The 54,195-nt window shown below is 67.2% G+C and carries 60 protein-coding genes, 1 tRNA gene, 1 pseudogene and 2 riboswitches (2 of these 64 cut by a window edge); of the genes and pseudogenes, 37 read left to right on the top strand and 25 right to left on the bottom strand.

The features are described 5' to 3' along the window. Positions 1-768, bottom strand: partial view of a 4-hydroxy-3-methylbut-2-enyl diphosphate reductase gene (gene ispH / locus E6G92_07275; protein ID TMJ19569.1) — the 5' portion only. Its footprint begins 177 nt before the window's first position; the window shows 768 of its 945 coding nt (coding positions 1-768); it begins with the start codon at positions 766-768; its stop codon lies off the left edge, out of view. Between the two features lie 133 nt (positions 769-901). Here ispH and E6G92_07270 point away from each other — a divergent pair, with 133 nt between their 5' ends. Next, on the top strand, positions 902-1,510 hold the full coding sequence (locus E6G92_07270; protein ID TMJ20746.1) for a hypothetical protein: 609 nt from the start codon (positions 902-904) through the stop codon (positions 1,508-1,510). A 332-nt stretch (positions 1,511-1,842) separates the two neighbouring features. Here E6G92_07270 and E6G92_07265 read toward each other — a convergent pair whose 3' ends face one another. Beyond that, the gene (locus E6G92_07265; protein TMJ19568.1) at positions 1,843-2,970 is read right to left on the bottom strand and encodes a hypothetical protein; all 1,128 of its coding nucleotides are present in this window, start codon (positions 2,968-2,970) and stop codon (positions 1,843-1,845) included. A gap of 838 nt (positions 2,971-3,808) precedes the next feature. Beyond that, positions 3,809-3,912, top strand: a riboswitch (glycine riboswitch). A 3-nt stretch (positions 3,913-3,915) separates the two neighbouring features. After that, positions 3,916-4,025, top strand: a riboswitch (glycine riboswitch). A gap of 59 nt (positions 4,026-4,084) precedes the next feature. On the opposite strand from E6G92_07265, the gene gcvT reads away from it, so the two are divergent. The 6 genes from gcvT to E6G92_07235 all read left to right on the top strand — a co-directional run bounded on the left by gcvT (position 4,085) and on the right by E6G92_07235 (position 10,270). Further along, positions 4,085-5,197: a glycine cleavage system aminomethyltransferase GcvT gene (gene gcvT, locus E6G92_07260; protein ID TMJ19567.1), complete on the top strand. Its 1,113-nt coding sequence runs from the start codon at positions 4,085-4,087 to the stop codon at positions 5,195-5,197. Beyond that, entirely contained in the window at positions 5,194-5,565 is a 372-nt protein-coding gene (gene gcvH, locus E6G92_07255) for a glycine cleavage system protein GcvH (GenBank protein TMJ19566.1), read from the top strand. The genes gcvT and gcvH overlap by 4 nt, the downstream gene beginning before the upstream one ends. A gap of 85 nt (positions 5,566-5,650) precedes the next feature. Beyond that, positions 5,651-6,421, top strand: a complete 771-nt coding sequence (locus tag E6G92_07250) for a methyltransferase domain-containing protein (protein ID TMJ19565.1) — start codon at positions 5,651-5,653, stop codon at positions 6,419-6,421. Positions 6,422-6,547: 126 nt separating this feature from the next. Beyond that, on the top strand, positions 6,548-7,900 hold the full coding sequence (locus tag E6G92_07245; GenBank protein ID TMJ19564.1) for an aminomethyl-transferring glycine dehydrogenase subunit GcvPA: 1,353 nt from the start codon (positions 6,548-6,550) through the stop codon (positions 7,898-7,900). A 154-nt stretch (positions 7,901-8,054) separates the two neighbouring features. After that, positions 8,055-9,671 carry a glycine dehydrogenase subunit 2 gene (locus E6G92_07240; GenBank protein TMJ19563.1) on the top strand — a complete coding sequence of 539 codons (1,617 nt, stop codon included), beginning with the start codon at positions 8,055-8,057 and terminating at the stop codon, positions 9,669-9,671. Beyond that, positions 9,668-10,270 (top strand): DUF938 domain-containing protein, encoded by a 603-nt coding sequence (locus E6G92_07235; GenBank protein TMJ19562.1) that lies wholly within the window; start codon positions 9,668-9,670, stop codon positions 10,268-10,270. The genes E6G92_07240 and E6G92_07235 overlap by 4 nt, the downstream gene beginning before the upstream one ends. 116 nt (positions 10,271-10,386) lie before the next feature. Here the strand turns inward: E6G92_07235 and E6G92_07230 are convergent, their stop codons facing one another. Next, positions 10,387-11,235 (bottom strand): methyltransferase domain-containing protein, encoded by an 849-nt coding sequence (locus tag E6G92_07230; GenBank protein TMJ19561.1) that lies wholly within the window; start codon positions 11,233-11,235, stop codon positions 10,387-10,389. Positions 11,236-11,367: 132 nt separating this feature from the next. On the opposite strand from E6G92_07230, the gene E6G92_07225 reads away from it, so the two are divergent. Both E6G92_07225 and E6G92_07220 read left to right on the top strand, forming a co-directional pair. Next, positions 11,368-11,826 (top strand): hypothetical protein, encoded by a 459-nt coding sequence (locus E6G92_07225; protein TMJ19560.1) that lies wholly within the window; start codon positions 11,368-11,370, stop codon positions 11,824-11,826. After that, on the top strand, positions 11,823-13,298 hold the full coding sequence (locus E6G92_07220) for a hypothetical protein (protein TMJ19559.1): 1,476 nt from the start codon (positions 11,823-11,825) through the stop codon (positions 13,296-13,298). The genes E6G92_07225 and E6G92_07220 overlap by 4 nt, the downstream gene beginning before the upstream one ends. A gap of 11 nt (positions 13,299-13,309) precedes the next feature. Here E6G92_07220 and E6G92_07215 read toward each other — a convergent pair whose 3' ends face one another. Beyond that, complete coding sequence (locus tag E6G92_07215) at positions 13,310-14,812, bottom strand: CHAD domain-containing protein (protein TMJ19558.1); 1,503 nt, start codon at positions 14,810-14,812, stop codon at positions 13,310-13,312. Positions 14,813-15,120: 308 nt separating this feature from the next. Between E6G92_07215 and E6G92_07210 the strand changes: the two genes are divergently transcribed. From E6G92_07210 to E6G92_07170, 9 genes are all read left to right on the top strand, one after another. Beyond that, entirely contained in the window at positions 15,121-15,336 is a 216-nt protein-coding gene (locus E6G92_07210; protein ID TMJ19557.1) for a hypothetical protein, read from the top strand. Then, positions 15,323-15,982: a hypothetical protein gene (locus tag E6G92_07205; protein ID TMJ19556.1), complete on the top strand. Its 660-nt coding sequence runs from the start codon at positions 15,323-15,325 to the stop codon at positions 15,980-15,982. The genes E6G92_07210 and E6G92_07205 overlap by 14 nt, the downstream gene beginning before the upstream one ends. An 88-nt stretch (positions 15,983-16,070) precedes the next feature. Further along, positions 16,071-16,274: a hypothetical protein gene (locus E6G92_07200; protein ID TMJ19555.1), complete on the top strand. Its 204-nt coding sequence runs from the start codon at positions 16,071-16,073 to the stop codon at positions 16,272-16,274. 1 nt (position 16,275) lies between these two features. Further along, the gene (locus tag E6G92_07195) at positions 16,276-16,530 is read left to right on the top strand and encodes a hypothetical protein (protein TMJ19554.1); all 255 of its coding nucleotides are present in this window, start codon (positions 16,276-16,278) and stop codon (positions 16,528-16,530) included. Positions 16,531-16,669: 139 nt separating this feature from the next. After that, positions 16,670-16,858 (top strand): hypothetical protein, encoded by a 189-nt coding sequence (locus E6G92_07190; protein TMJ19553.1) that lies wholly within the window; start codon positions 16,670-16,672, stop codon positions 16,856-16,858. A gap of 4 nt (positions 16,859-16,862) precedes the next feature. Beyond that, entirely contained in the window at positions 16,863-17,963 is a 1,101-nt protein-coding gene (locus tag E6G92_07185) for a phage major capsid protein (protein ID TMJ19552.1), read from the top strand. Between the two features lie 174 nt (positions 17,964-18,137). Then, the gene (locus E6G92_07180) at positions 18,138-18,560 is read left to right on the top strand and encodes a hypothetical protein (protein ID TMJ19551.1); all 423 of its coding nucleotides are present in this window, start codon (positions 18,138-18,140) and stop codon (positions 18,558-18,560) included. Positions 18,561-18,575: 15 nt separating this feature from the next. Then, the gene (locus tag E6G92_07175; protein ID TMJ19550.1) at positions 18,576-18,830 is read left to right on the top strand and encodes a hypothetical protein; all 255 of its coding nucleotides are present in this window, start codon (positions 18,576-18,578) and stop codon (positions 18,828-18,830) included. Between the two features lies 1 nt (position 18,831). Continuing rightward, positions 18,832-19,566 carry a hypothetical protein gene (locus tag E6G92_07170; protein TMJ19549.1) on the top strand — a complete coding sequence of 245 codons (735 nt, stop codon included), beginning with the start codon at positions 18,832-18,834 and terminating at the stop codon, positions 19,564-19,566. 2 nt (positions 19,567-19,568) lie between these two features. On the opposite strand, the gene E6G92_07165 is transcribed toward E6G92_07170, so the two are convergent. Genes E6G92_07165 through E6G92_07150 form a run of 4 tightly spaced genes read right to left on the bottom strand, consistent with a single transcriptional unit; the run spans position 19,569 to position 20,753 of the window. Further along, positions 19,569-19,769: a hypothetical protein gene (locus tag E6G92_07165; GenBank protein TMJ19548.1), complete on the bottom strand. Its 201-nt coding sequence runs from the start codon at positions 19,767-19,769 to the stop codon at positions 19,569-19,571. Continuing rightward, positions 19,766-20,365: a DUF159 family protein gene (locus E6G92_07160; protein ID TMJ19547.1), complete on the bottom strand. Its 600-nt coding sequence runs from the start codon at positions 20,363-20,365 to the stop codon at positions 19,766-19,768. Before E6G92_07160 ends, E6G92_07165 begins: the two co-directional genes overlap by 4 nt. Continuing rightward, positions 20,365-20,568, bottom strand: a complete 204-nt coding sequence (locus E6G92_07155; protein TMJ19546.1) for a hypothetical protein — start codon at positions 20,566-20,568, stop codon at positions 20,365-20,367. Before E6G92_07155 ends, E6G92_07160 begins: the two co-directional genes overlap by 1 nt. A gap of 5 nt (positions 20,569-20,573) precedes the next feature. Beyond that, positions 20,574-20,753 (bottom strand): hypothetical protein, encoded by a 180-nt coding sequence (locus E6G92_07150; GenBank protein TMJ19545.1) that lies wholly within the window; start codon positions 20,751-20,753, stop codon positions 20,574-20,576. Between the two features lie 757 nt (positions 20,754-21,510). On the opposite strand from E6G92_07150, the gene E6G92_07145 reads away from it, so the two are divergent. The 5 genes from E6G92_07145 to E6G92_07125 all read left to right on the top strand — a co-directional run bounded on the left by E6G92_07145 (position 21,511) and on the right by E6G92_07125 (position 25,129). Further along, on the top strand, positions 21,511-22,191 hold the full coding sequence (locus E6G92_07145; protein TMJ19544.1) for a hypothetical protein: 681 nt from the start codon (positions 21,511-21,513) through the stop codon (positions 22,189-22,191). A gap of 326 nt (positions 22,192-22,517) precedes the next feature. Continuing rightward, the gene (locus E6G92_07140) at positions 22,518-23,237 is read left to right on the top strand and encodes a hypothetical protein (GenBank protein TMJ19543.1); all 720 of its coding nucleotides are present in this window, start codon (positions 22,518-22,520) and stop codon (positions 23,235-23,237) included. A 76-nt stretch (positions 23,238-23,313) separates the two neighbouring features. After that, a complete protein-coding gene (locus E6G92_07135; GenBank protein ID TMJ19542.1) occupies positions 23,314-23,832 on the top strand; it encodes a hypothetical protein in 519 nt (172 codons plus the stop codon). After that, the gene (locus E6G92_07130) at positions 23,832-24,014 is read left to right on the top strand and encodes a hypothetical protein (protein ID TMJ19541.1); all 183 of its coding nucleotides are present in this window, start codon (positions 23,832-23,834) and stop codon (positions 24,012-24,014) included. Before E6G92_07135 ends, E6G92_07130 begins: the two co-directional genes overlap by 1 nt. Then, positions 24,011-25,129, top strand: coding sequence for an integrase (locus tag E6G92_07125; protein TMJ19540.1), 1,119 nt, complete (start codon positions 24,011-24,013; stop codon positions 25,127-25,129). The genes E6G92_07130 and E6G92_07125 overlap by 4 nt, the downstream gene beginning before the upstream one ends. Before the next feature lie 11 nt (positions 25,130-25,140). On the opposite strand, the gene E6G92_07120 is transcribed toward E6G92_07125, so the two are convergent. The 3 genes from E6G92_07120 to E6G92_07110 form a co-directional block, all read right to left on the bottom strand. Further along, positions 25,141-25,216: transfer RNA gene (locus tag E6G92_07120), tRNA-Glu, on the bottom strand. Between the two features lie 104 nt (positions 25,217-25,320). After that, positions 25,321-25,590 carry a hypothetical protein gene (locus E6G92_07115; GenBank protein ID TMJ19539.1) on the bottom strand — a complete coding sequence of 90 codons (270 nt, stop codon included), beginning with the start codon at positions 25,588-25,590 and terminating at the stop codon, positions 25,321-25,323. Positions 25,591-25,626: 36 nt separating this feature from the next. Beyond that, a complete protein-coding gene (locus E6G92_07110; protein ID TMJ19538.1) occupies positions 25,627-27,045 on the bottom strand; it encodes a 3-deoxy-7-phosphoheptulonate synthase in 1,419 nt (472 codons plus the stop codon). Here E6G92_07110 and E6G92_07105 point away from each other — a divergent pair. Together E6G92_07105 and E6G92_07100 are read left to right on the top strand one after the other, a co-directional pair. Continuing rightward, entirely contained in the window at positions 27,016-27,891 is an 876-nt protein-coding gene (locus E6G92_07105; GenBank protein TMJ19537.1) for a phosphodiesterase, read from the top strand. The two genes, E6G92_07110 and E6G92_07105, sit on opposite strands and share 30 nt — an antisense overlap. Then, positions 27,892-29,328, top strand: a complete 1,437-nt coding sequence (locus E6G92_07100) for an aldehyde dehydrogenase family protein (protein ID TMJ19536.1) — start codon at positions 27,892-27,894, stop codon at positions 29,326-29,328. A 3-nt stretch (positions 29,329-29,331) separates the two neighbouring features. Here the strand turns inward: E6G92_07100 and E6G92_07095 are convergent, their stop codons facing one another. Genes E6G92_07095 through E6G92_07085 form a run of 3 tightly spaced genes read right to left on the bottom strand, consistent with a single transcriptional unit; the run spans position 29,332 to position 32,988 of the window. Continuing rightward, entirely contained in the window at positions 29,332-30,534 is a 1,203-nt protein-coding gene (locus tag E6G92_07095; protein ID TMJ19535.1) for a hypothetical protein, read from the bottom strand. A 4-nt stretch (positions 30,535-30,538) separates the two neighbouring features. Continuing rightward, on the bottom strand, positions 30,539-31,729 hold the full coding sequence (locus E6G92_07090) for a hypothetical protein (GenBank protein TMJ19534.1): 1,191 nt from the start codon (positions 31,727-31,729) through the stop codon (positions 30,539-30,541). Positions 31,730-31,758: 29 nt separating this feature from the next. Further along, entirely contained in the window at positions 31,759-32,988 is a 1,230-nt protein-coding gene (locus E6G92_07085) for a hypothetical protein (GenBank protein TMJ19533.1), read from the bottom strand. 110 nt (positions 32,989-33,098) lie between these two features. On the opposite strand from E6G92_07085, the pseudogene E6G92_07080 reads away from it, so the two are divergent. Then, positions 33,099-33,188: pseudogene (locus tag E6G92_07080) on the top strand (M3 family metallopeptidase). A gap of 238 nt (positions 33,189-33,426) precedes the next feature. Here the strand turns inward: E6G92_07080 and E6G92_07075 are convergent. From E6G92_07075 to E6G92_07065, 3 genes are read right to left on the bottom strand one after another with little or no spacing between them, the layout of a single operon-like run. Next, on the bottom strand, positions 33,427-34,155 hold the full coding sequence (locus tag E6G92_07075) for a hypothetical protein (protein ID TMJ19532.1): 729 nt from the start codon (positions 34,153-34,155) through the stop codon (positions 33,427-33,429). Continuing rightward, positions 34,136-36,175, bottom strand: a complete 2,040-nt coding sequence (locus E6G92_07070) for an adenylate/guanylate cyclase domain-containing protein (GenBank protein TMJ19531.1) — start codon at positions 36,173-36,175, stop codon at positions 34,136-34,138. The genes E6G92_07075 and E6G92_07070 overlap by 20 nt, the downstream gene beginning before the upstream one ends. Continuing rightward, the gene (locus E6G92_07065) at positions 36,175-37,233 is read right to left on the bottom strand and encodes a phosphotransferase family protein (GenBank protein ID TMJ19530.1); all 1,059 of its coding nucleotides are present in this window, start codon (positions 37,231-37,233) and stop codon (positions 36,175-36,177) included. Before E6G92_07065 ends, E6G92_07070 begins: the two co-directional genes overlap by 1 nt. 155 nt (positions 37,234-37,388) lie before the next feature. Between E6G92_07065 and E6G92_07060 the strand changes: the two genes are divergently transcribed. Together E6G92_07060 and E6G92_07055 are read left to right on the top strand one after the other, a co-directional pair. Continuing rightward, the gene (locus tag E6G92_07060; GenBank protein ID TMJ19529.1) at positions 37,389-37,943 is read left to right on the top strand and encodes a tetratricopeptide repeat protein; all 555 of its coding nucleotides are present in this window, start codon (positions 37,389-37,391) and stop codon (positions 37,941-37,943) included. A gap of 69 nt (positions 37,944-38,012) precedes the next feature. Continuing rightward, on the top strand, positions 38,013-38,657 hold the full coding sequence (locus E6G92_07055; protein TMJ19528.1) for a superoxide dismutase: 645 nt from the start codon (positions 38,013-38,015) through the stop codon (positions 38,655-38,657). 97 nt (positions 38,658-38,754) lie between these two features. Here E6G92_07055 and E6G92_07050 read toward each other — a convergent pair whose 3' ends face one another. From E6G92_07050 to E6G92_07020, 7 genes are read right to left on the bottom strand one after another with little or no spacing between them, the layout of a single operon-like run. Next, positions 38,755-39,636, bottom strand: coding sequence for a hypothetical protein (locus E6G92_07050; GenBank protein ID TMJ19527.1), 882 nt, complete (start codon positions 39,634-39,636; stop codon positions 38,755-38,757). Positions 39,637-39,647: 11 nt separating this feature from the next. Continuing rightward, positions 39,648-40,409 (bottom strand): sugar ABC transporter permease, encoded by a 762-nt coding sequence (locus tag E6G92_07045; protein TMJ19526.1) that lies wholly within the window; start codon positions 40,407-40,409, stop codon positions 39,648-39,650. Next, on the bottom strand, positions 40,406-41,338 hold the full coding sequence (locus E6G92_07040; GenBank protein ID TMJ19525.1) for an ABC transporter ATP-binding protein: 933 nt from the start codon (positions 41,336-41,338) through the stop codon (positions 40,406-40,408). The genes E6G92_07045 and E6G92_07040 overlap by 4 nt, the downstream gene beginning before the upstream one ends. A gap of 12 nt (positions 41,339-41,350) precedes the next feature. Next, positions 41,351-41,983 carry a septation protein IspZ gene (locus tag E6G92_07035; GenBank protein ID TMJ19524.1) on the bottom strand — a complete coding sequence of 211 codons (633 nt, stop codon included), beginning with the start codon at positions 41,981-41,983 and terminating at the stop codon, positions 41,351-41,353. Beyond that, entirely contained in the window at positions 41,980-42,906 is a 927-nt protein-coding gene (gene ftsY, locus E6G92_07030; protein ID TMJ19523.1) for a signal recognition particle-docking protein FtsY, read from the bottom strand. Before ftsY ends, E6G92_07035 begins: the two co-directional genes overlap by 4 nt. Continuing rightward, positions 42,903-44,366, bottom strand: coding sequence for a tRNA (N(6)-L-threonylcarbamoyladenosine(37)-C(2))-methylthiotransferase MtaB (gene mtaB, locus E6G92_07025; protein TMJ19522.1), 1,464 nt, complete (start codon positions 44,364-44,366; stop codon positions 42,903-42,905). Before mtaB ends, ftsY begins: the two co-directional genes overlap by 4 nt. Further along, the gene (locus E6G92_07020) at positions 44,363-45,175 is read right to left on the bottom strand and encodes a diaminopimelate epimerase (GenBank protein TMJ19521.1); all 813 of its coding nucleotides are present in this window, start codon (positions 45,173-45,175) and stop codon (positions 44,363-44,365) included. The genes mtaB and E6G92_07020 overlap by 4 nt, the downstream gene beginning before the upstream one ends. A 179-nt stretch (positions 45,176-45,354) precedes the next feature. On the opposite strand from E6G92_07020, the gene E6G92_07015 reads away from it, so the two are divergent. The 3 genes from E6G92_07015 (at position 45,355) to rimM (ending at position 48,264) form a co-directional block, all read left to right on the top strand. Continuing rightward, positions 45,355-46,833 carry a signal recognition particle protein gene (locus tag E6G92_07015; protein ID TMJ19520.1) on the top strand — a complete coding sequence of 493 codons (1,479 nt, stop codon included), beginning with the start codon at positions 45,355-45,357 and terminating at the stop codon, positions 46,831-46,833. A gap of 21 nt (positions 46,834-46,854) precedes the next feature. Next, complete coding sequence (rpsP, locus tag E6G92_07010; GenBank protein ID TMJ19519.1) at positions 46,855-47,640, top strand: 30S ribosomal protein S16; 786 nt, start codon at positions 46,855-46,857, stop codon at positions 47,638-47,640. Positions 47,641-47,778: 138 nt separating this feature from the next. Continuing rightward, positions 47,779-48,264, top strand: a complete 486-nt coding sequence (rimM, locus tag E6G92_07005; protein ID TMJ19518.1) for a 16S rRNA processing protein RimM — start codon at positions 47,779-47,781, stop codon at positions 48,262-48,264. Here rimM and E6G92_07000 read toward each other — a convergent pair whose 3' ends face one another. After that, complete coding sequence (locus E6G92_07000; protein TMJ19517.1) at positions 48,265-49,182, bottom strand: NAD(P)/FAD-dependent oxidoreductase; 918 nt, start codon at positions 49,180-49,182, stop codon at positions 48,265-48,267. A 64-nt stretch (positions 49,183-49,246) separates the two neighbouring features. On the opposite strand from E6G92_07000, the gene E6G92_06995 reads away from it, so the two are divergent. The 6 genes from E6G92_06995 to E6G92_06970 all read left to right on the top strand — a co-directional run. Then, positions 49,247-50,758 carry a beta-lactamase family protein gene (locus E6G92_06995; protein TMJ19516.1) on the top strand — a complete coding sequence of 504 codons (1,512 nt, stop codon included), beginning with the start codon at positions 49,247-49,249 and terminating at the stop codon, positions 50,756-50,758. 50 nt (positions 50,759-50,808) lie between these two features. Next, positions 50,809-51,096 (top strand): AbrB/MazE/SpoVT family DNA-binding domain-containing protein, encoded by a 288-nt coding sequence (locus E6G92_06990; GenBank protein ID TMJ19515.1) that lies wholly within the window; start codon positions 50,809-50,811, stop codon positions 51,094-51,096. Continuing rightward, complete coding sequence (locus tag E6G92_06985; protein ID TMJ19514.1) at positions 51,093-51,467, top strand: type II toxin-antitoxin system VapC family toxin; 375 nt, start codon at positions 51,093-51,095, stop codon at positions 51,465-51,467. Before E6G92_06990 ends, E6G92_06985 begins: the two co-directional genes overlap by 4 nt. Next, positions 51,464-52,201: a tRNA (guanosine(37)-N1)-methyltransferase TrmD gene (gene trmD / locus E6G92_06980; GenBank protein TMJ19513.1), complete on the top strand. Its 738-nt coding sequence runs from the start codon at positions 51,464-51,466 to the stop codon at positions 52,199-52,201. Before E6G92_06985 ends, trmD begins: the two co-directional genes overlap by 4 nt. After that, the gene (locus E6G92_06975; protein ID TMJ19512.1) at positions 52,198-52,623 is read left to right on the top strand and encodes a 50S ribosomal protein L19; all 426 of its coding nucleotides are present in this window, start codon (positions 52,198-52,200) and stop codon (positions 52,621-52,623) included. The genes trmD and E6G92_06975 overlap by 4 nt, the downstream gene beginning before the upstream one ends. A gap of 85 nt (positions 52,624-52,708) precedes the next feature. Next, on the top strand, positions 52,709-54,195 hold the 5' portion of the coding sequence (locus tag E6G92_06970) for a S9 family peptidase (protein TMJ19511.1). It continues 721 nt past the right edge of the window; the window shows 1,487 of its 2,208 coding nt (coding positions 1-1,487); its start codon is at positions 52,709-52,711; its stop codon lies off the right edge, out of view.

Raw genomic sequence — 54,195 nt, 5'->3', positions numbered from 1 at the left:
GAAGTCCAGGTCCGCGCCCCGCCCCACGAGGCGCGCGCGCGCCCCTTCGCGCTCGGCGACCTCGACGAGGCGAAGCGAATTGGAGCTGTTCGGCGAGCCGATCACAAGCAGGGCGTCGCAGCGCGCGGCGATCGCCTTGACCGCCGCCTGGCGGTTCGAGGTCGCGTAGCAAATGTCCTCGCTGCGCGGCATGGCGATCGAGGGGAAGCGGCGGCGAAGGATGGCGACGATCTCCGCCGTGTCGTCGACCGAAAGCGTGGTCTGGGTGAGGAAAGCCAGGCTCTCGGGATCGGCGGGCTGGAGCGTTTCCGCGTCGGCGGCGGTCTCGATCAAGGTCATCCGTCCCTCCGGCACCTGGCCGAACGTGCCGATCACCTCGGGATGGCCGGCATGGCCGACGAACAATATGTGCCGTCCGCGTTCGATCAACCGTTCGGCCTGGCGGTGGACCTTGGAGACGAGCGGGCAGGTCGCGTCGAGATAGTTGAGCCCGCGCTCGGCCGCCTTGGCGGGCACCGCCTTGGGAACGCCATGGGCGGAGAAGACCACGGGCACGCCGTCCGGCACCTGATCGAGCTCCGGAACGAAGACCGCGCCCTTGGCCTTGAGGCTGTCGACCACGAACTTGTTGTGGACGATCTCGTGGCGGACATAGACCGGCGCTCCGTAACGCTCGAGCGCCAGCTCGACGATGCGGATGGCGCGGTCGACTCCGGCGCAGAAGCCGCGCGGGGCGGCGATCAGAAGGGTGAGTGGCGGCTTGCTCATTTGACGTTCAGATGGGTGGGGCTCTATCCGAATGCCAGCTTGCACGAAAGGCTGGCGGCGCTAGGAAGGCGTCACCAGCATCATTGGGGATCTCGTTTTGCGCCTTTCCATGTCCAAAGCAGCCGCCGCTGCCCTGCTGTCTCTCGGCCTCTTCGGATGCGCGAAGGAAGGCGACATCATGGCGACGGGCATCCTCGCCAACTACACCGCCTGCCCCCCGGTGGCGATCGCCGCGCCGACCGGCGACATCACCTTCTTCAATCCGGCGAACAGCCGCGACGCCGATGCGATCGACCTGGTCGCCCAGATCACCAACGTGCGCGGCACCTGCAACGACAGCGGCGAGTTCATCGTCACCGAGATCAGCTTCGACGTCCAGGCCCGGCGCCGCGACGCCGCCGGCGCGCGCGATGCGACCCTGCCCTATTTCGCGACCGTCATTCAGGGCGGAACCAACATCGTCGCCAAGCGCGTCAGCCGCGTCGGAATCCACTTCGACGACGGCCAGCTGCGCACCAGCACCAGCGCAAGCGCAACCACCCACGTCCTTCGCTCGGCGGCGACCCTGCCCGAGGACATCCGCGACCAGATCACCCGCCCCCGCCGCGCCGGCGATCCCAACGCCGCGGTCGATCCGATGGCCGATCCCGCGGTGCGGGCGGCGGTCGAGCGGGCGCGCTTCGAGGTGCTGATCGGCTTCGAGCTCGACCAGGACCAGCTGCGCTACAACGCGACGCGCTAAGTTTCCCCGCGCCAGTACTGCCGTCACCCCGGACTTGATCCGGGGTCCAGCTTCTTTCGTCCTCGCAGGGGAAGGAAAGGTGGATGCCGGACCAAGTCCGGCATGACGACAAGTGGAGCGACGCGGCAGTCCGAAATTCCGTCCATATGGCCACGGCAGTCGCGAAGGGCCTCTGAGCCTTTGCCTCTTCGCGCCTTTGCGTGAGTCCTGCAGAATTTCCTCACGCGAAGACGCAAAGGCGCGAAGATGCCGAGGCCGGCATGCCGCGCGGTACCTTTTCGCAGAGCATGGCGGGAAATAAGTTGAGGAAGTTGAGACTTGCCAAGAGGCGGTCATAGCTCGTCCCCGTCGTCGTCGATGAGGGCGGCGGCTTCCTCCCACAGCTCGGGCGGCACCTCGAGCAGGAAGCCGCTGCACCAACCGCGGGCGAGCTGCTCATCGCTCCATCCTCCGACCAGCTCGAGATCGAGATCGTCGATCTCTATGTCTTCCGCCAGGCCGAGGCGCTTCATCTCCATCGGATTGGCTGGATCCGGGGAATCGCCCCTGAGGGCGGCCGCCGCCGCGGCGCGCAACGTAACGAAGGCCAGCGGCGCGCCCGGGCCGGGCGCGCCATGGCCGTCGCTGAAGCGATAGTTTTCGAGCCAGGCGAAGAAGCCGCTGCGGAAGGCGCGTATCCATTGGTCCGGGCTCCATTCGGACCGGCGCGACGGATCGAGGTCGGTGACCTCGATCTCGTTGCCGGGCACGTCCGAATAATCGGAGCAGCCGGTGAGGCGGGCGAAGGCCGTCAGCTCGGGATCGTCGTCCGGCACGGGCAGGGGCGCCGGCTCCGGCTCGGCTTCGGCGGGCGCGCGCGCTTCTACGAAGGCATCGGCGTCGCCGCCCTCCGCCAGGCAATCGATATAGTCGTCGAGATCTTCGGAGAGGGCGCGCAGCTGGGCGTCGCTCGCCGCCTCGCGCTCGGCGAGCCGGTCGAGCCGGGTGAGCATCGCCATGGCCAGGCGGTTATCGTAATAATGATACTCGCCGACCACCTCGCCGTCCCGCTTGCGGATCGAGACGCAGCCCGCGATCGAGCGGCCCTGCAATTCCGAGGCGACCCGCGCGCGGGCGCGGTGGATCAGCATCGCATCCCACATCCTGGCGAAGGCGCGCCCCTGGCGGCGGTTGCGGAAGGCGTAGGCGGAGGCGGCGGAGAGGCCCGCGGCGCGCGCCGCATGCTCGACCACGCCGGTGGCGGCGAGGCTACGGAGGAAGACACCTACGGCCTCGGGCGTCCAGCCGTCGTGGCGCGGCTTGCGCGCGCCCTCCGGGAAGGTTTCAGCCAAGGTCTCGCCGAGCGCGTCGGAGAGGAGCGGCGGCGGATCGAAGGCGGGCGCTGAGGCTTGGGGCTTGCGGGGCGGGGCGGACTCATCGGCCAGCGCCCCGGGGGCGAATCGGTTCGTGGCTTGTTCCATAGACGAAGGTAAAGCATGAATTGAGGTTGCCGGAAAGAGCTTCTTTTAACCGACATGGTTGAGTGGCTGAAAGGGCGACGGTCGTTGAAAAACCTCGCGGTATCAAGCCCGAGGTGGCTCGCTTCTTTCGCTTTGCGGACCCCGCGCGCACTGCCTAGGATGCGCCCGATGAAAGCAATATTGAAGGCGGGTGGGGCGCTGTTATTGGCGCTACTCGGTGTGGTCGGTGGCGCAATGCTGACAACTGACTACGCCACTATGCGGAGCAACGGCGCTAGCTATGTCCCCGCAACCCGGTCGGGGTTGAGTTCGCTTTGGGGAGGTCTTCTGGCTGTCGTTACCTCGGCTTGGTTTCTCATTCCCGCCGGTGCCCTCATCTTGGTCTTAGTTACCGTTCGAATGACAATCCGTGCCTCGCGGCCAAGATCTGATCCATTGAAAACGCTGGGTCATCGCATGAACAAGTTTGTTGATGTGGCCCATCATGACCAAAGATTTCGTCAGTTCAGTTCAATATACTTCGATACGATGAGGGTCTGCCGAGAAATTGATGCGTTTATGCTGCAGGTTCAGATGAACGGAATTCCCGTCCCGTCACCTCAGTCCGACTCCGCCGAGGATTGGATTGATCTGGCGTGCGAGTATTTTACGGCCGTCGGGCCGTATCTCAGAAATGGGAACTGTGCGCACGCTATAGCGGTAGGGCAAGGATTTGCTGATCGCTTTCCTAGCTAGGCTTAGCCAAGCCGCTCGAAGCCACGCGCCATTCAAACGGTTGGTTCGTTTCGTCCCAGCCAATTGACACCCGCTCCCCCCTGCGTCATGGCCGCCCGGTCCGAATGGACGCGCGGGAGAGGCCCGCCTTCGCCTTTACGGGCTTTGGCGGGCGCCGAAGGAGCAACCGCCCCGGAATCTCTCAGGCAAAAGGACCGCGCGGACAGGACGCTCTGGAAAGCGCCCGCTTTAGCCTCGGCGACGGTGGGCCACCGACGGTGCAACCCTCCTTCGCCTCACGGGGCTTCGGCGGGGAAAGCTCTCAGGTCCCGGCGACAGAGGGGGTATATGACGGTTCCGATCGCGATGCGGTCGGGCCGCGATACTAGCTGGAGCCGGCATGAGCGAAACCGAACAAGCGCTTCCCCTCGACTCCTGGCACCGCGCGCGCGGCGGCCGGATGGTGCCCTTCGCCGGCTATGCCATGCCCGTCCAATATGAAGGAATCATGGCCGAGCACCTGTGGACCCGCTCCAGCGCCGGCCTGTTCGACGTCAGCCATATGGGCCAGATCATCATTGCCGGGCCCGAGGCGGAGAAGGGGCTCGAGGCGCTGCTTCCGGCCGATTTCGCCATCCTTAGGGATAGCAGGCCCAAATATTCGCTGCTGCTGAACGACGAGGGCGGGATCATCGACGATCTGATGGTCACAAGGCGCGGCGAGCATTTCTACCTCGTCGTCAACGGCGCGACCAAGCATGGCGACATCGAATGGGTGGAATCGCGGCTGCCGCGCGGCGCCGTGCTCGATCATATGAAGGAGCAGGCGCTGTTGGCGCTCCAAGGGCCGAAGGCGGTCGACGCGCTCGCGCGGCTCGCGCCGGGGGTGGAGGAGCTGACCTTCATGACCGCGGGGGGCTTTCGGATCGGCGGGGTCAGCGCCTGGATCAGCCGCTCGGGCTATACCGGCGAGGACGGGTATGAGATTTCCGTGCCCGCCGTCTCCGCCGAGCAGGTCGCGGACCTGATCCTGGCGCAGGAGGAGGTCAGGCCGATCGGCCTCGGCGCGCGCGATTCGCTGCGGCTCGAGGCGGGGCTTCCGCTCTACGGCCACGATCTCGACATTTCGACCACGCCGGTCGAGGCCGACCTGGTCTTCGCGCTTTCGAAGCGGCGGCGCGAGGAGGGCGGCTTTCCGGGCTGGCCTCGGATCGCCAAGGAACTGAGCGCAGGCCCGATCCGCAAGCGCGTCGGGCTCCTGATCGAGGGGCGCCAGCCGGTGCGCGAGGGGGCTTTGGTGGTCGACGAGGAAGGCAACGAGGTCGGCAAGGTGACCTCGGGCGGCTTCTCGCCGAGCCTCGGGGCACCGATCGCCATGGCCTATGTACCGACCGCCTCGGCCGAGCCGGGGACGAGCATCCGCCTCGCCGCGCGGGGCAAGATCTTCAACGGAACCGTCACGGGGATGCCGTTCGTTCCGCATCGCTACAAGCGCAAGGGAGCCGCCGCATGAGCGTTTACTACACCAGGGAGCATGAGTGGGTCCGGGTCGAGGGCGACGAGGCGACCGTCGGCATCACCGATTTCGCCCAGGGGCAATTGGGCGACGTCGTGTTCGTCGAGGTGCCCGAAGCGGGCCGGACGGTGGCCAAGGGCGGCGAGGCGGCGGTGGTCGAATCGGTCAAGGCGGCGAGCGACGTCTACGCGCCGGTCTCGGGCACGGTCAGCGCCGGCAACCAGGCCGTGGTCGACGAGCCGAGCCTGGTCAACACCGATCCGGAAGGCGAAGGCTGGTTCTTCAGGCTGACGCTCGCCGACAATCACGAGCTCGGCGAGCTGATGAGCGCCGAGCAGTACAAGGCCTATTGCGAGGAGCTTTGAAAATCCGGCTTACACAGATCAGGACGGCGGGAGCCGGATCGCGGGCCGCGGGTTGCCTTCAGGTAACGCGTAAGGAGTGCTCGCCATGGTGAACCTCGCCAGTCGCTGGTCGCCGACCGATTATGCAAGGAATGCCGCCTTCGTTCCGGCGCTGGGGGACGAGGCGCTTCGGCTGCTCAATCCCCAGCCGGGCGAGCTGATCCTCGATCTCGGCTGCGGCGACGGCGCGCTGACCCAGCGGATCGTCGAGGCGGGTGCGAGCGTGATCGGCATCGACAGCTCGCAGGAGATGGTCGAGGCGGCTCGGGCGCGGGGGATCGACGCCTTCGTCGGCGACGCCGAGGCGATGGACCTGGGGCGGTTCGGAGCGTTCGACGCGGTCTTTTCCAACGCGGCCCTGCACTGGATGCTGGATGCGGACGCGGTGGCGAGCGGGGTGTTCAAGGCGCTTCGGCCGGGCGGACGCTTCGTCGGCGAGATGGGCGGGGAGGGCAACCTGCTTGCGCTGCGCGGCGCGCTCAGGGACGAGCTTTCGATGCGCGGCTACGAGATGCCGGAGCAGGACCCGGCCTGGTATGCGGGCATCGAGGAATTCACGCGGCTCTATTGCGTGGCGGGCTTCTCCGAGGTGCGGGCGGAGCTGATCGGCCGGCCAACGCCGCTTCCGGGGGGGGTCGCGGAATGGGTGCGTACGTTCCGCGCCGGGGTGATGGACGTGGCGATGGTGCCCGAATGGGAGCGCGACGACATCGCCGCGGCGGTCGAGGCGCGGGTCGCGCCGGCGCTGAGGCGCCCCGACGGGACGTTCTGCGCCGATTATGTGCGGCTGCGCTTCGCGATGAAGCGGCCGGAATAATTCTTATCCTCCCCTGCATTTGCAGGGGAGGGGGACCGCCCGCAGGGCGGTGGAGGGGCCCCTCCACCATGCTTGCGCATGGTCCCCCTCCCCGCGAAATCGCGGGGAGGAATCGGGGAGAAGCGAATGCGTTACCTACCTTTGTCGGATGAGGACCGGCGACAGATGCTGTCCGCGATCGGCGCCGGCTCGATCGACGATTTGTTCGTCGACGTGCCCGAGGCCGCGCGGCTCGACGGAGCGATCCACGATCTGCCGAACCATGCCAGCGAGCTTTCGGTCGAGCGCCAGCTCGGGGCGATGGCCCGGGCCAATGTCGCGGCGGGGGACGTGCCCTTCTTCCTCGGCTGCGGCGCCTATCGCCACCACATTCCGGCGAGCGTCGATCACCTGATCCAGCGCGGCGAGTACCTCACCAGCTACACGCCCTACCAGCCGGAGATCGCGCAAGGGACGCTCCAGCTGCTGTTCGAGTTCCAGACGCAGGTCGCGCGGCTCTACGGCTGCGACGTCGCCAACGCCTCGATGTACGACGGCTCGACCGCCTGCTGGGAGGCGATCGCCATGGCCGGCCGGGTCACCCGGCGCGGCAAGGCCGTGCTCTCCTCGGGCCTGCACCCGCATTACGTGTCGGTGGCAAGGACGATGGCGAAGTTCACCGGCGACGCGCTGGTGCACCGGGCCCCGACGCTCGAGGCGGGCACCGATCTCGATTCCCTGGAAATCGACAACGAAACGTCGTGCGTCGTCGTCCAATATCCCGACATCCTCGGCCGAATCGCCGATCTTTCCGCGCTGGCCGCCAGGTGCCGGGCGGCGGGTGCGCTGCTGGTGGCGGTGGTGACCGAGCCGGTGGCGCTGGGGGCTTGTCGGAGCCCGGGCGAGATGGGCGCGGACATCGTCGTCGGCGAGGGCCAGTCGATCGGAGTGGGGCTGCAGTTCGGCGGGCCTTATGTCGGCCTGTTCGCGACTCGCGACAAATATGTGCGGCAAATGCCGGGGCGGCTCGCGGGCCAGACGGTGGACGCGGAAGGCAAGCGCGGCTTCGTGCTGACGCTCTCGACCCGCGAGCAGCATATCCGGCGCGAGAAGGCGACCTCGAACATCTGCACCTCCTCGGTGCTCTGCGCGCTGGCGTGGACGATGCACATGACTTTGCTCGGCGAGAAGGGCCTGAGGCAGCTCGCCGCGCTCAACCACGCCAAAGCGGCGGCGGCGGCCGAGCGCCTGGCGCGCGTGCCGGGGGTGAGCCTGGTCAACGAGGCGTTCTTCAACGAATTCACGCTGAGGCTGCCGAAGGAAGCGCGGCCCGCGGTGCGGGCGATGGCCGAGCAGGGCGTGCTCGGCGGAGTCTCGCTCGGGCGGCTCTATCCGGACGAGGAGGGGCTGGCCAACGGGCTGGTCGTGGCGGTGACCGAGACGGTCACCGAGGAGGACGTCGAGGCGCTCGCGGCGGCGCTCGAGGGAGTGCTGGCATGAGGGGAGCGGCATGGCCTGGCTCCCTCTCCCTCGGGGAGAGGGTTGGGGTGAGGGGCTACGGCCTATCCGGAGAGTCCCGAACCCCTCACCCGACCCTCTCCCCACGGGAGAGGGCTTTTGCGGCGGTGCGGATCCTGAACTCGGAGCTTTATCGATGAGCATCAACCAGAGCGGCTGGCGCCCGACGGCGCCCGAGGCCTCGGCCGAGGTCCCCGCGACCTTCACCGGCAACCGCGCTCTGATGCTCGAGGAGGCGCTGATCTTCGAGATCGGGGATACGCAGAGCACCGGCGTGGATATCGAACCTTCTTGTTCCCCGGCGAAGGCCGGGGCCCAGGAGGGCCCCAGCCCTGGGCCCCGGCCTTCGCCGGGGAACAGATTGGGGGGATTGGAGCGCAATCGCGAGATCGGCCTGCCGGGCCTTTCCGAGCCGGAAATGGTGCGGCATTACACCCGCCTCAGCCGCCAGAATTATGCGATCGACCTCGGCCTCTTCCCGCTCGGATCGTGCACGATGAAGCACAATCCGCGGCTCAACGAGAAGGTCGCGCGGATGCCGGGTTTCGCCGACATCCATCCGCTCCAGCCGGTCGACACCGTGCAAGGCGCGCTGAAGCTGATCGCCACGCTCGGCGAATGGCTGGTCAAGCTCACCGGCATGCATAGCGTGGCGATGAGCCCCAAGGCGGGGGCGCACGGGGAATTGTGCGGCCTGCTCGCGATCCGCTCGGCGCTGGAGGCGCGGGGCGACGCGCGCGAGGTGATCCTCGTGCCGGAGAGCGCGCACGGCACCAATCCGGCGACCGCGGCTTTCGCCGGCTACCGGGTCGAAAACATCCCGGCGACCGCGGCCGGCCGCGTCGACCTAGCGGCGCTGAAGGCGCGGCTGGGGCCGGACGTTGCTGCGGTGATGATCACCAACCCCAATACGTGCGGCCTGTTCGAGCCCGAAATGATCGAGATTTCGAAGGCGGTGCACGAGGCGGGCGCGCTGGTCTATTGCGACGGCGCCAATTTCAACGCGATCGTCGGGCGCGTGCGGCCGGGCGACCTCGGCATCGACGCGATGCACATCAACCTGCACAAGACCTTCTCCACCCCGCACGGGGGCGGCGGGCCGGGCTCGGGCCCGGTGGTTTTCTCCGCGGCGCTGACGCCGTTCGCGCCGCTGCCGTTCGTCGAAAGGCAGGACGGCGGCTATGTCCTGATCGAGGAGGAAACCGCCGGCGAGCATCACGGCCGCACCTTCGGGCGGATGACCGCCTTCCACGGCCAGATGGGCATGTTCACCCGCGCGCTCACCTACATGCTGAGCCACGGCGCCGACGGCTTGAGGCAGGTGGCCGAGGATGCGGTGCTCAACGCCAATTACATATTGCGCCGCCTGGAGGACGTGCTCGACGCTCCGTTCGGCGCGAGCGGGCCGTGCATGCACGAGGCTTTGTTCAGCGATCGCGGCTTCGCGAACGGCCTCTCCACGCTGGATCTCGCCAAGGCGCTGATCGACGAGGGCTATCATCCGATGACCATGTACTTCCCGCTGGTCGTCCACGGCGCGATGCTGGTCGAGCCGACCGAGACCGAGAGCAAGGCGGCGCTCGATCAGTTCATCGGCGCGTTAAGGAGCGTGGCGGAGCGCGCCAAGGCGGGCGACGAGAGTCTGAAAGCTGCCCCGGTCTTCGCTCCGCGGCGGCGGCTGGACGAGACGCTGGCGGCGCGCAAGCCGGTGCTGGTCTGGCAGGAGCCCGCGGCCGCCGAAGCGGCGGAATGACCGACCACCGCCAATCCGCGCCGCACGTCGAGCGCAACGCCGGGCCGATCGCCGAGGTGCTGCGGGACGTGCTGCCCGCGCGCGGGCTGGTGCTGGAGATCGCCAGCGGCACCGGCGAGCATGTCGTGCATTTCGCGCGCGAATTTCCGAAGCTGTTGTGGCAGCCGAGCGATCCGGCGGCGGCCGCCCTGCGCTCGATCGACGCCTGGCGGGCCGAAGCCGGGCTGTTCAACCTCCTGCCGGCCGTCTCGCTCGACGCTCGGGCGCGCGACTGGGCGGTGGCGCAGGCCGACGCGATCCTGTGCATCAACATGGTCCACATCAGCCCCTGGGCGGCCACGGAGGGGCTGATGCGCGGCGCCGGACGGCTGCTCGCGCCCGGGGCGCCGCTCTACCTCTACGGCGCCTACCGCCAGTCGGGAGTGGAGACGGCGCCGAGCAACGAAGCGTTCGACGAAAGCCTCAAGGCGCGGGACGGCGAATGGGGGCTTCGGAACCTCGAGGACGTGGTGGCCGAGGCGGAGGGACATGGCTTCGCGCTGGAATCGGTGACGCCGATGCCGGCCAACAATCTGTCGGTGGTGCTGCGCAAGGGCTGAGCATCGTCATTGCGAGGAGCGTAGCGACGAAGCAATCCAGCGGGCCTCGGATCTTGCACTGGATTGCTTCGCTACGCTCGCAATGACGACTCAATTGCTGCGGGAGGCGATCTTCCTCAGCCCGAGCGCGCCGCCCGCCAGCCTTCGCCGGCCATCGCGTTGCCGTTCACCCGGCCTTCGTAGACCCGTCTTCCGCCGCCGCCCCGGACGACGAAGCGGATCTGGTCGCCGGTGAGCCGGCCCTGCTCGACCCGGGTTCCGCCGAGCGTTCCGCCGAACGTCTGATATTCCTGGGTGAGGACCATCGCTTGGTCCCGGCCGTTCTCGCTCAGGGTCCAGATCCCGGCGACGCGGGCGGGGACGATCCACATGTAGATCATCGCGTTGCCGACCCGGCGGCGCTCCTCCCAGCGCCAGTCGCCCATGTCGTAATCGTGGGAGACCACGCGCGTCCCGGGGCGCATCTCGGCGAGGATTCGGGGCCTGAGGCGCAGGTTGATCTGGGGCAGCAGATAGAGCGTCACGACGTCCGCTTCGGCGAGCGGGGTCTGGAACAGGTCCTCGCGGCGGAAGGCGACCCGGTTGCTGACTCCGGCGTCGCGCGCATTGGCGTTCGATTCGCGGATTCGGGCCGGATCGATGTCGACGCCGAGGCCCCGCGCGCCGTTGCTTCGCGCCGCGGTGATCAGGATTCGCCCGTCGCCCGAACCGAGATCGAGGACGTAATCGTTCGGCCTGACGGCGGCCATCGCCAGCATCGCGTCGACCACCTGCATGTCGCTGGCGATGAAGGGGACGTCGAGGCGCGGGCGGCCCTGTACGAACTGGCCGGGATCGAATTCGGGCCCCGGCCTGACGGCCGGCACGCGGGGGCCATGGGGAAAGAGGAAGAAATAGACGAGCAGCCCCGCCGCGACCACGCCCGCCAACGCCAGCAATGCCCGCGGCACAGATCGTGACGCCATCCGAGAATCCTCCCAACAAGCCCGATTATGCCTCTATTCGCTTGCGCGCGGGAATGTCACCATAAGGTGAAATGGGGAGGCGCGGGCGTGGCGGAGCATCGGCAGGACGAAGAGGGCGGGGAGGTCCCAGAGATGACGCGGCTCGATTCCCGGCAAATCTGGGTGCTGACGATTCGTGTGGGCCTCGTCGCCGCGGTGCTGGCGCTCGCAGCCTGGATCCTCGATCGGCCGGCGCGCGAGTGGGGGATTCCGGCTTCTGCCTTGCCCGGCGCTACGCTTGCCCTCGGCCTCGGCGCGACGGTGATCGTGCCTCGGCGCCGCTATCGCCGCTGGGGCTATCGCGAGGGCGCGGACGAGCTGGAGATCCGGCGCGGCACGTTGATCCGGGTGCGGACGATCGTCCCATTCCCGCGGGTCCAGCATATCGACGTCGCGCAGGGCCCGATCCAGCGGCCGTTCGGGCTCGCCACCCTGATCCTGCACACCGCCGGCACCCATGGCGCCGCGGTGCCCCTGCCGGGGCTCGCCATGGCCGATGCCGAGGCGATGCGCGACCGCATCCGCGGCAAGATCCGCGAGGACTTGGCTTGAGCGACGCGCCGGACCCGATCCCGCGGCGGCTTCATCCGGCGACCTTGGTCGCCCGCTGGCTCAAGTCCGCGCCCCAGATGCTTGCCGGCGCCGCGGGCCTGCTGGTGGCGGTGCGCGACCGGGACCTGGCGCCGTTGCTGACCTTCGCTTTGGGTTTCCTGCTCCTCGCGGCCGTGCTCGCAGCGCTCTATTGGTGGCGCTTCCGCTACACGATCGGGCCCGGGGAGATCGTGATCGAGAAAGGGCTGCTTCGCCGCCAGCGCCGGATCATCCCCTTCGACCGGGTGCAGGACATCGCCATCGAACGGAAGCTGCTCGCCCGCTTGTTCGGCACCGCTGCCGTGAGGATCGAGACCGGCGGCGCGGCCAAGGACGAAGGGACGCTCGACATGATCGCCCTGGCCGACGCCGAGGCGCTTCGCGACCGCGTCCGCCACGGGGCGGGGCCGGCTGGGGCGCACGCCGAAGCGGCGTTGCCCGAAGAGCCCGTGCTGTTCGCGATGGACCTGCCGCGGCTCGTCCTGTCGGGACTGTTCGGCTTCTCGCTGGTCTTCTTCGCGGTCATCGCCGGCGCGCTTCAGCAGCTCGACCAGTTCGGCCTGTTCAACTGGAGCGACTGGTTCACGCCCGAGCGCGCGGACCGGGCGGCGCACCTGATCACCGCCCGGCTGGCGCTCGGCCTCGCCGCCATGATGCTCGCGCTCGGCCTGGTGGCCGGCGTCGGACGGGCGGTGACCCGGGATTTCGGCTTCACCCTGACGAGGACCGCGGCGGGCCTGAGACGGCGGCGCGGGCTCTTCACCCTCTCCGAGGTGGTGATCCCGATCCGCCGGGCGCAGGTGGCGCTGATCGAGAGCGGGCCGCTCGCGCGGCTGTTCGGCTGGCACCGGCTCTCGTTCCAGACACTCGGCGCCGACCGCAAGGAAGGCGGCGTGCAGGTCGCCGCTCCGTTCGCGCGGATGGCGGAGATCCTGCCGGTGCTCGCCGCCGCCGGCTTTCCCGAGCCGCCGCCCCGACAAGCGCTTCACGGCGTCCCGCGGCGCGCTCTGGTCCGCCAGTCCGCGCCCGCTTTGGCGATGGCGGCGCTGGCGGCGGCCGCGGCCTTTCTCGTCGAGCCTTGGCTCGGCCTCGCCGCTTTGGCGCTGCTCGCCGCGGCGCTGATCGGGATTCTGCGTTGGCGAAAGCATGGCCATGCGCTGGGCGAGCGCGCCCTGTTCGTCGCGGACGGCTATCTCAAACGCCGGATGTGGATCGTGCCTTACGAGAAGACCCAGACGATCCGGGTCATGCGCGGCCCTGTCCAGCGCGCGCTTCGCCTGTCGAACCTGCTCCTCGACACCGCCGGATCGGGCGCGTTGGTCTCGCCCGAGATGCACGATCTCGACGCGGCGGAGGCGGAGACGATGGCCGACGCCCTGCTCGCCCGGTTCCAGGCCGCGCGGGCAGGGAGACCGCCGCGGAGCTCGTCCTGACCGCGCCCGTATCAGCCTTCGGGCAGCCAATAGCCGGCGGACGCCGCGGCCTTGCCAAAAGCGGCTTCGGCCGGGCCTCGCGCCACGTCGGGAATGACGATCTCGGCTTCCCGGCCCGGCGCGAGGCGGGCGAGGAGCGCGCGCGCGACGTGGGCGTCGTTGGCCGCGCCGAGCCTTTCCTGCAGTTCCCTAAGCGCGCCGACGAAGCGGCGGCTGCGGCCCGCAAGCGCCTTTTCGGCATAGAGCGAGGCGAGGAATTCGGCCGCGTAGCGAAGCTTCTTGACGTCGATCCTCAGCAAATGGGAGGCGTCGGGATCGAGCGAGGAGAGCTCCGGACCCCGCCGGCAGACCTTGCGCCACTGCCGATCGAGCCGTTGCGCCGCCAGATCGCGGACCTTGCCGAGCGCCCGGCGCCTGCGCGCCCAGCCTCCAAGCTCGATCCACAAAGCGATGTCGAGCATCAGCGCCCGGGCGCGCTCCGATCGGAGCGTCGCCAGGACCTCATCGTAGGCGCGCTCGCGCTCGGCCTTGACCGACCCGCGCAGGGCGGCATCGTTCGGCAACAATGCCCCGGCGAGCAGGACGTCGAGGTTGCGCGCGTCCCCGAATTGGCTTGCATACCAGCGCAGCTCCGCGCGGATTCGCTCATAGCCGGCGCCCTTCGCGGCCGGGCGGAACAGGGTCAGCGCCGAGCGCAGCCGCCGAAGCGCCACCCGCGCCTGGTGAAGCGCGTCGGGATCGCGGCGCGCGAGCAGGGCCATCTCGTTGAGCCGGTAATGGCGAAGGCAGGCCAAGGCGGTCTTGCGGAAGGCGTCTGCCGCGCTGTCGCCGCCGCCGAGCACGACCGGTTCGGCCTTGGCCGGGCGCCCCAGGCTCTGCTCCAGCAAAGCATAGCCGCGCTCGCTCTTGCTCATCGTTCCGAGGAAAAGGGGCGCGGCCACGCCGATCTCGCTCGCGAGGGCGAAGAGCGCTCCGCGCTTGCCGTCGATCAGCTCGAGCTCGATCTCGCTCAGCGGGGTGCTGCGCCGGCCGGCCTTGACCGCCCCTTCGTCGAGCACGACCTCGATCCGGCTGCCGTCATGGGCGACCTGCCAGGCGGTGCGGGTGAAGGACGTTCGGATCACCGGGGCGAGCGCCGCGCGGTCGAAGCGGGCGAGCAGACGTCGCGCCTCGGGATCGGCGAAGGCCCCCGGATCGAGGCCGAAGCGCTTAAGCTCGGCCTCCCATTCCTCGCGGACGAACAGGCCGGCGGCGTCGCCCTTCTTGCGCTTGACCGTCTGGACGATCCTCCCCCCCGAGCGGCGCACGCGCAGCGAAACCCCGGCGCGGCGAAGCGCCTGGTCCGGCGTGTCGAAATAGATGGATTCGCTTTGCTCGACCCGCGGCTCGGCGGCCGCGAGCGCCGGGGCCGCGCGCAGCCGCTCCGCGCACGCCGGATCGACGTCGAACTTCAACTCGACTTCGTCGGACACAGCTTTTTCCCGCCGAGCGCAGGCCGCCCCCCAAGAGGCCATTGTGATCGTGAAATGTTACAGTTTTTTGTGGGGGCCGAGTCACTCGGGTTAAGTCCCGAGGCCGCGCATGTGGCTCCCGGTCGCTCGGTAATGGTGACCCCTACGGGACTGCCTGAAGCGGCTAGTCTCAATGGTTTAAGCTGGCAAACCTACGCAAAACGACTGGAAATTTCTTTTGGGGACGCCGGCGGGCTGTCTAACCTTTCGAGCAAAAAAATCCCGCCAATCATTGCCCGGCATTGGTGGCGCGATCAGCATGAGCTGACGGCGGTAACGCCCGCCTCCGCGACCGCGAAGAGTGTAGCCGCATGAGCGAGACAGACCTCTTCAAAGGGACGCATCCAGAGCTAGGAGCCTGTTACGCGGCAATCGATTCGCTGGTTAACTTCGTTGAGCCGGCCGTGCGCGCCAGCCGTATCGGCGCGCGATTGGCGCCCTATCCATCGGTAGAAGCCGCCGCGGCGGCCCTAAAGGCTCTGGGCTGCGATCCTGACTCGATCGAGGTTTGCCGTGGCGCGCGGTAAGGTGAAGGCCGAGCATCGCGCCGACACGCGCGGAGCTGGCTTCGCCGGCATCCCAATCAGTGTCATCAAGAGCGAAGCCTATCGCCACCTCAACCCAATGGCCCGTTGCGTCCTGGTCGAGATCGTGGCGCGGCTGAACGGCTACAATAACGGGCAGATCGGACTGAGCTTCAAGGAACTGGCGCACGCTCTCAACCGCAAGAACGAGGCCTGCTTCGCTCCAGCCATTGCCGAGCTTATCAAGTGCGGGCTGGTCGACGTGGGGCTCGAGGCGAAGTGGAAGCAGCGGCTGGCGCGGACCTATCGCCTAACATTCGTCAACACCACGGACAGCATTGGCCGCCCGATCAAGGCGACAAACGAATACCTTGACTGGACTCCGGAAGCGCAAATCGACGCTACCGATGCGGTAGCAGGGGAGCCCCGTGCTGCTACCGCGTTCGTAGCAAGCAGGGTCGCCGCTGCTACCAATGCGGTAGCAGACACTGACGGAAAACTGCCAAGAACGCCGGCCGGCCCTGCTACCGACGGGGTAGTGCTTATAAGTAAGCCATACCCAGGCACCGGAACCGAGCCGAAATTCTCAGAGGAAAATGGGGGCAAAATAGCGGGCGGCCCATCGGCGAGCCGAAAGGCCGCGGTATGAGCAAGCAGCCCCACGGCAAGTGGTATAGCACTTCACGGTGGCGAGCCCGTCGCCTGGCGCAGCTTCGCGCGCCCGCAAGGGGCGGCTCATGATCGAGCCGGAACACTTAGCGAGCGCGGCCCCCGCCGTCCGCGCCGAGGTGCTGCGCCTCCTGGACGAGATCAGTCGGCCCCTCGGCGTCCGCGAGGTGGAACATCGCCTGCGCGACTGCGGTGTCAGCCGATCCCAGCGGATCATCCTCGCTCGCGCCTTGGCAGGGCTCACCGTCATCGCAATCGTGAAGGAGAATTGAAATGATCGAACCGACGCAAGGCGAGCGCGCTGAGATGCTCGACCTACTCAAGCGGACCCATGCCTGGATTGATGGGCTGATGGTCGGCGGCGTTTCGGAGAATGTCGCCGTGACGGCGATGCAAGTCGCTTTGATCGAGCGGCTTCTGAGGGCGGCCGGCGTCTCGGCAACCGTCGAATGGTTGCAGCGACAGGCCGACTTCACGATGGCGGGCGGCGACCAGCTACTCGCCGAGATAAAGAGGGCCGGGCATTGACATTGGAGCGGTATTGCATTACCTTCCAGGACATCGCAACGAGTGAGATGCTCGACGCGATACCCGCCCACTACGCGCGAGACGTGCGGACCGGCGACGGATTGAACGGCCTTCTCAGGCCGCCCGTCGAGGTGCGCGCATGACCAAGACTATCCGCGACCTTGAGGCGACCCTCCGAGAATGGGGCTTTTCGAGCCGTCGATCCAAAGCGGGTGCCGCTGCGGCGTGGAAAGCCCTGACTGGCGAGGATCCGTCCGAACTGGCCGAGGCCGAAGAGGTCGCTGAATTGAAGCAATTCGCCGCGTTGCTGGCGAGGGCTGGGGATTAAATCAATGAGCTACAACGGACAGTCGGTCGAAGAGATTGCGGCCGAAATCAAGAGTCACATCGACGACCATCGCGTCAGGGCGGCCGAGAACGCCGCGCGGATCGATGAAATCGAGCAGAAGCTCGCCCGTAGAGGCGGGGGGGACGGCACGCACGTCGGCGCGTCCCTTGGACAGCAGTTCGTCGACGCAAAAGGCGCCGGCCTGGCCAGCATGACGCGAGGCGACCGGGCCTCACTGGAGGTGAAGGCGTCCCTTACCTCGCTCACCACTGATGCAGCGGGATCGGTCGGCGATCTGATCGTGCCGCAAGCCGACACGGCGACCACCCTGCCGCGCCGGCGCCTGACGATCCGAAACTTGCTGACGGTCGTGAACGCGACCAGCGGCTCGGTGGAATATCCCAAGCAGACCGGCCGGACGAATAGCGCGGCGCCGGTTGCCGAAGGCGCGACCAAGCCGGAATCGGATATCAAATTCGACCTAGAAACGGTGCCGATGCGCGTCATCGCCCACTGGATGAAGGCCTCGCGGCAGGTTCTGGAAGACGTGCCTCAGCTTCGCTCCATCATCGACGATGAGCTGCTTTATGGGCTGTCATTGGTGGAAGAGGCGCAGCTTCTGTTCGGCGATGGCACCGGGCAGAACCTCGAAGGCATGGCGGCGCTGGCAACGGCCTACGCGTCACCGATCAGCCCCGACCCCACGGAAAACGAGATCGACACCATCGCGCTCGCGATCTTGCAGGCATCGCTTACCGACATTCCGCCGGACGGTGTGGTGCTGCACCCTTCCGACTGGTGGAGGATGCGTCTGCTGAAGGATGGCGAGGGCAAGTATATCCTCGGAGATCCGGGCGTCGTTGCGGAGCCGCGCCTCTTCGGTCTGCCCGTCGTCACCACCCAGGCCATGACCGTCGACAAGTTCCTGGTCGGCGCGTTCAAGGCCCAGACCCTCTATGATCGTTGGTCCGCCCGCGTCGAGGTCGGCTTCGTGAATGACGACTTCACGAAGAACCTCGTGACTGTGCTCGGGGAAGAGCGGATCGGCTTCGCCGCCAAGCGCCCCGAGGCGCTGATCTATGGCGACTTTGGCAATGTCGCCTGATCCCATGCTCACCGCGGCGGACAAGCCTCACGCGGAGAGCGCCGAAGGTGCGCTGGCGGGGTTCCATCTACCCGCCAGCGTGCCAACGGGCCGAGGGGGGCGGGAGATTCTTCACATTGCTGGGAAGCGGACACCGCCGCCCCCAGCCACAAACTCTAATCGGCAAGAATTCTGATGCGCCAGCGCGGTCGTAAATCCACCTCAGCCCTTTCCGTCGCCCCGGTCTTGATCGAGGCGCGCCGGCCGCCGCCGCCTGCCGAGCTCGGGGATAATGAGGGCACTGTCTGGCGCGATGTCGTCGGCACCATGCCAAGTGGCTGGTTCTCGCGAGCTCAATATCCAATCCTGGTCGCCTATTGCCGACACAAGGCTCGAGCCGATGCAATGGCCCGCCAGATCGCCGCATTCGATCCCGCGTGGATTAACGAGGATGGCGGGCTGGCCCGTCTTGATAAGCTTTTGGCGATGGCTGAGCGCGAGACGCGCGCGCTGACGGCCTGCGCCCGCTCGATGCGGCTCACCCAGCAATCGCAGATCCTGCCTCGCGGCGCGGGCCGCGCAGTCGATGGCGCGTCGGGCAAAAAGCCGTGGGAATGAAGGGAAACGGATAGCATGGGGAAGGCGCTCAAGACGGTCGCGACGATCGCCGCCGTCGTAGCCCTAGCCGTTCTTGCGGCGCCGACCGGCGGCCTCTCGATAGTGGCCGGCCTCGGCTTTGTCGGGATGACTGCGATCGTGGCGAGTGCCGTGCTCACCGCGGGTCTCACGCTCGCGGTGGGAATGGCGTTCAAGGCGATTGGCCTCAGTTCTGCCGCGCCTAGCACGCGAATTTCTAGGGCGCCGATGGTCGTCAGAGAGGAGGCTTAGCGTGGGGAAGGTGCTCAAAGTCGTCGCGGTTGTGGTGGCAGTCGCGGTGATCGTCTTCGCGCCCTATCTGTTGCCTGGCGCGCTGGCGGCCATAGGGGTCGGGTCGCTTTTCGCCTCAGCGATCGTCGCCGCCACGGTGGTCGGCGCGGGCATGGCGCTGCACGCGCTCACCGCTCCGAAGCCGCGCGCCGCCAACGGGACGGCGCCGCTCGCGACTTATCCCCAAGGCACCGCCGTCGTGCGATCCGGCCCAATGTCGTTCGGCGCGCCCCTGCCTCCGGCGCCGGGAAAGTCGATGCCGCCGAAGCGCGACCATTGGCTGCGCCATTTCGACCTGTGGGACGTGCGCCGGTTCCACGTCATTCGCCTGGTCGGGGGGTGCATGGCGCCTCTCACTTCAGGCTACAGCTTCGCGATTGTCGATGTCGGCCGGGACACAGAAATAAGGGAGGGCGACCTGTTCACCTTCGACGTGCGCGACCGCGAAAAGGCATGGCCGCGCGCGGTTTATGGCAGGATCACTGGAGTCGTGAAGCGCTTTCGGGGCATCAATGCCGAGGCCGGCTTCCTCGAATGCGAATGCTACCAGCCGGCGCACGTCATTCACTCCGGGCTTTCGAATTTGCGCCACGCCCATCGCATCCGCGCCTTGGCGCCGACGCTGGCCGAGGCCTATGCGCTTCTCCGCGAGGTGCGAGCGAATCCGGATGCCTTTGACGAGCGGCTGGCGGCCTAATCTCACTGGAGAGTGTCGACATCTTCCCGCTCGCGGAGAAGCGTGGCGATCTTCGCCAGAATATCCAGCCAGCACTCGACCCCCGCCCTATCATCGGCCTCGACGAGTTCTTGTATCCGCATATTGGCCTCGCCGACCGCGCGCCGGCCGTGCTGGTTTATGAGAGTTTGGGCGCAAGCCCAGCGTTCGCGCTCGGGGGTCACGTCACCGCCATCAACTGCGAGGGGAAGGGGGCGGCGAGGGCGCACGCTTCCGCCGTCTCGCCATCTAGCCAAGCGTCATAATCGCCCGGATCGAGGATCACCGGCATGGCCTTGGGATGCAGCGACGCAACGAGCGGGTTAGGCTCGCACGTCAGAAACGAAAACACATTGCCCCATTCGGAGGGGCGCCAGATGCCGGCGAAGGCGGCGACTTCGCTTGCCGGGAGCGTGAACCACCAGCACGCGGGCTTTCCACCCTCATCCTTGCCCGGCTTCGGCTCGGCAAAGGACGTGAACGGCACCAGGCATCGCCATTCCGGCTTGGCGATCGTGGAGCGCCAGAAGCTGCTTTCGAGGTTGCGGACGTTCGTTATCGGCTTAGGCGCCAGCATTTGACCCTTGGTCCCCCGCATGGCGAGCGGAATCCCCCAGGGCATGTAATCGAGAACGCGCTCGCCGGCTTCCTTGCGGACAATCCATGCGGAGTATTTTGGGAATATGTCCGTTCGCGGCTCGGGCGGATCGACCAGGGGGCGGGCGCCGAAAATCTGCGAAAGGTTCGCCCGCGTCTTCGTCTGGCGGAATCGGTTGCACATCAGCCCAGCACCATCCGAAGCACGTCCGGGGTCAACTCGAGCGGCGGGTTGAACAGGATGATATCGTGATCCGGCGGAAGGGCGAGCGCGTGAAGCTCGCCGCCGATGCTGAGCACGAACGGCTGCGCGAGCTCGACGCATCGCCGATAGGCGGCGCTCAGCGCGTCGACCGGGAAGCCAGCGGGGGTCGGGACAATCGGCACCGCGGCTAGTTACCGAAGTCGATCCGCCCGAGCCAGTCCGCCATGCACTCGGCAACGGCGGCTTGCGCCCCGAGCATCAGGAGGTTGGACGAGCCGCCTTCGTCGGTCCATTGAAGCCACACGTTGCCGTCAGCGTCTGGGTCGCTCATCTTCCAGTGAAACTCGGCCGGGGGTTGATCCGCCATCGCCACGTCTCCCTTCCCGCGAACGGATATACCGCCGGGCGCCGGGCGCAAGCTTGTCGATGTCGCGGCGGAAAGCGCAGAGTCAATCTTGGCCCCCGCCGTGGCCCTCGTGGGCCTCCCAGCTCCGCCAGCACAGACTCCCGACGGCACCGGGACGCTCAAGCCCAAGCACGCGATAGATGCGGAGCAACGCCATATCCGCGCCGCTGAAACTCCACGGAGTCTTCTCGCTTCGCATCGCCCGCCATAACTCGTCGAAAGGCCGCCGATCCCCGCCCGAATAAACCCAGAGATAGGCGAGGGCGAAGCGCACCGCGAATGACGGGCGCGGAGTCCGATAGCGACATTCCTGGATAGCGTCTTCGAGGGCGAGAAGCGCCTTGTCCCTTAGCTGATCCGACAGGAGGGGCGATTCGGCCATCGGGCGACAGTGAACGAAATGGGAACATGGGGGCAAGCGCTTGCTTCCCCTTTCGGGGAAACTTGCACCGCGAATCGATCTAAGGCAATGTGTCCGTGGGTGTAGAAGCCCGGACCAGTGATAGGCGGTGAAGCCGCGCCAACGGATCATCGCCGAAAGAACAGGGTGGACTGGCGTCCGCCGCTGACCGACGCATTATGTCGGGAGCGGGGCGCACATACAATACCCCCTCGGGGGGAAAACGTCCCACCGGTCTCACTGGCCGGCTTCTACTCTCCCGGCACCCGGTCTGACACCGGGAGCGGCTGTAGAAGGCCAAAGCAGTGAGAAGCCACCATGACCGCAGAAAGCACACGTCGCGCCGTTCTGGGCGCCATTGCCGTCGCTCCGATCATCGGCGCGAGCGTTTTCCCTGCCGCCGCCGTGAGCGGCGCAAACCCCGACAGGAGAGATACGATGGCAACGCAACCCGCATTCTCGCAGGAGCCCTACAACTGGAACCGAGGCCGCGCCGCGCCGGATCGGCGTGATTGGGATCAAGCCCTTGCCACGTTTCGAGAGGTCGAAAGCGACCATGACCGCCTCTGGGGGCGTTCCGAGCGCGCCGACGAAGCGGCAGAAGCTAACAGGCCCGCCAGGATCGCCCGCTATTTCGAAGACTATCGGCTCGGCATCGGCATGAAGCGGCAAGACGTGGAGTCTCGGCTTCGCGCCTACAACACTGGCCGCAGCGAGGGGCGGATCGACGTCGCGCGCACCGCCGACGAGTTCGACGCCTATCAGCGCCAGATTCTTGAGGTTAACGAACGCTTCCAGACCGATCGGCTGTTTAATGAAGCGTCCGCCCATAACCCGATCTATAAGGCAGCCTGCGATGCCTTGATGTCCGCTCCCGCGCCGCACACCGCAGCCCTGCTCATCAAACTGGAAATCGCGGCGATCTCGCTGGACGACGAGCATATGGAGTCTGCCGTTGCCGACGCCCGCCGCCTGCTGATCGACGGTCGCCAGCAGTGATCGGCTTTGTGGCCACGCCGCCGAGGGTTGACCCCCAAGGCGGCGGGTTCCTCGTAGCGCTCACCAGCGGAGGCGAGGAAACCACCTTCATGCTGACCCTTCATGCAATGTCGGGCCTCTGCGGCTCCGGCATGGCGAGGGTCCGTGAAGCCCAAGCCGCTCAATTCGAGCCGACGCCGTTCGAGCGCGAGCGCGGGAGCGGGCGAAAGAAATGGGGCGCTCAGCAGACTATTGCCACCTAGCCCGGGTTTCCCTCGACCCGGCAACGCGCCCCGCTGGCCTCGGCTGGCGGGGCTTTTTATATGTGGTCCTTGGGAGGCGGAGCAATGAACTGTTGCGAGATCGATTGGAGCCGCATCGAATGGGGCACCGCCGCCGACTGGGTTTCCGGGACGGGTTCACTTCTGGCGGTGATTGTTGCGCTTGGCGGCTACTGGCTCATTGAACGTCACCGCAAAAGGGATGAAACCCAGCGACATCAAGATGCTGCTTATCAGATAGGATACAAGCTCGCCTCACTGTCCAGCGAGGCCCACAATTTGGTAATTGAATTGAATCCCCACGGCAAAAGTGATGACGATCTAGCCGCGGAATCCGACATGGATATTTGCGGAGGGTTTTCGGCGCAGGCTGGCTCGAGCGAGTCGCTGATCCGAGATCTGAACGATGCGGAGCAGAATCTGCTGATGCGTCTCAAGGAGGAGGACTTCCTCATGACGTTCTCAGAAGCTGTGGCACTGGGTTTGTCGCTGCGGGCGGGTCTCGCGGAATATAAGGCTAAGCGGGAAGCCCTCATGGCGATGCTACCCCCTCCGGTTGACGTCAGCGGAGAGATGGCGGGACACGACCTAACTCAACAGCAAATACTTAGTCTACAGCCACAAATGATCCAGGCTGCCTCGCTCGTTCGATCATTGCGGGCGTTGGCGACGATCAACGTCAAACGTCTCAGAAAGCTGGGAGTGGATTTCAGGCCTATGATGCTGCGGCACTTCCCCAAGCTGCATATTCACGAGATTCAGATCGTGAAGGATACCGCACACTGACTCGACTGCCCGGCAGGGGTTGACGAGACCATATCAGGTAGGGTAGATGCGACCTCAACAACCGAGGTCGGCAACGATGCCCATTGATTATGATACCCCCAAGTGGACACTTCGTGAGGCTGCCGTAGCGGCGGGCTACGAACCGAACACCCTGCGCTCCTACTATTCGCCCCACCGCAAGCTGTTCCGGATTATTGGCGGGGCCGAAGCCCAGGCCAAGGGCCTTGCCGGGCTCCTGAATCTGCGAGACGTCCTGCAACTGGCGGTGGCGCAACGGCTAATTGAGATAGGGGTGCACCCTGGAGATGCATTCCAAGCGGGCGTGGACTTCGCTCACACGTCCACGACGCCGTCGGGCTGGCCGACCCGGGACCCTGCCGAACTGTTCGACCCCCGCGAAGCTTTCACCTTCCTAATCTGGATGCCGGGCAGGGGAGGGGAGGTGGTGCCAGTCAAGACTTCCGACCCGAGGCTGGACGTGGTGCATCTAATTTACAATCAGGCCTCGGGCAGGCGCGGACCGGCGATAGTGATTTTGCTCAATGATGTGCAGAACGACGTTTTCGCCGCGCTCCGCATTGCGCGCCCCGACTGATGGCGGCCCGCCGCTCAGCATTCAAGCAGGCCGACGCCTGCCGCGCATTGCGCGCTGCGGTCGCGGCTGGGTTGAAGCCGAGCGGCTACACGATCGCGCCAGATGGTTCGATCAAGGTTGAATTCGGTGAATTGGCGCCCGCCGGCCCACACAACCGTCTGGACAGGATCCTTCAGTCATGAGGAAGCCCCGCCGTTATCCCAACGTCACGTCATTCAGGGACAGGCACGGCAAGGTCCGCTATCGCTATCGCCGCACTGGCCAGCCGACCTACTACTTCAAGAACCCGCCCGACACGCCCGGCTTCAAAGAGGAGCTGGCTGCCTGCGAGGCGGGGGAGTTGAAGGTGGGCGGCGGCCGGGCGATTCCGGGCTCGGTGAACGACCTTGTGGCGCGCTACTACCTCAGCACCGACTTTCATGGCGGCGGCGCGGCAGACCAGCAACGGCGGCGTCTCCTACTCGAAGGCTTCCGCTCCGAATTCGGCGACGACATGGTGGTGGATTTCGGCTTCGAGCATATCGAGGCGATCCTCCTGAAGCGCTCCAGAAAGCGCCAGGAGGGCAATCGGACCGTGGGAGGGAGGGTCGCCGCTCACAATCTCAGGAAACAGCTCCGGCGGCTGTTCGCTCACGCTAAGCGGTTGCACTGGATTGGCAGCAACCCGGTCGACGACGCGGACAAGATCAAGACCGAGAAAACGGGCGGCTATCATACCTGGACCGAGGATGAAATCGCCCGCTACCAGTCGCACCATAAACTCGGAACGCGCGCTCGACTGGCGCTAGAGATCATCCTCTGGACCGGCCAGCGCCGCGGGGATGCGCGCCTCTTTGGCCCCGACCAGATGAAGCGCGGCAAGATCAACTACCGCCAGGGAAAGACGGGAAAGGACTTGTGGCTGCCGGCCGCGCCCCAGCTGGTCGAGGCGATCGAGGCGATGCAGCGGGTTGGCCTGCGAACCTTCCTCGTCACCGAATACGGCAAGCCATTCAGCGCGGCGGGCTTCGGTAACAAGATGCGGGAATGGTGCGACGAGGCTGGGCTTCCGCAATGCTCGGCCCACGGGCTTCGTAAGGCCATCGCTCGCCGCCTCGCGGACATGGGCGCCGGCAATCAGGGGATAAAGTCAGTCGGCGGGTGGAGCAACGACGCGGAGGTCGCGATTTACACCGCCGCCGCCGACCAAGAACGGCTCGCGGATGCCACGCTAGGCAAACTGGTCGCGCTGGATTTGGCTAACCGTGAAAGCCAGTTAGCCAAACCGCTGGATCAAACTGTTGAAAACAAAGGCTAATCCAATGGAAATGGTGACCCCTACGGGACTCGAACCCGTGTTTTCGCCGTGAGAGGGCGACGTCCTAGACCGCTAGACGAAGGGGCCGGCTAGAGCGGAGACGGCGCATATGGGCGGGCGCCGCCCGCTGTCAAGCAAAGCCGGGAAAGAAAGCGGGAGCGGCCCGTGGAAGGGCCGCCTTAAATGCGCGCTTACTTGCCGCCTTCGCCCGAATTGACTGTCGCATCCTCGGCCGGAGCCTCGCCGCCGGCCGGCTTGCCGCCTTCGGCCGCGCTCGCATCGGCCGGAGCCGCGGCGTCCGTTGCGGCCGGCTTGGCGCCGGCGTCGGCTGGCGCGGCCGCCGTGTTTTCGGCGACGTTGGCCGTCGCATTGTCGGCGCTGCCGTTGGCCGGCTGGGCCCGGTTGCAGCCGGCCAGGGCGATCAGGGCGGCGCCGGCGAGAGCGGTTGCGATGAGCTTCATTTGAGGTTCCCCGAAAGTGAAAAACGAAAATGCGGTCTAGCCGAGTGAGGGGGTGGAAGGAAGACGCTCGCTGCGGCGCCTGGGCGAAGCCGGGGAGGAAGCGGCTTCGCCAAGGCAGCCGGCAGCCAGATCGGCGAGCGCCATGGCCTGGGCCGGGTTGAGCCGCGGGTCGCAATGGGTGTGGTAGCGGTCGGCCATGTCGGGATCGCCCGGCGCCACGCCGCCGCCAATGCATTCGGCGACGTCGCGGCCGGTCATCTCGAAATGGAGGCCGCCGCAGCGCACCCCTTCGGCCGCCGCGATGGCGAAGAAGGCGCGAGTCTCGGCGAGGATGCGGTCGAGCGGCCGAGTCTTCGATCCCAGCGCGGTCCGGATCGTGTTGCCGTGCATCGGATCGCACGACCAAAGGACCGGACGGCCGCTGCCCCGAACAGCGCGAAGCAGCGGCGGCAATGCGGCCTCGATCCGGTCCCATCCCATGCGCGCGATCAGCGTGATCCGGCCGGGCTCCCGCGCCGGATCGAGCGTTTCGAGCAGGCCGAGCAAGGTTTCCCCGTCGAGCGACGGGCCGCATTTGATTCCGATCGGATTGGCGAGGCCCCGCGCGAACTCGACATGGGCCGAGCCCGCGAAGCGCGTGCGGTCGCCGATCCAGAGGAAATGGGCGGAGGTGGCGTAGGGCCGGCCGGTATCCGGATCGCTGCGGACCAGGGCCTGCTCGAACGGCAGCAGCAGCGCCTCGTGGCTGGTGTAAGCGGCGGGCCCGATCCGGCTTCGAGTCGCCGCGGCCTGGGCATAAGCGCGGAACATCCTTTCCGGATCGGGCCGGCGGGCGCGGGTATCGAAGGCGATGCCGTTGACGATGTCGCCGCGATAGGCGGGAAGCGAGACGCCGCCGCGCGTTTCGCTCGCCGCCGAGCGCGGCTTGGCGAACTGCCCGGCCATTCGCCCGAGGCGGATGATGGGCGTGGCGGAGCCTGCGCCGACCCGCTCCGCCATCTCTTCGAGCAAGGCGAGATTGGCGTCGATGTTCGCGATCGAAAATTCGGCGAAGCTTTCGGCGCAGTCGCCGCCTTGCAGAAGGAAAGCGCGGCCGCTTTGGGCGTCGGCCAAGACGTGCCGGAGCGCATCGATTTCGCGGAAGGCCACGAGCGGCGGATAGTCGGCGAGCTCGCGTTCCGCCGCTTCGAGCGCGGCCGGATCGGGATAATCTGGCTGCTGGCGTGCCTCGAACCGGCGCCAGCTCGAGGGGGACCAGTCGCCGCGCCCTTCGTCCGCTGCCGAAACGGTCGTGCGGGGAGGGAGGGGGGCGACGGCCATAGAGCCGGTGTGCCCGGTGGCGCAGCCCCGCGCAATGTGCCACCAATGCGGCATGGACAAGGATCCCCGAGCGATGCTGCCGAGCCGGCGCGGGCGGGCGACGCCGTGATCCTTGCCCAGATCAGTGACATCCATCTTGGCTTCGATGCGGGCATTCCCGATGAATTGAACCGCCGGCGTCTCGACCGCGTGTTCAAGGTTCTGATGGAAATGGATCCGCGGCCCGATCTGTTGCTCGCCACCGGGGACATCGTGGAGAATTCCGGCGACGGCCGGTCCTACGCCGCCTTCCGCGAAGCGACTGCCGGCCTTCCCTTTCCGGTCCATCCGGCGGTTGGCAATCACGACGATCGCGCCGCCTTGCTGGAGGCCTTTCCGGAGACCAAGACTGCGGACGGCTTCGTTCAATATGCGATCGATTACCTGCCGGTACGAATCCTCGTCCTCGATTCCCTCGAGCCCGGCCGCCACGGTGGCGCTTTCTGCGACGTGCGCGCCGCGTGGCTGGAGGCGCGGCTCGACGAGGCGCCCGAAAGGCCGACCGCGCTCGTTCTCCACCACCCGCCGATCGCCACCGGCCTTTCGTGGATGACCGAAAATCCGGATGCGGCCTGGATCGCGCGGCTGAGGGCCGTGGTGGAGGGACGGGCAAACATCGTCGGGATCATCGCCGGGCATCTCCACCGCCCGGTGGCCGCGCGCTGGGCGGGGACGTCGCTCGCCGTCTGTCCCGCGACCGCGCCCCAGGTCGCGCTGGACTTCAAGCCGATCGACCTCGAGTCGCCCGACGGGCGGCCGATGATCGTCATGGACGAGCCCTGTTTCGCGCTTCACTGGTGGAACGGGCGCGAGCTGATCAGCCATTTCGGCAGCGCGGGCGAGCACGAGCCGGTGGCCAGGTTCAGCCCGAGACGCGAGGCCCTGCTGCGCAAGCTGTGGGCCGAGCGGGCGCTAAACCAGGGGGCGGCCGGAGACTCGTAGATGGTCAAGCTGAAGGACACCTATCCGCTCTATCTCAACAACGAGGCCATGCAGCCCAACGCCGATCTCGCGGTGACCGACAAGTTCACCGGCAAGGTCGCCTTCCGGGTCGCCCAGGCCGATGCGGCGACCATCGATGCGGGGATCGCCGGCGCCGTCGAGGCCGCGGAGCCGATGGCCCGGATGGCCTCCTACGAGCGCCAGGCGGTGCTCCAGTATTGCGTCGACCGGTTCAAGAAGCGCCAGGAGGAGCTCGCTTATGCGCTCTGCGTCGAGGCGGGCAAGCCGATCAAGGACAGCGAGGGCGAAGTCACGCGGCTGATCGACACCTTCCGGATCGCCGCCGAGGAGAGCGTTCGTATGACCGGCGAGGTCCAGCCGCTCGACATATCCCCCCGCGCGAGGGGCTATCAGGGCATCTGGAAGCGCGTTCCGATCGGGCCGTGCAGCTTCATCTCGCCGTTCAACTTCCCGCTCAATCTCGCCGCGCACAAGATCGCGCCGGCGATCGCGGTCGGCTGTCCGTTCGTGATGAAGCCCGCGAGCCGAACGCCGCTCGGCGCGATCATCATGGGCGAGGTGCTCGCGGAGACCGATCTGCCCAAGGGGGCTTTCTCGATCCTCCCCGCCCACAGAGAGGGCGCGGATCTGTTCACGACCGACGAGCGGCTGAAGCTGCTGAGCTTCACCGGCTCGCCGGCCGTCGGCTGGGACCTCAAGGCGCGCGCCGGAAAGAAGAAGGTGGTGCTCGAGCTCGGCGGCAACGCGGCGGTAATCGTCGACAAGGACGCCGATCTCGACGACGCGCTGGAGCGGGTGATCTTCGGCGCCTTCTATCAGTCGGGCCAGTCGTGCATCGGCGTTCAGCGCATCCTGATTCACGCCGACGTCTACGATCGCTTCCGCGACATGCTGGTCAGGAAGACGAAGACGCTGGTCGCCGGCGATCCCAAGGACCGCAAGGTCTTCATCGGCCCGATGATCGACGTCAACGAGGCGCAGCGGCTCGACAATTGGATCGAGGAGGCGATCGGCAAGGGCGCCAGGCTGCTCTGCGGCGGCAAGCGCGAGGGGGCGATGCTCGAGGCGACATTGCTCGAGGATGTCGATCCGGCGACCAAGCTCAACGTCGAGGAGGCGTTCGGGCCGGTCGCCTTCCTGATCCCTTTCGACGACTTCGATGCCGCGCTCGACGTCGTCAACGACAGCAAGTTCGGGCTCCAGGCCGGCATCTTCACCCGCGATCTCTTCCAGGTGCTCGATGCCTGGGACCGGCTGGAGGTCGGCGGCGTGGTGGTGGGCGACGTGCCGAGCTACCGGGTCGACAACATGCCCTATGGCGGGGTCAAGGATTCGGGGCTGGGCCGCGAAGGCATCCGCTTCGCCATGGAGGACATGACCGAGATCAGGAACCTCGTCATCCGCCGCCGCGGCTGAGCGTCAGCCCGACGAGGCGTCGGCCGCGGGGGGCGGTCCCGGCGCCGCGCCTTCGGTCGTAAGGTCGATATATTCGACGCGCGCCCGGCGGGAGCGTTGCGGGATCCGGGTGCGCAGAACCTGCTCGTAATCGGCGGTATAGGTATAGCGTTCGAGCCGGTAGCTGGGCTCGGCGGCGGGCGCGTAGCGACGGCCCCGCATCGAATCGATCAGCGGGTCCGCCCAATCGGGATCGCTACCCTGCCGCAGGATTTCGAGGCCGGAGACATGCCCGTCCGGCATCACCCAGAAGCCGACGTCGATCCATTTGCCCTCGAAATTGTCCGGCGTCTGCCCGGAGCCGCTGCTGAAGCTGATCAGCTCGCGAATCGACATCGCGCCGGCCATCGGCTCGATCTGGTGCTCGACCAGCTCGTAGGGCGGCGAAAAGAGCAGGCGCCGCCCGGCGCGGCCGGCATCGCTGCGCCCGATCTCGGCGAGCAGCGCATCGGCCTCCGCCGGGCGTCCCTCGATCCGGTGGATCCGCGAAAGCAGGATCTTGGCGCCGATCATTCGCATCCGCTGCGCCGGCTCGGCCAGCTGCGACATGCGCGCCAGCGTGTGTTTCGCATCCAGGTCGCGGCCGCCCTCCTCGCCGGAGCGGGCGGCGATATAATCGAACCACAGTCCGCGAAGCTCGGCCAGCGCGACCACGTCGTCACGCCCGGCCTCCTGCGCGGCCTCGCGCAGCCGCGCCAGCTCCCGCCGCGCGCTCACGATATTGCCCGACTGGATCAGATATTCGCTGAGCTCGAAGCGGGCCGTGAAGTGGCGGTAATCCTCCTCGGGAATCCCCGCCTGGAGCGCGTTCAGGATCCCGAAGGTCGAACGGCGCGCGTCGTCGGCAAAGCCGAGATGGTGCGACAGCCGGGCATGGGCGCGGTAGAGGTCGGAGACCGGCTCAGGGAAGGCCGCGGCGTTGCGCCGGTTGCGGCCGAGCGACGCCTGGACGATGTCGCGGCTCTCGCGATACTCGCCCTCGATCAGCAGCGCCTCGGCGAGCGCCAGCGTCGCGTCCGCGTCCTCGTCGGTCGGGCAGTGGCGGGCGAGGCAGGCGGCCAGCCGGTCGCGATAATCCTGGATGCGCTGGCCGGTGACGACGATCGTCGGGGCCTGCTGGGGGGCCGGCTGGGCCGCGGCGGAGACGATCATCAGCGCGAGCAGCATGGCCTTACTCCCGATGAGAGGATGAAGCAGCGGCCGGCGGCACCGGTGGCGGCTCGTTCTGGGTGAGATCGAGATACTCGACCCGGGCGCGGCGCGAGCGGCGCGGGATGTTGGTGCCCGTGACCCGCTCGTAGGGCGCGGTGTAGGTGTAGCGCTCAAGCCGATAGGTCGGCTCGGCCGCCGCCGAATAGACCCGGCCCCGGATCGATTCGAGCAGCGGATCGGCCCAGCCGTTCTCGTTGCTGTCGCGCACGATCTCGAGATCCGAGACATGGCCGTCGGGCGTGATCCAGAAGCCGACGTCGATCCACTTGTCCTCGAAATTGTCGGACATGCGCGAGAGGACGTTGGCGGTCGGGATGCTCTCGCCATTATTGTCGTTGATATCGTTCGGGTCCTGGACCTGAAGCACGTAGTTGGGCGCCGAGATCAGGCGCCGGTGGGCGCCGGAGGCGGCGCTGCTTCGGCCGATCTCGGCGAGCAGCGCGTCGGCGTCGGCGGCGCGGCCTTCCCTGCGGTAGATTCGGGCCAGCAGCAGCTTCGCGCCGGTCGAGCGCATGCGTTGGGCCGGCGCGGTCTCGCGGGTCATTCTCAGCAACTGCGCGCGGGCGTCGCTCTCGGGCTGGGCGATGTTCTGGAACCACAGCATGCGAAGCTCGGCCAGGGTGGCGACGTCCTCGCGCCCCGCCGCCCGGGCGATCCGGATCAGGTCGTTGAGCTCGCGGCGGGCGCCGTTGTAGTTGCCGCCGAGCATCAGATATTCGCTGAGCTCCAGCCGGGCGGTGAAGTGCCGGTAATCCTCCTGCGGAATCCCCTCCTGGAGAGCACTGAGGATCCCGTAGGCCGAGCGGCGGGCGTCGATGTCCTGCCCCAGGTGGCGCGAAAGCCGGGTATGGGCGCGATAGAGATCGGAGACCGGCTCCGGATAGGCGCGCGCCTGGTTGCGGTTGCGCCGAAGCGACGCCGCCACCGCGTCCCGCCCTTCATGATAGTCGCCGTTGAGGAACAGGGCCTCGGCCAGAGCGAGCGTGGCGTCGGCATCCTCGTTGGGCGGGCAGTGGCGGGCGAGGCAGCGGGCGAGCGCATCGCGATAATCCTGAAGCCGCTGGCCGGTGACGACGATCGTCGGCTGGTCGGTCGGGGCCGGCGCCTGCTGGGCGAGGGCGGCTGCGGAGAGGAGAAGCGCGTAGAACATGCCAAGCGGTGCCTTCCGGTTGAGAACAGTTAAATGGAGCCGCCCGATGTGGGGGGAGTGGGCGGTGCATCGCTCGTCGTCAGATCGAGATACTCGACACGTGCCGCGCGGGTTCGCCGACGTATATGCGATCCGGTCAGCTCCTGATAGCCGGCCGTATAGGTGTAGCGTTCCATGCGGTAGGTCGCTTCCGTGCCGGCCGAGTAGGCGCGAGCGCGGATCGACTCGATCAGCGGGTCGGCCCAATCGGGATTGTTGCGATTTCTCAGGATTTCCAGGCCCGAGACACGGCCGTCCGGCATGATCCAGAACCCGACGTCGATCCATTTGTCCTCGAAATTGTCGGGCATGCTGGAATTCACGTTGGCAACGGTGAAATTACCCAAAGCAAGCTCGCTGGGACCCTGCATTCCCGCGCTGTCCACCGTATCGCGGACGGCCACGGTGTCCTGCACCTGCATTTGATAGGGGGGCGAGTAGATCAGTTGCCTGCGGGTTGCGGTCGAGGCGGATCGCCCGACTTCGGCGAGCAACGCATCCGCCCGCGCCGCTTGTCCCGCGCCGCGGTAGAAACGGGCGAGCAGCAGCCTGGCCCCGGTCGCCCGCATATGATCGGCGGCGGCGCCGAGCCGGGATAGCGCAATCAGCCGGGCCCGGGCATCGCTCTGCGGATCGACGATCAGCTCGAACCACAGAGACCGGAGCTCCGCTACCGTCGCGACGTCCTCGCGTCCCGCCGCGCGGGCGACTCGGGCCAGGTCCTGCAGCTCGCGCCGCGCGGCGGGCAGATTGCCGCGCTGCATCTGCATTTCGCTGACTTCGAGCCGCGCCGTGAAGTGGCGATGATCCTCGGCCGGTATTCCCTCCTGGAGCGCGCGCAGCGCACCGTAGGTGGAACGGCGCCCGTCCTCGTCCTCACCCAAGTGGCGCGAAAGTCTGGCATGGGCGCGGTAGAGATCGGAGACAGGCTCCGGATACCCCCGGGTCTGGTCCCGGTTGCGCCGAAGGGACGCCGCCACCGCGTCACGCCCCTCATGATAGGCCCCGTCGAGAAAGAGGGCTTCGGCGAGCGCGAGCGTCGCATCGGCATCTTCGTTGGGCGGGCAGTGGCGCGCGAGGCAGCGGGCGAGCGCGTCGCGATAGCCCTGCAGCCTCGGGCCGGTCACGATGATCGTCGGCTGATCGGTGGAAGCTTCCGGCTGCTGGGCACTAAGCGGGATTGCGGCGAACAAGGAAGCAAGTGGCAGAAGGCGGCGCATGATGACCTCCCCGAAGTCGGCGCCACAATAATGGCAATGCTATCCCGTTGAAAGCGTTAGATTACAAACAGCCGGGGCGATCAAGGCCCATTGCCCGGCCCGGCTGAGCGCGCACGTTGCTCGCGACCGGCAACGAGGCCTACCGCGCCTTCCGCGGCCGCGATCCGGACGTCGATGCGCTGCTGCGCCGGCGGGCTTTCCGACCAGCCGGCTGGGCGGCGGCGGAGCGTGCTGGAGTTCCGACTCAATTAGAAGATCGGGTGTCGTTGCCAACCAAGAGGAGTCACCCCGGCGAAGGCCGGGGCCCATGAACAGAAGCGGTCGAGGGCTGGCGTCGCGATCTTGCTTCACCTCGAAGGCCGTGTTCATGGGTCCCCGGCCTTCGCCGGGATGACTCTGTAATCGAACGAAAAACAACTCCCCTAATTGAGTACGACCCTAGCTCCCCGAGCCCGGAGACGGGTCCGCCTGCGAATCCACCAGCACGTCGAGCTGGTCCTGGCAGCCATTGGCGATCAAGGCGGCTGCGACGCTCTCGAGATCGGTGGGCTCGGCCGCGAGCGTGCGAAAGGTGATCCGGGTCGGCACCGCGACGCCCGGCTGAGTGAAGGTGTAGGTGCCGCCCGACAGCGGGCCGCCCGGCGACCAGGCGAGGATCGTCTCGCCCGCCGGCCATTGCAGCGTGGTCGGCCGCCCGCCCGGGGGAGTGATGGTGACCTGGCCCCGCGCCGTGCCGTCCGACCGCCAGAGCATCACGTTGGCCTCGTCGGGCAGCAGGCAGAAGGTGCCGCCCTGGCTGACGTCGACATGCCAGATCGTCGGCCCGCGCGGAACGATTCCGCCGGTGCGCACCGCGCCGATGCGGGCGCGGCGGCCGTCGTTGGCGGCGAGCGTCTGGGTGCCCGCGCGGACTGTGGCGCCGGGCGAGAAGGTGCCGGGACCGCGGAAGGTTCGCGTTCCCCCCGCCCCGAGCACGGTCACGAGGTCGCCGGGCTGGAGCGCGATCCGCGCATTGTCGGGGAGCGAGCGGCCGGCGGGATAGGCACCCACCGAAGGGCCGGCCGAGCGCACGACGAGGACATTGGCCGCGGCCGATACGGCGGCGCCGGCGGCGAGCAGCGCGACGGCCGCGCGGCCCAGGCTGAAGCTATTTGGACCCCAAGACAAAATGACCTCCCGGACCGACTTCGCGGATCCTATAGATGAAATATTGCAGCGCCGCATCCTCCGCATGGGCGGCCGCGATCTCCTCCAGCCGCGCGAGCGCCGACGTGTCGCCGCCGTCGAAGGCGCACCAGGCCTCGTTCAGCGCGCCCCGCGACGCCTCGTCCATGTCCGGGGCGGGCTCCCAGACCTCGAACGGCGTTCCGCGGCCGGAAACGACGATCCTGCCCATCGGGCGGAAGATGTCGAGGCTCGATTCGCTCTTGGCGGAATCGCTGACGAGCATGGTCGTCTTCAGCGCCTTGTTGGCCGATTCCAGCCGCGCCGCGCAGTTCATCGCGTCGCCGAGCGCGGTATATTGGATTCGCCGCTCGCCGCCGAAATTGCCGACGATGGCCTCGCCCCGGTGAAGCCCGACGCGGGTGCAGCCGATCGCCGGCACGTCGTCGCCGGCCGTGCGGCGGAATAACTCGCCCGCCTCGTACATCTCCCGCCCGGCGCGGACCGCGCGGTCGGCGTCGTCGGGCCTTGCGATCGGCGCCCCCCAAAAGGTCACCAGCGCGTCGCCGACGAACTTGTCGAGCGTTCCGCCATGCTTGAGGACGATGTCGCTCATCACATCGAGATAGCGGTTGAGCAGGCGCGACAGAGTCTCCGGGGTGATCGCGTGGCTGAGCTTGGTGAAGCCCTCGAGATCGGTGAACAGGGCGTAGATCCTGGTCTTCTCGCCGGTCAGGGCGAGCCGGTCGGGATCGCGCATGATCTCTTGCGCCACGTCGCGCGGAAGATATTTGCCGAGCGCCGACTGGGCGAAGCGGCGCTGCTCGGAACCGACCGCGCGCGCCGCCGCGCCGACGCCGATGAAGGCGAGCAGCCATCCCGCGCCCCAGCCGAAGGCGGGAAGCTCCAGCGTGTTCATCCGCATCGCCTGGAGCTGGAAGGGGACCCAGGCGATCAGCGCGATCTGGAGGAAGAGCGCCGCGCCCAGCCGCCAGCCGCGCAGCTCCAACCCGCTGGTGAGCGAGCCGGCGACGACGACGGCAAGCGCCGCCAGCCAGAGGACCCAGCCGGGAATGGGCCGCGGCATTCGCCCGTCGAGCTGCTGGGCGAGCATCTGGGCATGGACCTCCAGCCCCTTGGTGAAGCCGAGCCCGAAGCGAGTCGTCGGCGTTTCGAAATCGTCGACATCGTTGATGTCGCCGCCAATCAGCACGTAGCGGCCCCGAATCTGCTCGGCGAGGGAGGCGAAGACGATTTCGCGCGCTTCGGCGGGAATCTCGTCGAGCGCCCCCAGCGTCTCTACCGATATCCTGGTGAATCGGCGCGCGTCGGTCGACTGCGGCAGCAAGGTGAAATCGATCGCGCCGGTATAGCCGACGAACGCCGGGTGGCCGGAGGCCATGGCGTTGGCGAGAAGCGGAACCCCGGTGGAATCGGGCACCGGCCAGCGGCGCATCACGCCGTCCGCCTGGTCCGCGCCGAACCGGATGCTCGCCGGCCGCACGCGGCTCGATCCGACGCGCGTGAAGAAGCTCCGCAGCCAATCTTCCTGCCAGCCGGCGATCTGCGCCGGATTGGCCTCGTTGGTGCTGAAGGCCAGCCAGGTCGGCGTTCGCATCGTCCGGAGAGCCTGGATCAGTTGCTCGTCCTCGGGCTGCTGCTGGTCGATGAGGATGTCGATTCCGATCGCACGCGGCCCGAGCCGGTCGAGGGCTCGCAGCGCCCTCGCCAGCATGCCTCGGTCCAGCGGCGAGCGCTTGCCGAGCTGCTCCAGGGTCGCATCGTCGTAGACGACGAGGGCGATACGGTCGTCGGGCTGCTCCAGGACGGCGGCGTTCACCTTGAACCTGAGGTCGTAAAGCGCGCGCTCGGCATCGCTGAGCAAGGGCACCTGCCAGTCGTGGCGGGCGAGGTAGAGGCCGGCGGCGAGCAGGAGAATGGTGATGACGAGCCGCACCGGGCCGATCTGGCCCAGCGACAGCTTCAGCCGCTTGGTCCAGCCCGCCCGCTCCCCCTCGACCATCAGCGTGCCCCCGCTTTCACGGCCTGCGCCCAGGCGAGCTCGGCCAGCGGCTCGAGCCGGCCCACCATCTCGGCGGCATGGGCGGACGCGGCGGTGCCGCGGACGAGGCGGCCCTTGATTCCGTGGAGGATGCCGGCGAGGCGGAACAGGTTGAACGCCATGTAGAAGTCCATCTCCGCAATGCCGTCGCGCCCGGTCCGCGCGCAATAAGCGGCGATGTAGTCTTCCTCGTTCGGAATGCTGAGCGCTTCGAGGTCCCGGCCGGCCAGCGCATCGGGCATCCGGTACATCATCAAATGGTAGGAGAAGTCCGCCAGCGGATGGCCGAGCGTGGAAAGCTCCCAATCGAGCACCGCGAGCACACGCGGCTCGCTGGCATGGAAGATCATGTTGTCGCAGCGGAAATCGCCGTGGATCACGCGCGGCTCGGGCTCGTCGGGGGGGATGTTTTCGGGGAGCCATTCCACGAGACTGTCCATCGCCGCGAGCCGGCCGGCCTCGACGTCGGCGAGATATTGCTTCGACCAGCGGCCGATCTGCCGGGCGAAATAGTTGCCCGGCTTGCCATAGTCGGCGAGGCCCGCAGCCTCGGGATCGATGAGATGGAGCGCGGCGATGGTCGCGTTCATCGCGTCGAAATAGGCCGCGCGCTCCTCGCGCGGTACATCGAGAAAGGCCGGATCCCAGAAGATTCGGCCCTCGACCATCTCCATCACGTAGAAGGGCGTTCCGATCACCTCCTCGTCGAGGCACAGGCCGTAGCTCCGCGCAACGGGAAAGCCTTGGGCCCCAAGCGCGGTGATGACCCGATATTCGCGGTCGACCGCGTGCGCGCCCGGGAGCAGCTTGCCCGGCGGCTTGCGGCGCAGGACGTAGCTTCGAGCGGGAGTCACCAGCTTGTAGGTCGGATTCGATTGGCCGCCCTTGAACTGCTCCACTCGAAGCGGGCCGGCATAGCCTTCGACCTCGCGCGACATCCATCGTTCGAGCCGCGCGGAATTGAAGCCGTGGCCCTCGCGCACGGCTCCGGTCCCTTCATTCTGCTCGGCGCGATCCATCCTCCTCGTGGTGCACCAGCCGGGCGCCGCTTTCAAAAGCTTTTCGCGAACCCAAGCCCCGGACGACCGGGCCAAGATTGTTCCGGGCCCATTTCTATCGCGCCGAACTTGTGTTATCCTTCTTGGCGGTGGGCTGTGGTTGAGGGAGTTCGACTATGGCTAATCGTTCCTGCTTGCTCGCGGCCGTCTTCGCGGCCTGCGCCGTCCCCGCTTCGGCCAGCGTCTTCGTCGTCGGAAGCAGCGACGCCCGGCTCTGCTACCAGGCCGCGGATTCGCCGCTCAATCCCACCGTGCGGGACGTCAGGCGCTGCGACGATGCTTTGCTGCGCGAGAATTTGTCGCAATACGAGATCGTCGCGACCCATGTGAACCGCGGCATATTGCGGCTCAGGCGCGGTCTCGTCGAAGCCGCGATCACCGATTTCGACGAGGCGATCCGGCTCGATCCCGAGCAGGCCGAAGCCTATCTCAACAAGGGCACCGCCTTGCTTCGCCGCGACAATCCGACCGAGGCGCTTCAGCTCTACACGGTTGCGCTCGAACGCGACACGTCGCGCCCGGCGATCGCGCATTACGGCCGGGCGATCGCCAATGAGCAGCTCGGCAACGTCCGCCAGGCCTATGCGGATTACCAGCTTGCCAGCCAGCTCGCGCCCGAATGGAACGATCCGCGGGTGGAATTGCAGCGTTTTCGGGTCGTTCCGCACTAAAAGGAATGAACCCGGCAACGGTCTGGTCGGTTATCCTGTACGAGCTCCCCTTTCGCAGGATGACCGGCCATGACCTTCACCCTTCCAGCCCTTCCGTTCGCCCGTGACGCGCTCGGCAAGTTCATGTCGGCCGAGACTCTCGATTTCCATCATGGCAAGCATCACAAGGCCTATGTCGACAAGGCCAACGCGCTGATCGCCGACAAGGGGATCGAGACGCGCTCGCTGGTCGAGACGATCCGCTCGGCGAAGGAGCAGGGCGACACAGGCCTGTTCAACAATGCGGCCCAGATCTGGAACCACAGCTTCTTCTGGCAATGCCTCGCGCCGCCCGAGGGTCAGCGCCCGTCGGGCAAGCTGGCGGCGATGATCGAGGAGGATTTCGGAACGGCCGAGCAGCTGCTCGCCAGGCTGAAGGACGAAGCGGTCGGCCATTTCGCGAGCGGCTGGGCCTGGCTGGTGCTCGACGGCGGCCGGCTCAGGATCACCTCGCTCCACGACGCCGACACGCCGGCGGTCCACGACGGGATGAAGCCGCTGCTGACCCTCGATGTGTGGGAGCACGCCTATTACATCGACTATCGCAACGAGCGGCCGCGCTTCGCCGAGAGCGTCCTCGGCAACATCGTCAACTGGGACTTCGTCGGCCGCAACCTCGACGGCGAAGGGCTGGAGCGCGCCGACCAGGACGCCGGGGCGCTGGCCGAGGCCTAAGGGGATTATCATTTCTTCGCTCATCCTGAGTAGCCGCCTGAGCGAAGTCGAAGCGGCGTATCGGTCCTTCGATAGGGGCCTTCGCCAGGCTCAGTCCCTACTCAGGATGAGCGGGAGGAGGTGATTCCATCTCGCGCACCATGTGAGTGACGAGGTCGCCGCGCTGGTGCTGCGCGATGATCGTGGCATTCATCTCGTAGAGCGCGCGCAGATAGGCGGTATCCGCCCTGGTGAGCGCCACCGGACGGCGCTCGGGCGGGCAGGCCGGGTTCATCAGATTGACGATCGTGTCGGAGTCGTTGCAGGCTTCGGCCACCGGCGTCTGGGCCAGCGCGAGAAAGGCCAGCAGCTCGGCGATCGCGTCCGTGTCCTGGCCCTCGGCCACGCGGACATCGGCGAAGATGAGCACATGGGCGAGGCCGCTGCTGAGCCCGGCGGTGAGCCGGCTGTCGGACCTGCCTCCCGGGACGGGCTGGCCGGCGACGTCGATTGTCTCCGTACCGATGACGCCACCTTGGTTTCTGGAACCGTCGCCGCTGGTGGTCGTGACGTACCAGGCCTGGACCGGCTGGCGCACGCGCATCAGCCGCGCGCCCTCCGAAGCGTAATGGAAGCCGACGATCAGCGAATTGCGCCGCGCCGCCGCCCGGATCATCCTCTGCGGCTCGGTGGTGAAGCCGATGCGCACGTTCGGCCTGCACGGATCGGCGCGGTTGGTGCGGATGCCGATGCTGTCGGCGATGTCCATCACGCGGTTGGAGATGCGCGCGTTGAGCTCGAGCGGCAGGCCCCAGGTGCGCACGCAGATCGGAACGTGCCAGCGCGCATATTGGCCGATTCGGGTGCGCACCGCATGGCTCTCGACGAAGTCGTGCGCCTCGCGGTGGATTTGCTCCGCGTTCGGCCTTTCACCGGTGACGATGATCGGCGGCTCTTGTGCCGCAAGGAGAAGCGCGAGCAGGACGAACTCGAGGCGCATCGGCAGACCCCTCAGGTCTTCAGCCGATACCCCGTGCGAAACATCCAGGCAATGACAACGAGGCAGAGCGCGAGGAAGCCCGCGGTGGCGGCGAGGCTGAGCTCGACGCTGACGTCGCCCTTGCCGTAGAAGCTCCAGCGAAAGCCGCTGATCAGGTAGACGACCGGATTGAAGTGGGTGACCGTGCGCCACGGCTCGCCGAGCATGTCGACCGAGTAGAAGGCGCCGCCGAGGAAGGTGAGGGGGGTTACGATCAGCATCGGGATGAACTGGATCTGCTCGAAATTCTGGCCCCAGATGCCGATGATGAAGCCGAACAGGCAGAAGGCGACGGAGATCAGAACGAGGAAGGCGACCATCCAGACGGGATGGAGGATCTGGATCGGAACGAAGAAGGCCGCCGTGGCGAGGATGACGAGGCCGAGCGCGATCGACTTGGTCGCCGCCGCGCCGACATAGCCGAGCACCGTCTCGAAGGGAGAGATCGGGGCCGAGAGCAATTCGTAGATCGTGCCGGTGAACTTGGGGAAGAAGATTCCGAAGCTGGAATTGAAGATGCTCTGCGTGAACAAGGAGAGCATGATCAGACCCGGGACGATGAAGGCGCCGTAGGGCACGCCCTGCACCTCGGTCATCCGCGAGCCGATCGCCGCGCCGAACACGACGAAATAGAGCGAGGTGGTGATGACAGGGGTGACGAGGCTCTGCCACAAAGTGCGCAGCGCTCGCGCCATCTCGAAGCGGTAGATCGCCCAGGTGCCGTAGACGTTCACGCGGCGTCCTTCCTGTGGACGAGGCTGACGAAGATATCTTCCAGCGAGCTTTGGCGGGTGTGGAGGTCCTTGAAGGCGATGCCCGCATCGCTCATCGCCCGGAGCAAAGAGGGCACGCCGGTCTTTTCGGCATTGGCGTCGAACACGTAGAGCAGCTCGTGCCCATCGGCCTTCAGCGCCAGGTCCCAGTCCGCGAGTGCCGGCGGGATGGTCTCGAGCGGCTCGACCAGGTTGAGCGTCAGCTCCTTCTTGCCGAGCTTCTTCATCAGGCTGGCCTTCTCCTCGACGAGGATCAGCTCGCCATGGCTGATGACGCCGACCCGATCGGCCATTTCCTCGGCCTCCTCGATATAATGGGTGGTGAGGATGATGGTGACTCCGCTCTCGCGCAGCTGGCGGACCAGGTTCCACATGTCGCGGCGAAGCTCGACGTCAACGCCCGCGGTGGGCTCGTCGAGGAACAGCACCTCGGGCTCGTGGCTGAGCGCCTTGGCGATCATCACCCGGCGCTTCATCCCGCCCGAAAGCTCCATGATCTTCGACTTGCGCTTGTCCCAGAGCGACAGCTCCTTCAGCACCTTCTCGATATGCGGGGGGTTCGGCGCGCAGCCGAACAGGCCGCGCGAGAAGCTGACCGTCGCCCAGACCGTCTCGAACGCGTCGGTGTGCAGCTCCTGCGGGACGAGGCCGATCTTGCGGCGGGTGAAGCGATAGTCGCCCTGGATGTCGCGGCCCTCGACGGTGACCGTCCCCGTGGTCGGCGTGACGATCCCGCAGACGATCGAGATGAGGGTGGTCTTGCCGGCGCCGTTCGGCCCCAGAAGCGCGAAGATCTCGCCCTTTCGTATCTCGAGGTCGACCGTCTTCAGCGCCTGGAGCCCCGACTTGTAGGTCTTGCTGAGCCCCCTGACGGCGATGACCGGCTCCACGCGCGTCCCCCCTTATTCGACCGGCGCCATCGGCGGCGGCTCCTTGGCCGGCTCGTCGAGCGCGAGGCCGTGGCGAAGCAGCATCGGCATGTTGGCGAGGATGAAGATGAAGGTCGCGGGGATGAACAGCCAGAGCTTGGAGCCGGCCCAGAAATCGGTGCTGGTCGTGCGCCAGATCGCCTCGTTGACCACGGCCATGCAGGCGAAGAAGATGATCCAGTTGCGCGTCAGCAGGTTCCAGCCCCGCTCGGAAAGGCCCGGATAGGCCGCTCCGAGCACAAGCTTCAACAGGTTGCGCCCGGTCCTGAGGCCGAACAGGAGCAGCAAGGCGACCGTACCGTAATAGATGGTCGGCTTGATCTTGATGAAGCTCTCGTTGTGCAGCCAGATGGTGAGTCCCCCGAGCACGACGACCATCAGGCCGGAGAACCAGAGCAAGGGCGAGATCCGCCCGTATCTGATCTGCGAGATCAGCATCGCCACCAGCATCGCCGCCATGAACACGCCGGTGGCGACGAAGATTCGCAGGGCGTCGGGCACGGGGGCGAGGATATTGGCGAGGAAGAAAAGGACCAGCGGACCGTAATCGATGGTGAGCATCGCGGCTGTGCCGGGCTTCGGCTTCTGTGCGGTCTCCAGGCTCATGCCGCGCTCCCGGCGATCGCCCGGGCAGCCTCGGCCGGATCGAACGGGCGAAGGTCGTCCATCCCCTCGCCGACGCCGATGGCGTGGATCGGCAGGCCGTAGGCGTCGGCCGCGGCGACCAGAATGCCGCCGCGCGCCGTGCCGTCGAGCTTGGTCATGACCAGGCCGGTCACTCCCGCCACCTCGCGGAACACCTCGATCTGGCTGAGCGCGTTCTGGCCGGTGGTCGCGTCGAGCACGAGCACGACGTCGTGGGGCGCGGCCGGATTGAGCCGGCCGAGCACTCGGCGGATCTTGGCGAGCTCGTCCATCAAATCCTTCTTGTTCTGGAGCCGGCCGGCGGTGTCGACGATCAGCACGTCTATGCCTTCCGCGGTGGCCTTCTTGACCCCGTCGAAGACGATCGCGGAGCTGTCCGAGCCTTCCGGGCCGGCGATGATCGGCACGCCTGCGCGATCGGCCCAGATGCGGAGCTGGTCGATCGCCGCCGCGCGGAACGTGTCGCCGGCGGCGAGGAGCACCGAATAATCCTGCTCCATGAAAAGATGGGCGAGCTTGGCGATGGTCGTGGTCTTGCCCGATCCGTTGACTCCGACGACGAGGATCACCTGCGGGCGCGGGAAGGCGTCGATCTCGAGCCGTTCGGCGACGGGGGCGAGGATCTTCTCCAGCTCCTCCGCGACGACCGCGCGCACCGCCTCCTCGCTGATGCCGCGCTCGAAGCGCTCGCCCTCGAGCCGCGCCCGGACCTTCGCGGCGGTGCGCGGGCCGAGGTCGGAGGCGACCAGGGCCTCCTCGATGTGGTCGAGCGTCGCCGGATCGAGGCTGGCGCGGGTGATGAGGCCGGTGAGATTGTCGCCGAGCCGGGCGTTGGTCTTCTGAAAGCCGAGCCGCATGCGCTCGTACCAGGACGCATCCGTCACGCGGGCACTCCGATCAGGGTGCCGTTTTCAAGGCCCGTGACTTGCACCGCCAGGACGTCACCCCCGCGAAATTGGACAGGTGCGCAGTGCCCCGCACTGCGCAGCCACGTCCGGGGGACGTGGCGATCCTGTTCAATGGGGTCCAGCTTTTCTCCAGTGAAGGAAGCTGGATTCCCGCTTTCGCGGGAATGACGGACTCGGACCGGCGCGAAATTCTCTGCGTGGCCCTTGCCGTCATTTTCCATCAGCACCCGCTGCGTCGTCCCCACCAGACCCTCAAGCCATGCCGCCCTGCGCCGCGCGCAGGCCTCCCGCAGGCGGCGGGCGCGCTCTTTGGCGATGGCGGGAGGGACCTGGGGCATGCGGGCGGCCGGAGTGCCACGCTTCGGCGAGAAGGGGAAGATGTGGCCCATCACGATGTCGCATTCGTCGACCAGACGGAGCGTGTTCCCGGCCATCTCGTCGCTCTCGGTGGGGAAGCCGGCGATCAAATCGGCGCCGATCGCGATTTCGGGGCGTTTCTCCTTGAGCCGCGCCACCGTCTCGACCGCGTCGGAGCGCGAATGGCGGCGCTTCATCCGCTTCAGGATCAGGTCGTCGCCGGCCTGGAAGCTCATGTGCAGGTGCGGCATGAAGCGCGGCTCGCCCGTGGCGATGTCGAACAGGCGGTCGTCCATCTCGATGCAGTCGAGCGACGAGAGCCTGAGGCGTGGAAGATCCGGCACGTGGCGCAGGATGCGTTCGATCAACTGGCCCAGCGTGGGCCCGCCCGGGAGATCCGGGCCGTAGCTGGTCACATCGACGCCGGTCAGGACCACTTCCCGGAACCCTTCGCCGACCAGCGCCTTGATCCGCTCGACGACGAGCCCTGCAGGGACCGAGCGGCTGTTCCCGCGTCCGTAGGGGATGATGCAGAAGGTGCAGCGATGGTCGCACCCGTTCTGCACCTCGACGAACGCGCGCGAGCGCTCGGCGAAGCCGGAGACGAGGTGCGGCGCGGTCTCGCGCACCTCCATGATGTCGGAGACCCGGATTTCGGCCTGTGCCGGAACCAAAAACCCGTTCGCCCCGAGCGAAGTCGAGGGGCCCCGCCGAGCGAAGTCGAGGCTTTCGCTTCTCGGCTTCGCTCGAAAGGGTGTCTCGACTTCGCTCGACACGAACGGTTGATAGCTTGAAGCTTCAAGTTTTTCGGTATTGCCCAACACCCGGTCCACCTCGGGCATCGCCGCGAAGCTCTCCGGCTCGACCTGCGCCGCGCAGCCGGTGACGAACACGCGCGCGTCCGGCCGCGCCCGCTTGGCCCTCCGGATCGCCTGACGGGTCTGGCGAACCGCCTCGTTGGTCACCGCGCAGCTGTTGACGATGATCAGGTCGTCCTGCGCGTCCGCAAGCGCGCGCATGGCCTCGCTCTCCGCTTTGTTGAGGCGGCAGCCGAGCGTGATGACCTCCGGCCCGCTCACAGCGCCATCTCGCCGGTGAAGACGTGGGTGGCGGGGCCGGTCATCCGGATCGAGTCGCCCTCAGCCCATTCGATCACGAGCGTCCCGCCCGGGAGCTTCACTCCGACCGGAGAGGTCGATTGTCCGTATTTGATCGCCGCCACCGCAGTCGCGCAGGCGCCCGTGCCGCAGGCCTGGGTCAGGCCAGCCCCACGCTCCCACACGTGTAGGACGAGCCCGGACCGGCGGACCCCCTCGATGCTCATGCCCCCGATGGAGGCTTCGGCGACGTTCACGTTCACGCCTTGCGGGAACAGCGGGTCCTTCTCGATGAGGGGTCCCAGCCGGGCGAGATCGATCCCGGACGCATCCTCCATCAGGAACACGACATGCGGATTGCCGACATTGACCGCGACCGGATTCTGCAGATCTTCCCAGCCGACCGGCATCCGCGCGGTGTCCATCGGGTAGGCGAGGGGGATTTCGTCCCAGCCGAAGCGCGGCACGCCCATGTCCACCGTGGCCCCTGAGCCGTTGGCCCTGGCCGTGAGGATGCCGCCCTTCGTCTCGATCGTCGAAGCCCCGAGCAGGGCCACGCAGCGCGTCGCATTGCCGCAGGATTCGACCTCGCCGCCGTCGGCGTTCCAGATTCGCATGCGCACGTCGGCGACGTCGGAAGGCTCGAGCAGGATCACCTGGTCGCAACCGACGCCGGTATGCCGATCGGCGATGCTCCGCGCCCGCGCGGCGTCCATCGCCACCGCCCCTTTGCGGGCGTCGAGGATGACGAAATCGTTGCCGAGGCCGTGCATCTTGTGGAAGCGGGTCATTGCGAGAGGCGATCTAGGGGGCGGCCGGGCTCAAGTCCACCTTGCCTTCCGCTCTCTCAACCCCTATGTGGCCGCCATCCCGATGACGGGTGAGTTTCGAAGCGCCACGAGCGCGCGCTGGCCGGCGAGGTTTCGCCCGCCGGCGTTTTTCGTTTGGCGCGGCTGATGAGGAAGACCGGATGTTCGAGAGCCTGAGCGATCGTCTGAGCGGCGTGTTCGACCGCCTGCGCGGCCGCGGCGCATTGAACGAGGCCGACGTGCGCGGCGCGATGCGCGAAGTGCGGATCGCGTTGCTCGAGGCGGATGTCGCGCTTCCGGTGGTGCGCGAGTTCGTCGACCGGGCGACCGAGCAGGCGGTCGGCCAGCAGGTTCTGCGCTCGGTCACTCCGGGCCAGCAGGTGGTCAAGATCGTCCACGACGCCCTGGTCGAGATGCTCGGCGCCGAGGAGGCGGGCCTGGAGCTCGCGGTCACTCCGCCGGCGGTGATCATGATGGTCGGTCTGCAGGGCTCGGGCAAGACGACGACCACCGCCAAGATCGCCAAGCGGCTCACCGAGAAGGACCGCAAGAAGGTGATGATGGCGTCCTTGGACGTCGCCCGCCCGGCGGCGCAGGAGCAGCTCGCCGTGCTCGGCCGCCAGGCCGACGTCGCGACGCTTCCGGTCGTCGCGGGCCAGCAACCGGTCGAGATCGCAAAGCGCGCGCTCAATGCGGCGCGGCTGCAGGGCTATGACGTGCTGATGCTCGACACCGCAGGCCGGCTCCACGTCGATCAGGCCCTGATGGACGAGATGAAGGCTGTCGCCCAAGCGTCCGTTCCCAATGAGATTCTACTCGTCGCCGATTCCATGACCGGTCAGGACGCGGTCAACGTCGCCAAGAGCTTCGCCGACCAGATCGACCTCACCGGCGTGGTGCTGACGCGGATGGACGGCGATGCCCGCGGCGGCGCGGCTTTGTCGATGCGCGCGGTCACCGGGCGGCCGATCAAGTTCGCCGGCACGGGCGAGGCGATCGACAGACTTGAGCCCTTCCATCCCGAGCGGGTCGCCGGGCGAATCCTCGGAATGGGCGACGTGGTCAGCCTCGTCGAGCGCGCGCAGGAGACGATCAAGGCCGAAGAGGCCGAGGCGATGGCGGCCAAGATGGCCAAGGGCCAGTTCGACCTCAACGACCTTCGCCAGCAGCTCCAGCAGATGCAGCGCATGGGCGGCCTCGGCGCGCTCGCCTCGATGCTTCCGGGCATCGGCAAGATGAAGAACCAGATCAACGAGAGCGGGGTCTTGGAGGGCAATGTCCTCGGCCGGCTCGACGCGATCATCAGCTCGATGACTCCGAAGGAGCGCCTGAAGCCCGAACTGATGAACGCCAAGCGCAAGATCCGCGTCGCCAACGGCTCGGGCACGACGGTGCAGGAGGTCAACAAGCTCCTCAAGATGCACCAGGAAATGTCCACCGCGATGAAGAAGATCCGCAAGATGGGCGGGCTCGGCAAGCTGGGCGCCCTGTTCGGCGGCGGTGGCGGCATGGGCGGCATGGGCGGAGCAGGGGGCCTCGGCGGCCTCGGCGGCCCTGGCGGGATGCCGCCGGGCGGCCTGCCCGGCCTTCCCGGCGGCGGTGGCGCACCGTTCAATCTTCCCAAGAATTTCAAGAAATAAGTATCAGAAAGGAAACGTAAAATGGCAGTTGCAATCAGGCTTTCCCGGGGCGGCGCGAAGAAGCGGCCTTATTACAAGATCGTCGTCGCCGATGCGCGCAATGCGCGCGACGGCAAGTTCATCGAGCGCGTCGGCAGCTACAATCCGCTGCTGCCCAAGGACAGCGAAGAGCGCGTGAAGCTCGACGCCGACCGCATCCGGCATTGGCTCAGCGTCGGCGCCCAGCCGAGCGATCGCGTGCTCCGCTTCCTCGATGCCGCCGGCATCAAGGAGCGCACCGCCAAGAATAACCCGAACAAGGGTCTGCCGGGCGAGAAGGCCAAGGAGCGCGCCGAGGAGCGTGCGACGAAGGAGGCCGAGGCCGCCGAAGCCGCCAACGCCCCCGCCGAGGAGGTCGCCGAGACCGCGGCCGAGGAAGAGACCGTAGAGGTCGCCGCCGAGGCGATCGAGGCCGCGACGCCCGACGTCGCCGAAGAGGCTCCGCAGGCGGAAGCCGAGGCGGCTGCCGAAGAGGCTCCCGAGGCTGCTGCCGAAGAGGCCCCGGCCGAAGCCGCTGCCGAAGAGACCCCGGCTGCTGAGGAAGCTCCGGCCGAACCCGCCGCCGAGACGGCCCCGGCGGCTGAGGAAGCGCCGGCCGATACCGTTGCCGAGGAAGCTCCGGCCGCCGAGGAAGCCGCTACCGAGACCGCGGAGGAGGCCACGCCGGCCGAGGACGCCGCCAACAAGGGCGAATCCGCCGAGGCCCCGGTCGAAGGCGCCGACGACGCCGCTCCCGAGGAGGGCGCGGAGAAGGCCGAGCAGGCCTAATCTTGATCGCCGCCCAGTCTCTAAAGCCCTCCCCCTTGATGGGGGAGGGTTGGGCGGGGGTGGAGTGTCCGAAGAGTCACCGCTCTTCATTGACTCCACCCCACCCCCAACCCCTCCCCATCAAGGGGAGGGGCTAACGTGTCCGAGCCGCAGGTCACCCTTGCCGCCGTGGCCGGCGCGCACGGCATCGGCGGCGAGGTGCGCCTGAAATTGTTCGCTGAGGGGCTGGAAAGCCTCAAGCGGCACAAGATCGTGCACGCGGGCGATCGGACCCTGACGCTGCAATCGGTCAAGCCGGGCAGCGCGGGGGCCATCGCCCGCTTCGCCGAGGTCGGCGATCGTTCGGCGGCGGAAGCGTTGCGCGGCACCTTGCTGACCGTGCCGCGCTCCTCGCTCCCTCCGCTCGAAGAGGGCGAATATTACCACGCCGACCTGATCGGCCTGCCCTGCGAAAGCGTTTCGGGCGAGCCGCTCGGCTCGGTCGTCGCGGTCGAAAATTTCGGCGCCGGCGATCTGCTCGAGATCGAACGGCCCGACGGCAAGCGCGCCCTGGTGCCGTTCCGCCCCGGTCTCGCCGATCTTCAGGACGGACGGATCGTCGCCGATCCCGCCTTTGTCGCCTGATCAGCGCAGGAAGGGCCGGTCCCGCGCCAGATCGTTGCGGATGGTCGTCGCTGCGACCCCGCCCTCGCCCATGGCATGGCTTATCTGGTCGAGTCCGATGACCACGTCTCCCGCCGCGTAGATCCCCGTCACACTGGTGCGCTGGTGCGAATCGACCAGGATGCAGCCGGTGTCGTTCAGTGCGACTCCGACCTGGCCGGCCAATTCGGAGCGCACGTCGGAACCCAGAGCCGGGTAGACGCTGTCGAACGTGTGGTGGCCGTGCGCCGTCTCGACGACGATCGCGTCGGCGAGGGCGGCGACCGCGTGGCAGGGACCGTCCACGGCGGCGATGCCAAGGTCATCGAGGCGCTCCCGGTCGTCGGCCGCGAGATCGTGCGCCCGGTCAGGCGCGATCAGGGTGATGTCGGCGGTGTAGGAGCGCAGGAACACCGCCTCGGCGACGCCGTGAGCGCCGCTGCCGATCACGCCGACCTTGCGGTCGGTCACCTCATAGCCATCGCAGATCGGGCAATAGCGGATCAGGCCCCGAGCGAGCGCTTCCTCGTGCAATTCCTCGTCCATCGGGGGCCGGCGGTTATGGGTGCCGGTCGCCAGAAGAACCGAGCGCGCGGCTGCCGAGCCCGATCCCCAGGTCGCGCAAAAGCCGCCGTCGATGGAATCGAGCCGGGTCACCCGCTCGATCTCGACTCCGGCGCCGTATTTCTCGGCCTGCGTCTTCATCCGCGCGATCAGCTCCTTGCCCGAAATGCCCTCGGGAAAGCCGGCATGGTTGCGCGTGCAGGGAATCCACAGCGCTCGGCTGTCGCCCGCGTCGATCACGCGCACCTTGAGATGGAAGCGCGCGAGATAGATGGCCGCGGTGAGCCCCGCAGGTCCCCCGCCGACGATCAGGCAATCGAGTTGCGGCTCCTCCATCGGTCCTCCAGCGTCCCTGCCTTGCCGATTGTTCCGGGGAAGGCGAGGGCTTATCGCATCATCCATGCGCAAGATCCTGATCGCCGCCCTGTTGCTCGCCGCCCCGATGGCCGCCGAAGCGCAGCCGCTCGTCGCCGCCCCCGCCGGCCTCGCCGGGCGGATCGAGAATATCGGCCCCTCGCTCGACGCTCATTTCGAGCGCTATCGCACCGAGCAGCACATTCCGGGCCTCGCCTGGGGCATCGTCGCCGAGGGCCGCCTCGCCTACGTCCAGACGTTCGGCAGCCGCACCCGGGATCCCTACGAGATCGTCACCCCCGACAGCCTGTTCCGAATCGCCTCGATGTCCAAGGCGTTCACCGCGCTGGCCATCCTCAAGCTCCGCGACGAGGGGCGGCTCCAGCTCGACGCGCCCGCCGAGACCTATGTTCCGGAAATGCGCGGCTGGCATTATCCCACCAGCGACAGCCCGCGCATCAGCGTCCGCGACCTGCTTTCCCATGTCGGCGGCTTCGTCACCGACGACCCTTGGGGTGATCGCCAGACGCCTTTGGCCGAGGCCGAATTTACAGCGATGCTGCGCAGCGGGATCCCTTTCACCCGCGCTCCGGGCACGGCGTTCGAATATTCCAATCTCGGTTACGCCTTGCTCGGCCGGATCGTCACCAACGTCTCGGGCCGCCCCTTCGAGGATTATATCCAAAGCGAGATCATGCGCCCGCTCGGCATGAACGACACCGGCTACGACGTCTCCCGCGTGCCGCGCGACCGCTTCGCGGCCGGCTGGCGATGGGAGAACGACGCCTTCGTCCGCGAGCCGGACATGGCCCGCGGCGCCTTCGGCGCGATGGGCGGGGTCATCACCAGCGCGCGCGATTATGCCCGCTGGGCGGCTTTCCTGCTTTCCGCATGGCCGGCGCGGGACGGCCCTGAGACGGCCCCTGTCCGCCGCTCGACGGTGCGCGAGCTTGCGGAGGGCCTGAACTTCGTCGCCATCGCCCGGCGCCCGGGCGATCCCGAAAGCTGTCCGCAGGCCGCGGCCTACGGCAAGGGCTTCCGCGTCGCCCAGGATTGCGACCTCGGCCTGACGCTCGCCCATGGCGGCGGCTATCCCGGCTACGGCTCCTATCTGCTGCTTCTTCCCGAGCGCGGGGTTGCCGTCTTCGCCTTCGCCAACCGCACCTACGCGGGTCCTTCGCCGCCCGTATGGGCCGCCGCGATGGACCTGTTCCGCCAGGGCCTGCTGCCCGCGCCGACACTCGCGGTTAGCACTGACCTCGCCCGCACTTATCGACACGCCGCCGCAATCTGGCAGGCGGGCAGCCTCGATCCCGCGCGTGGCGCTCTGGCGATGAACTTCCTGATGGACCGCAGCGCCGAGAATTGGGCGCGCGAGATCGCCCGGCTGAAGGCGCAGGCGGGCGACTGCAACACCGGCGCCCCGGTCATCGCGACCGGCGCACTGTCCGGCCGCTTCGCCTGGACCTGCACGCGCGGCACCCTACAGGGCCAGCTCCTCCTCGCCCCGACCAATCCTCCGACGATCCAGGCGCTTCGGTTCAACTTCGTTCCTTGAACTCGGCCGTCCAATGTCGTATATACTTTCCGTATATACGAGGCGTTGATATGGTTACGACCCGCACGTTCAAATCCGGCAATTCGGTCGCGCTGCGGCTGCCCAAGGCGCTCGGCATCGAGGAAGGCGTAGAGATGCGAGTCCGCGAAGAGCAGGGGCGCTACATCGTCGAGCCCGTCGATCGGCCCAAGCGCAAGTTTAATATCGCCAAGGTTGCGGGGTCGGCGCGAAACCTTCAGCTCATCAAGGATGAAGATCGTCTATTTGACGAGCGGCCGCTGCTCTGGGAAAAGCTCGCCGAGGCCGAACGCGGCGTCGACGGCAAATCGAAGAATTGAAGTATCTTCTCGACAGCAACACGATCATCGCCTTGGTGATGAACGCCGATGAATCGCTCGTCCGTCGTGCCGCCGAGTGCAGCGAGGGAGATATGGTAACGTCGGCCGTCGCTTATGCTGAAGTTGCCTACGGCTCGCTTCGCAACCGTCCGCCGGCATTCGAACAGTTGCGCGCTTTCGTCGAAGAAGTGCCAGTGCTCGATTTCGACTACAAAGCCGCCTTGGCCTATGCGTCGTTGCCATTCAGGCGCGCCAGCTACGACCGGTTGATTGCGGCCCACGCTTTGTCACAGGGGTTGACGGTCGTGACCGACAACACCGCCCATTTCGCCGACATTCCCGGCCTCAGAGTCGAAAACTGGACCAGATGACCTGGGCAGCAACGATCCTGACCCTCTACCCGGAGATGTTCCCCGGGCCGCTCGGCTACAGCCTCGCCGGGCGGGCGCTGGGAGAGCGGATATGGTCGCTCGACACGGTGCAGATCCGCGATTTCGCGGCCGACAAACATCGCTCGGTCGACGATACGCCGGCCGGCGGCGGGGCGGGGATGGTGATGCGCGCCGACATACTCGCAGCGGCGCTCGACAGCATCGACGACGGGCGGCCGAAGCTCGCCATGTCGCCGCGCGGGCGCCCGCTCACCCAGGCCTATGTGCGCGAGCTCGCCGCGGGGCCCGGCGCGACCATCTTGTGCGGCCGGTTCGAGGGGATCGACGAGCGGCTGTTCGAGGCCCGTCCCATCGTTCCGGTGTCGGTCGGCGATTATGTCCTCTCGGGGGGGGAAACGGCGGCTTTCGCCCTGCTCGACGCTTGCGTTCGCCTGCTTCCCGGGGTAATGGGCGCGCCTTCGAGCGGTGAGGAGGAAAGCTTTGAAAGCGGCCTTCTCGAATACCCTCATTATACCCGGCCTGTCGAATGGGAAGGGCGCAGGATCCCCGAAGTGCTGCGATCGGGGGATCATGCGAAGATCGCGGCTTGGCGGAAACGCCGGGCGGAAGACGAGACACGGCTAAGGCGGCCGGACCTGATCGAGCGTCACGGTGACGCGCGAAGGCAACCGCCCTCTGGCGCGCGGCGCGAAAACGAAGGCAAGAAGAGATGAACATCATCCAGCAGCTCGAGGCCGAGGCGATCGAGCATTTCAAGTCGGGCAAGGACATTCCCGAATTCCGCCCGGGCGACACGCTCCGCGTCGGCGTGAAGGTCGTCGAGGGCGAGCGCACCCGAATCCAGAATTTCGAAGGCGTCTGCATCGCCCGCGCCAATCGCGGCCTGGGCAGCTCCTTCACCGTGCGCAAGATCAGTTTCGGCGAGGGCGTCGAGCGCGTCTTCCCGCTCTATTCGCCGAACGTCGATTCGATCGAGGTCGTCCGCCGTGGCGCGGTCCGCCGGGCGAAGCTCTATTACCTGCGCGGCCGCACCGGCAAGTCGGCCCGAATCGCCGAGCGCCGCGACACCCGCCATCTCGACAAGGCCAAGGCCGAAGCGGCCGCCGCGCCGCAGACCGAAACCGCCGAGGGCTGAGCCTTCGCGACAGGCAAAAGGGGCGGGGGAGGACATCGTGTTTTCCCCGCCCTTTCCTTTGCCCGGAGACCGGCTAGGAAGTGCCATGCGCATTTTCCTTGCCCTCGCCGCCACCTTCCTCGCCGCCGCAATTCCGGCCCAGGCCGAGGAGCTCACCCTCGAACGCATCTTCGCCAGCCCCTCGCTGTCGGGCCCGACGCCGCGCCTGCTCAAGCTCTCGCCCGACGGGCGGCTCGCGACCATGCTGCGCAACCGGGCCGACGATCGCGACCGCTACGATCTGTGGGCGGTCGATACGAGCACCGGCCAAGCGCGGATGCTGGTCGACAGCGCCCGCGTCGGCAGCGGGGGCGAGATATCCGAAGAGGAACGGATGCGGCGCGAGCGCGCGCGGCTCTCGGGCGTGCGCGGAATCGTCAGCTACGATTGGTCGCCCGACGGCCGCTCGATCCTCGTCCCGCTCGACGGCGACCTTTATCTCGCGGGCCTCGACGGCAACGTCCGTCGCATCACCGCGACTCCCCAGACCGAACTCGACGCCCAGGTTTCGCGCACCGGCCGCTATCTTTCCTTCGTCCGCGACCAGAATCTCTACGTGGTCGACGCCGAAGGGCGAAACGAGCGCCGGCTGACCGAGGACGGCGCTGGGACAATCAGCTGGGGCTCGGCCGAGTTCGTCGCCCAGGAGGAGATGGACCGCCGCACCGGCCATTGGTGGGCGCCCGGCGACCGCTACCTCGCCGTCGCCCGGGTCGACGAGGAACCGGTCCACGTCGTCACCCGGACCGCGATCGGCACCGAGGGCACGCGCAGCTACCAGCAGCGCTATCCGGCGGCCGGCACGCCCAATGCGCGGGTCGACCTCTACGTCATGGCTCCGGACGGCTCGGGCCGGGTCAAGGTCGATCTCGGCGCCGATCCGGACATCTATCTCGCGCGGGTCGATTGGACGCCCGACGGCAACACCCTGCTCGTCCAGCGCGAGAGCCGCGACCAGAAGCGCCTCGATATGCTCAGCGTCGATCCCGCCAACGGCCGCTCGCGCGTGCTGTTCAGCGAGACCTCGCCGACCTGGCTCAACCTCCACGACAATCTCCGCGCGCTTCGTGACGGCAGCCTGATCTGGACCTCGGAGCGTTCGGGTTTCTCGCACATCTACCGCTTCCGCAATGGCCGTTGGACCCAGCTGACCCGCGGCAATTGGGCGGTCGACCGGGTGGTCGGCGTCGACGAGCGCGGCGGCCGCATCTATTTCACCGGCAACCGGGAAACGCCGCTCGAGCATCAGCTCTACTGGATCGACCTCGCGCGCGGCGGCACGCCCCACCGGGTGACCGAAACAGGCTGGTGGAACGCCGCCGAGATGGACGACGCCGCCACCCACGCGCTCGTCACCCGATCGAGTCCGACCCAGCCCTCGCAGGTCTATCTGGCCGACTCGAGCGGACGGCGGACCGCATGGATCGAGGAAAACCGCCTCGACGCCTCCCATCCCTACGCGCCCTATCTCGCCAGCCATGTCGCTCCGGTCTTCGGCACGATCCGCGCCGCCGACGGCACCGAGCTTCACTA

It is taken from the genome of Alphaproteobacteria bacterium, assembly GCA_005883305.1.
Classification (GTDB): Bacteria; Pseudomonadota; Alphaproteobacteria; order Sphingomonadales; family Sphingomonadaceae; genus Allosphingosinicella.
Note: the sequence above shows the minus strand (reverse complement) of the source record. Positions and strands in the feature narration are given on the sequence as shown.

Coding starts and splice junctions, on each gene's coding strand:
- E6G92_07265 (TMJ19568.1), bottom strand. CDS start 2,970: ATGGAACAAGCCACGAACCGATTCGCCCCCGGGGCGCTGGCCGATGAG.
- gcvT (TMJ19567.1), top strand. CDS start 4,085: ATGAGCGAAACCGAACAAGCGCTTCCCCTCGACTCCTGGCACCGCGCG.
- gcvH (TMJ19566.1), top strand. CDS start 5,194: ATGAGCGTTTACTACACCAGGGAGCATGAGTGGGTCCGGGTCGAGGGC.
- E6G92_07250 (TMJ19565.1), top strand. CDS start 5,651: ATGGTGAACCTCGCCAGTCGCTGGTCGCCGACCGATTATGCAAGGAAT.
- E6G92_07245 (TMJ19564.1), top strand. CDS start 6,548: ATGCGTTACCTACCTTTGTCGGATGAGGACCGGCGACAGATGCTGTCC.
- E6G92_07240 (TMJ19563.1), top strand. CDS start 8,055: ATGAGCATCAACCAGAGCGGCTGGCGCCCGACGGCGCCCGAGGCCTCG.
- E6G92_07235 (TMJ19562.1), top strand. CDS start 9,668: ATGACCGACCACCGCCAATCCGCGCCGCACGTCGAGCGCAACGCCGGG.
- E6G92_07230 (TMJ19561.1), bottom strand. CDS start 11,235: ATGGCGTCACGATCTGTGCCGCGGGCATTGCTGGCGTTGGCGGGCGTG.
- E6G92_07225 (TMJ19560.1), top strand. CDS start 11,368: ATGACGCGGCTCGATTCCCGGCAAATCTGGGTGCTGACGATTCGTGTG.
- E6G92_07215 (TMJ19558.1), bottom strand. CDS start 14,812: ATGGCCTCTTGGGGGGCGGCCTGCGCTCGGCGGGAAAAAGCTGTGTCC.
- E6G92_07210 (TMJ19557.1), top strand. CDS start 15,121: ATGAGCGAGACAGACCTCTTCAAAGGGACGCATCCAGAGCTAGGAGCC.
- E6G92_07200 (TMJ19555.1), top strand. CDS start 16,071: ATGATCGAGCCGGAACACTTAGCGAGCGCGGCCCCCGCCGTCCGCGCC.
- E6G92_07195 (TMJ19554.1), top strand. CDS start 16,276: ATGATCGAACCGACGCAAGGCGAGCGCGCTGAGATGCTCGACCTACTC.
- E6G92_07190 (TMJ19553.1), top strand. CDS start 16,670: ATGACCAAGACTATCCGCGACCTTGAGGCGACCCTCCGAGAATGGGGC.
- E6G92_07185 (TMJ19552.1), top strand. CDS start 16,863: ATGAGCTACAACGGACAGTCGGTCGAAGAGATTGCGGCCGAAATCAAG.
- E6G92_07180 (TMJ19551.1), top strand. CDS start 18,138: ATGCGCCAGCGCGGTCGTAAATCCACCTCAGCCCTTTCCGTCGCCCCG.
- E6G92_07175 (TMJ19550.1), top strand. CDS start 18,576: ATGGGGAAGGCGCTCAAGACGGTCGCGACGATCGCCGCCGTCGTAGCC.
- E6G92_07160 (TMJ19547.1), bottom strand. CDS start 20,365: ATGTGCAACCGATTCCGCCAGACGAAGACGCGGGCGAACCTTTCGCAG.
- E6G92_07150 (TMJ19545.1), bottom strand. CDS start 20,753: ATGGCGGATCAACCCCCGGCCGAGTTTCACTGGAAGATGAGCGACCCA.
- E6G92_07145 (TMJ19544.1), top strand. CDS start 21,511: ATGACCGCAGAAAGCACACGTCGCGCCGTTCTGGGCGCCATTGCCGTC.
- E6G92_07140 (TMJ19543.1), top strand. CDS start 22,518: ATGAACTGTTGCGAGATCGATTGGAGCCGCATCGAATGGGGCACCGCC.
- E6G92_07135 (TMJ19542.1), top strand. CDS start 23,314: ATGCCCATTGATTATGATACCCCCAAGTGGACACTTCGTGAGGCTGCC.
- E6G92_07130 (TMJ19541.1), top strand. CDS start 23,832: ATGGCGGCCCGCCGCTCAGCATTCAAGCAGGCCGACGCCTGCCGCGCA.
- E6G92_07125 (TMJ19540.1), top strand. CDS start 24,011: ATGAGGAAGCCCCGCCGTTATCCCAACGTCACGTCATTCAGGGACAGG.
- E6G92_07115 (TMJ19539.1), bottom strand. CDS start 25,590: ATGAAGCTCATCGCAACCGCTCTCGCCGGCGCCGCCCTGATCGCCCTG.
- E6G92_07110 (TMJ19538.1), bottom strand. CDS start 27,045: ATGGATGTCACTGATCTGGGCAAGGATCACGGCGTCGCCCGCCCGCGC.
- E6G92_07100 (TMJ19536.1), top strand. CDS start 27,892: ATGGTCAAGCTGAAGGACACCTATCCGCTCTATCTCAACAACGAGGCC.
- E6G92_07095 (TMJ19535.1), bottom strand. CDS start 30,534: ATGCTGCTCGCGCTGATGATCGTCTCCGCCGCGGCCCAGCCGGCCCCC.
- E6G92_07090 (TMJ19534.1), bottom strand. CDS start 31,729: ATGTTCTACGCGCTTCTCCTCTCCGCAGCCGCCCTCGCCCAGCAGGCG.
- E6G92_07085 (TMJ19533.1), bottom strand. CDS start 32,988: ATGCGCCGCCTTCTGCCACTTGCTTCCTTGTTCGCCGCAATCCCGCTT.
- E6G92_07070 (TMJ19531.1), bottom strand. CDS start 36,175: ATGGTCGAGGGGGAGCGGGCGGGCTGGACCAAGCGGCTGAAGCTGTCG.
- E6G92_07065 (TMJ19530.1), bottom strand. CDS start 37,233: ATGGATCGCGCCGAGCAGAATGAAGGGACCGGAGCCGTGCGCGAGGGC.
- E6G92_07060 (TMJ19529.1), top strand. CDS start 37,389: ATGGCTAATCGTTCCTGCTTGCTCGCGGCCGTCTTCGCGGCCTGCGCC.
- E6G92_07055 (TMJ19528.1), top strand. CDS start 38,013: ATGACCTTCACCCTTCCAGCCCTTCCGTTCGCCCGTGACGCGCTCGGC.
- E6G92_07050 (TMJ19527.1), bottom strand. CDS start 39,636: ATGCGCCTCGAGTTCGTCCTGCTCGCGCTTCTCCTTGCGGCACAAGAG.
- E6G92_07035 (TMJ19524.1), bottom strand. CDS start 41,983: ATGAGCCTGGAGACCGCACAGAAGCCGAAGCCCGGCACAGCCGCGATG.
- E6G92_07020 (TMJ19521.1), bottom strand. CDS start 45,175: ATGACCCGCTTCCACAAGATGCACGGCCTCGGCAACGATTTCGTCATC.
- E6G92_07015 (TMJ19520.1), top strand. CDS start 45,355: ATGTTCGAGAGCCTGAGCGATCGTCTGAGCGGCGTGTTCGACCGCCTG.
- rpsP (TMJ19519.1), top strand. CDS start 46,855: ATGGCAGTTGCAATCAGGCTTTCCCGGGGCGGCGCGAAGAAGCGGCCT.
- E6G92_07000 (TMJ19517.1), bottom strand. CDS start 49,182: ATGGAGGAGCCGCAACTCGATTGCCTGATCGTCGGCGGGGGACCTGCG.
- E6G92_06995 (TMJ19516.1), top strand. CDS start 49,247: ATGCGCAAGATCCTGATCGCCGCCCTGTTGCTCGCCGCCCCGATGGCC.
- E6G92_06990 (TMJ19515.1), top strand. CDS start 50,809: ATGGTTACGACCCGCACGTTCAAATCCGGCAATTCGGTCGCGCTGCGG.
- trmD (TMJ19513.1), top strand. CDS start 51,464: ATGACCTGGGCAGCAACGATCCTGACCCTCTACCCGGAGATGTTCCCC.
- E6G92_06975 (TMJ19512.1), top strand. CDS start 52,198: ATGAACATCATCCAGCAGCTCGAGGCCGAGGCGATCGAGCATTTCAAG.